The sequence below is a fragment of the Micromonospora sp. NPDC048170 genome, assembly GCF_040652795.1.
GTDB lineage: Bacteria > Actinomycetota > Actinomycetes > Mycobacteriales > Micromonosporaceae > Micromonospora.
In genome coordinates, this window is the sequence record NZ_JBEZMR010000014.1 from 57672 (window position 1) to 107715 (window position 50044).

Sequence of the window (50044 nt, forward strand, 5' to 3'; positions counted from 1 at the left end):
GGCCGATCGGCAGCTTCCAGGCCGTGGCGCACCAGCTGACCGACGCGTACGTCGACACCGAGTCGGCCCGGTCACTGGCGTACCGGGCCGCCTGGCTGGTGCAGAACGATCCCGAGACGTCACCGGCGTGCGCCCAGGCGGTCGACGAGGCGGTACTGGTGGCGCGCAGCGCGGCGGTACGCACCTGCGAGACCGCCGTCCAGATCACCGGCGGGATGGGGGTGACCTGGGAGTACCCGCTGCACCGGTGGCTGCGCCGGGCGCTGTGGCTGGAGGCCTTCCCGGGGTTCGGCGACGACCCGCACGGCCGGGTGGCCGAGCAGTTGCTGCGACGCGGCGGCCCGGACGAGATCACCCCGAGCACGCCCGACGGGCGTTAGCGTGATGCGTTCCGTCCACGACCGAGGAGGCCGCAGTGGTCAGCCCCGAAACCGTCAGCAGCATCGCCCTGTCGCTTCCCGGAGCGCACCAGTCGGCGCACTTCGACGTGACCGACTTCCGGGTCGGCAACAAGATCTTCTGCACCCTACCCAGGCCCGGTGTGATGGGGCTGCGGATCGACGTCGCCGAGCAGGCGGCGCTCATCAGCGAGGACCCGGCGACCTTCTCGGCGCCGAACAACAAGTACGGGCAGAGCGGTTGGACCTTCGTCGAACTGGCGACGGTCGACCCGACACAGCTGCGAGAGCTGATCACCGATGCGTGGCGCCGGCTCGCGTCCAGGAAGTTGCAGGCCGAGTTGGACGAGGCCGGTTCCTGACACCCCGCCACGCGACTCCGGTGGCCAGGCGCCGCCGGAGCCTCACGCGAAGGGACGGAGACACCCGTGGGCACCAGGCGCACCATCGACGCTGATTCGATCTTCAAGCTCCTTGAACTCGGCGACTACCTACTGCCGTACACCATCCGGGCAGTCTGCCTGCTCGGCGTGACCGACCACCTGGTGGACGGGCCGGTGCCGATGTCCCGGCTGGCCCAGACCACCGGGACCCACGAGCCCACCCTCCGCAAGACGCTGGAGTACCTGGCGACCCGGGACCTGTTCGAGCTCGTGGAGCCGGACAGCGTGGCGCTGACCCCGCTGTCCGACCTGCTGCGCGAGGGGCATCCCTACTCGGCACGCGACATCTTCCTCTCCCCGGTGGCGTGCACCCGGGCGATGGAGGGGCTCGCCGAGTCGATCCGCACCGGCGGGCCCGCGTTCGACGTGGTGCACGGCCGATCCATGTGGGAGCACCTGCGCGCCCAGCCCGAGGACGGAGAGGCGTTCGACAAGGTGATGAGCGGGGTCACCGGCATGGAACTGCTGGCGGTGCTGCGGTCCTGCGACTGGCGGCGCTTCGACAGCATTGTGGACGTCGGCGGCGGCAACGGTGGCTTCCTGGCCAGCCTGCTGCGCCGGGTCCGGGGCGCCCGGGGGGTGCTGTTCGACCTGCCGGGCGTCGTGGCCAACGCCCCCGCCGTCCTGGCCGCCGCGGGGGTCGCCGACCGGGTGGAGGTGGTGCCCGGCAGCTTCCTGGAGGGACCGATCCCGCCCGGCGGCGACGCGTACGTGCTCAAGCGCATCCTCTACAGCTGGAGCGACGACGAGGTGGTGGGCATTCTCGGCCGCGTCCGGGCCGCGATGAAGCCGCACAGCAGGCTGTTCATCATGGAGGCCGGGCGGCAGGAGGCCGAGGTGCCGGCCCTGGCGCGCCGCATGGACCTGCTCATGCACACCCTGACCGCAGGCGGCGCGCGGACCCTCGAACAGCAGGACGAGCTGCTGGGCCGGGCCGGACTGAAACTGGTCCGCAGCATCTCCACCCCGATGTTCCCGATCATCGAGGCGGCGCCCGCGTGACCGGACCGCTCAGCTGGCTGGACCGGCCCGACGAGCGGCGCGGCATCCGGTTCGCCGAACCCGACGGGTCGTGGCGGCTCTGGTCGTACGCCGAGCTGGCGGACCTGGTACGCCGGTACGCGGCTGCGCTGCGCGGCGCCGGGGTGGGCGCGGGCGAGGTGGTGTCGATCGTGGAGACCACCGGTCCACGGTTCGTGGGGTTGCTGTTCGGCACCATGCTGGCCGGCGCCGCCGCCTCGCCGGTGGCGCCACCGCCGCCCTTCGGGGACCGGGCCCGCTGGGCCGAGCACCTGCGCGGCGTGCTGCGGGCCAGCACACCGCGGCTGGTCGTGCACGATCCCGCGCTGTCCCCGGTGGCCGAGGTGTGTGCCGGGGCGGGCGTGCCAGCGTACGACAGCGAGGGGCTGCTCGACGCTGCCGACGGCCGCTGGGGGGCGACGACCGGGCCGGCCGGGCTGGCGCTGGTGCAGTTCACCTCGGGCAGCAGCGGCCGGGTACGCGGGGTCCGTGTGCCCCACCCGGCGCTGGCCGCCACCGTCGCCGGCATCCAGCGGTGGCTGCGGATGACGCCCGACGACCCGACCGCCTCCTGGCTGCCCGTGCACCACGACATGGGCCTGGTGGGCTGCCTGCTGGCGCCGGTGGCCACCGGGTCGGACCTGTGGCTGATGTCGCCGGGCGACTTCGTCCGCCGGCCGCTGCGCTACCTGGAGTGCTTCGGTCTGCGTGGCGCCCGGCTGACCGCGATGCCGGCCTTCGGGCTGGACCACATCGTCCGGCGGGTGCCCCGTGCGGCGCTGGCCGGAATGGACTTCTCGGCGTGGCGGGCGGTGATCGTCGGCGCGGAGCGGATCCGTCCGGCGCTGCTGGCGGAGTTCGCCCGCTTCGCCGCACCGCAGGGGCTGCGCCGCGAGGCGCTGCTGCCCGCGTACGGGCTGGCCGAGGCGACGCTGTCGGTGACCGGCGTACCGCTGGACACCGGCTGGCGCACCGCCACCACCGTGCAGGGCGAGGTGGTGGGCTGCGGACGCCCGCTCGCCGGCGCAGGGGTGACGGTGGTGGACGACGACGGCCGGGCCGTCGAGGACGGCACGGTCGGCGAGATCGTGGTGCGCGGCCCGTCCGTGGCGGCGGGTTACCTGCCGACGGTCGGGGACGGCACCGCCAACGGCACCCGGCTGGTCGACGGCGAGGTGCGCACCGGCGATGCGGGCTTCCTCGCCGATGGGGAACTGTTCGTGCTGGGCCGCCTCGGCGACGGCGTCAAGGTGCGCGGCCGGATGCTGCTCGCCGAGGACGTCGAGGCGGCGGCGGTTTCGGCCTGCGGGGCGCCGGTCGGGCGGATCACCGCCCTGCTCGGGCAGGTCGGTGACGCACCCCGGGTGGTCCTGCTGCTGGTCCGGCCCGAGCCGGGCTGGCTGCCAGCGGCGTGCGCCGCGGCCGAGGTCGCTGCGGAGGGGGTGCCGGTGGAGCCGGTGGTCGTGCCGGCGGGTGCCGTGGCGCGCACCAGCAGCGGCAAGCCCCGCCGCCGGCCCATGTGGCAGGACTACCTCGCCGGCCGGTTCCGTCTCGGGGAGCCGGCGCCGGCCGGGCCGGCGGGGGTGCTCGCGGCGCCGTGACCGGCGCTCGACGGGGCTGACCGGCGGCCAACGGGGCTGTCGGCGGTCAGTGGGGCTGACCGGCGGGCAGCCCGAGCGCCTCGCGGAGGTGGTCGAGCACCTCGGCCTGCCGGTCGATCAGGTAGAAGTGGTGCCCGGGGAGCACCCGGAGCTGGAATTCCCCGGAGGTGCAGCGCCGCCAGTCGGCGACCTCGGGCACGTGCGCTTCCGGGTCGTCGTCGCCGGTGATCGCGGTGACCGGCACCGACAGCGGCGCACCGAAGGCGGGCCGGTACGTCTCGACGAGGCGGTAGTCGGCCCGCAGCGTGGGCATCAGTGCGCTGCGCAGCTCCGGGTGCGCCAGCGCCTCGTCGGTGGTGCCGCCGAGGCGGCGCAGCTCGTCCCAGAGTTCCTCGTCGCTGCCGAGGTGCTTGACGCCCGGCCGGTGGTGCTGCGGGGCCGGGCGACCGGAGACGACCAGCCGGCGCGGCGGAACACCGAGGCCGTGTTCGAGCCGGTGCGCCACCTCGTACGCGACGGCGGCACCCATGCTGTGACCGAACAGGGCGAAGTCGGTGTGCAGCAGCGGTTGCAGCGCGGCGACGATCCCGTCGACCATCGTGGCCATGTCCCGTACGCACGGCTCGTGGATCCGGTCCAGCCGGCCGGGATACTGCACCGCCACCACCTCGACCTCGGCGGGCAGCCGTACGGCCCACTGCCGGTAGAAGGTCGCGTTGCCGCTGGCGTACGGGAAGCAGACCAGGCGCCGGGTCGCGGCCGGACGCGGCCGGTAGCGGCGCAACCAGGACGCGGCCTCCGCGGTCGCCCTCACGGCCGCGCCGCCTCGTCACCGGCGGCGGCGATGGCTTTGAGGTCGTCGTCGGTCAGCGGTTCGGGCGGGGTGGAGGACAGCAGCTCCGGTGGCCCGAGCCGCAGGGTCAGGTCCTGCCACAGCTTGCACAGCGACAGGTGGTACTGGCCGCGGCGCAGCGGGTCCTGCCGTTCCTGGGCGGCCTGGTGCAGCTCGGTGAGGGCGTGCGCGATGCCGGCCGGCCACAGGCTGCGGAAGATGTGCCGGTACGACGGCACGGTGCCCGGTCCGAGCACGACGGCGCTGGGCGCCTGCGCGTCGTCCGGCATGGTGGCGTAGTGGGGGTCGGCGTTCGGGTCGGCGACCTCGCGGGGGAAGTCGGGGCGGGCCGACCAGACGACCGGCCCGTGGGTGTTGACCAGGGTCAGGTTTCCGGCTTCCGTGCCGATGCTGATGCGGTGCATCAGGTGGGCGTAGTTGTCCGGGTCGGCGGGGTCCATCTGGTTCTGCACCCGCAGGGTGACGGGCACCCCGGCCAGCACCCCGTCGAGGCTGCGGAACGGGATGTCCAGGGTGGTCGCGGCGCGCACCGGGGGAGCCGACTCGGGCAGGTCACCGAAGGCGAAGGGCCGTACCCCGCCGAGTGCCTGCCCGAGGATGTCCAGCAGGGAGTAGGCGAGCTGGAACCCGGCTGCCGCGTCGATGTGGAGCGGGCGCTGCCGCCGCGTCAGCTCCTGCGCCGCCGCGACGAACCGGCGTACGGGGGCGACATGTGTGTAGAACGGGTTCAGGTGGTAGACGACGCCGTGCCGGCGGGCGGTGCGCAGGTTCTCCGCCAGCTCGTCGTGGTGCAGAGGGTGCTCCTGGAGCACGTGGATGCCACGGGCCATCAGCGCGCGGGCCAGCTCCGAGCCCCGACCGCCCAGCAGGCCACCTCGGATCACCACGCACGCCAGGTCGATGTCGTCGGGCAGCTGTTCCGGGTCGGTGTACAGCGGCGCGTCGTAGCGGCGGGCGCAGGCGCGGGAGCGTTCGCTGCCGGCGGCGAGCACGCCGGCCAACTCGAAGGGCAGCTCCGGGTTGCGGAACGCCTCCAGGTAGACCTGACCGAATCGGGCGCCGCAGACGACGACCCGGGGACGTTGCGTCAAAGTGCCTCCTCCACGTGGCCGCCGGCGTGGGCGGCTTCGCCGTCGAACACCGTCAGGCCGCTCACTGCGGCCGAGCCGGCGAGCAGGTCCACCGCGACCTGCGGGTCGAGCGCCTCCCCGGCGTGGTGCAGGCCGGCGGACAGGGTCCCCTCGGTGAGCGCCGCCACGGTGACGGCCGCGAATGCGCCGGTGAGCGAGCTGGCGTTGTCGCCACGCAGCACGAGGGTGTGCGCGGCACCGGCGACGGTGGTCAGTTCCACGACGATCAGCTGGTAGGTCGCGTGCCCGAAGGCGTCCAGTTCGGCGGCGCGGCGCAGTGCCTCGGGGGTGTCCCCGCCGGCCGGGGGCTGTCGCAGCACCTGCGCGACGTGCGGGCCGGCGAAGACGGAGTGCCAGGTGGCGTCGGTGACGCCCAGGACCCGGGCCACCCGTTCCAGTTCGGTGCTCAGGTACGGCACGGCCGTGGCCGGCTCCGGGAAGAACGGCAGCTCGGCGTCGGTACGGGTGGGTAGCGGCTGCCGTGCTCGCACTCCCCCGGTCAGCGCCGCCCCGGCCTGACCGAACCCCTCTCCCACGCGTAGGTAGTCGGCCGCGGCGGTGGCGGTGAACCGGTCGCGGCCGCCGAGGTAGCCGAGCAACGCGCGCGGCGGTTCCGGCAGGGTGGCGGCGAGATGGCGGGGCAGCAGCGCACTCAGGCCCGGCATCATGCCGGCGGAGATCACGGCGGTCCGCCCCGGCGCTCCCGGCAGCAGGGCCCGCACCTGCTCCCACAGGACGTCGTCGCCAGCGGCGTCGACGTAGTCTGCGCCGCTGGCGAGCGCTGCCCGCGCCACCCGGTCCTCGACGAGGTAGGCCGGGCCGGCGCAGTTGAGTACGACGTCGCAGCCGGCGCAGTAGCGGTGCAGCGCGTCGGTGTCGGTGATGTCGAGAACCTCGACGGTGGGCGGCGAACCGCCGGTGGCGGCGAGCCCGTCGCACAACGCGTCGAGCGGGGTGCGGCGGCGGCCGGCGAGGCGCAGCACGTGCCGGCCCCGGCGGTGCAGCTCGGCCACAGCGGCGGCACCGACGGCCCCGGCCGCGCCGACGACGCCCACCACCGGGGTCGGCCCGGTCACCGGGGCCCCTCCCCGACCGTGCCTGGCGTCATGGAACCCCCCGGGCCCGGCCGGCAGGACACCGAGCGGCTCACCGCGCCGACCCCAGCGCGGCGGCCAGCGCGGCAGGCTCCGCCGACCAGCGCAGTTGCTCCGCCGGCAGAACCGTGTCGACCACGTCGAGGTTGCCGAGGCAGAGGTCCTCCCAGAACTCGATCTCCGCTTCCCGCGCCGGCTGCACCAGGGTGATGTCCCCGGCGTAGATGGACGGCTCGTGACGCGCGAGAGCGTCGCGCACTGCGGCGGCGGGGTCGTCCCCGGTGCCGGGTCCGGGCCGGTGACCGGCGAGCAGCCGCAGCCCCTCGACGAGTACCCCGCGTTCGGTCAGGTTGCGGGCCACCTCGACGGCGAGGACCGCCATCGCCCCGTGGGCGAGCAGTTCCACCTGGGGCAGGTCGGCGTCGACGACCGCCTGGGCGTACGCGGCGGCGGCGTTGTCCACCGAGGGCAGCAGCTCCAGCCCCGCGCCGGTGAACGCCCAGGCGGGTGCGGCCGGACGCAGCGCCGCGGCGAGCGACGCGACACCGTCGGCCGATCCCGACTCGTCGGGCAGGAAGATCCGGGGTACGCCGGTGCCCTCGGCGTGCACGGCGACGATCAGCTCGGCCGGCCCCTGCCGGCCCGCCTCCTGCGGCTGCTCCCCGGCCTCGGCGGCGGTGGTCAGCCACTGCGCCAGCCGGGCGACGGTGGCCAGTTCGAGCAGGTTACGCAGCACCTCGTCGAAGAACAGCGTGCGGGCCAGCGGCAGCTCCTCGATGACGCGCCCGGCCAGCTGGGCGGCGACCAGGGAATCCCCACCGAGCTCGAAGAGGTTGCCGTCGCGCCCGACCGGCGTGCCCAGGGCCTCGCTCCACATCGCGACCAGGTCCCGTTCGAGCTCGGTCTCGGGTGCCGCGCCGGGCAGTCCGGTCCGCGTCCCGCCCTGCCGGCGGCCCTGCCGCCCGGCGAGGGACCGGCGGTCGATCTTGCCGTTGTCGGTGACCGGTAGCTCGTCGAGGATCTCCACGGTGCCGGGCACCATGTACTCGGGCAGCCGGGCGCGCAGGTGATCGGTGAGCGCCCGGGGGTGCACGGGTGCGCGGTCGGCCTTGAACCGGGCGGCGAGCACGCACATGCCCATCCGTCCGACGAAGGTGTCTTCCGCCGGCAGGCAGATGCTGGTGTCGGCGCCCGCCCGGTCGAGGATGTCCTGCCACCGGTCGCGGGCGAGGAAGACCGTCCCGGTCCCGGCGCGGTCGTCGGTGAAGTCGCCGGTGGCGTCGTCGAGCCGGACCAGCAGCTCCAGCGACGTCATGATCTGGTAGTGGTCCCGGGTCATCTCCAGGGCCACCAGCCACCCGCCGGGGGCCAGCAGCCCGCGCAGCCGGTCCAGGACCCGGTCGACGTCGGCGGTGGCGTGCAGCACGTCCCCGGCGACGACGAGGTCGAACGAGTTGGGCGCGAGGCCCTGCTCGGTGGGGTCGGCGTCCAGGTCGTACAGGCCGAACCGGACGCCGGGCACCTCCGCGAAACGGGCCTGCGACTGTCCCGCGAAGTAGGGCGACAGGTCGGTGCACAGGTAGTCGATGTCGTGCCCGACGAGCGCGTCGAGCACCGCCGCGGTGGTGCCGCCGCCACCCGCGCCGACCTCCAGCACGCGCAGCGGGCCGGGGTGCGGGCGGCGGGTGCCGAGTTCCGCCACGACGGCACCGGCGGCCCGGTTGGCCCAACGGTTGAACACCGCCTCCTCGTAGAGCTGCTGGGAGACGTCGAGCCGGCCTTCGGGGAAGAGCAGCCGAAGCGGGTCCTCGTCGCCGCGCAGCAGGGCCGGCAGGTGGCGGATGCTGGTCCGGAAGTAGTCCAGCAGGCGCTCCTCGCCCGGCAGCGCCGCCGCGTCCACCGCCGCCCACGCGACGTCGAGCGCGTCGGGTGCGACGTCGCCGGCAAGCCGGTACCGGTCGCCATCGACGGCCAGCAGGCCCTCGGCGACCAGGGCGGTGAGCCAGCGGCGCAGCAGCCGGTGGTGCCGGGGCGCGGCCTCGGTGGCGGCCACGATCTCGGCGGCGGTGTGGCGGTCCCCTGGGGTGGCGAACATCCCCGCGCGGCGGAAGGTGTCCAGCATGGCGGGTAGGGCCACCTGGTCGAGCCGGTGGGCGTACTCCAGGTAGCGGTCCGGGTCGACGCCGGCGAGCGCGGCGTCGCCGGCCCGGGCCGCGACGACGCCCAGCTCGGTCACGTCCTCAGCGGGCGGCGTCGCGGTGGCGGGCTGCGCGAAGGCGACGAGCGTACGCTCCAACGGCTGGTCGCCCGCGACCAGCACCGCCGCCGCGGCGACGTCGGGATGGCCCTGCAGGGCCGCCTCGATCTCGGCCAGCTCGATCCGGTGGCCGCGGATCTTGACCTGGTGGTCCTCCCGGCCGAGGAACTCGATGTCGCCGTCGGGCAGGTACCGGCCCAGGTCGCCCGTGCGGTACAGGCGCTCGCCCGTGACGGGGTGCACGATGAACCGCTCCGCCGTGCGCTCGGGGTCGTGCAGGTAGCCGCGCGCTACACCGACGCCACCGATGTACAGCTCTCCGGTCACCCAGTCGGGACAGGGCCGCAACAGCGGGTCGAGTACGTGGAAGGTCTGGTTGGCCAGCGGCCGTCCGTACGGGATGCTGGCCCAGTCCTCGCCGACCGCCCCGATCGGGTAGTGGATCGACCAGATGGACGCCTCGGTGGCCCCACCGAGGCTCACCACGCGCAGACCGGGCACCTGGGCGCGGATCTGGTCGGGCAGGGCCACCGGGATCCAGTCTCCCGAGAGCATCGCCAGCCGCAGGGTGGGCAGCGCGGTGCCGGCCACCCCGAGGTACCCGGAGAGCATCTGGAGCTGGGCGGGGACGGAGTTCCACACGGTCACCCCGTGGGCGGCCACCAGGTCGGCCCAGTGCGACGGGTCCGCGCGCCGCTCGGCGTCGGGGATGACCAGTGCCCCGCCGACGGACAGCGGGCCGAAGATGTCGTAGACCGACAGGTCGAAGCCGAGCTGGGAGAGGCCGAGCACCCGGTCCCGCTCGCCGACGGCAAACCGGGCGTTGATGTCGAGGACGGTGTTCAGCGCCGCCTCATGGGTGATCATGACCCCCTTCGGCGTCCCGGTGGAGCCCGAGGTGTGGATGACGTACGCCAGGTCCTCGGGCCGTGACCCGCCCGGTTCGCGGGGCGGGTCGGCGGGCGGCACCTCTTCCAGTGCCACGGCGACGACGCCGGACGGCCAGGGCCCGACGGCCAGGTCGCGGGAGGTCAGCACGTGCCGTACGCCCGCACCGGTGAGGATCGTCTCGCGCCGGGCGGCGGGTTGCACGGTGTCCACCGGCACGTACACCGCGCCGGCGAGCAGCGCGCCGAGGACGGCAACCACCTGCCCCGGGCCGCGTTCCAGGGTCACCCCGACGAGGTCGCCGGGTACGCAGCCCGACTCGACAAGCCGGTCGGCGACGCCGGTGGCGCGGGCGGCCAGGTCGGCGTAGCTGAGCGTGGTCGTGCCGTGGACGACCGCCGGGGCGTCGGGGGTGCGACGGGCCTGGGCGAAGACCGCGTCGTGCAGACGGGCACGGGTCAGCGGGGCGTCGGTGGCGTTGATCTCCTCGCGGCGGTGTCGCTGCCGCTGCGGCAGCAGGCTCGACGGGGGCCGCTGCCACGCCTGGTCGTCGGTGGCGAGCTGACGCAGCAGCTGCTCGAAGGCGGCGAACATGTCGTCGACGACGCCATCGGGCAGCACCCCCTCGCGTACGTCCCAGTTCGTCGACAGCCCGCCGTCGCGCTCGGAGTTCTGGCAGTCGATGACGACCTGCGGGGTCTGGCTGATCCCGTAGCCGAGCCGGCCGTGCGACGCCGATTCCGGGGCGCCGGCTTCGCCGAGGCCGATCGCGCTGGTGAAGACGACGGGGAACAGCGCCGCGTCGGCGCCGCGTCGGCGGGTGATCTCCCGCATCACCTCGATGCCGGAGAACGCCCGGTGGTCCATGTCCTGCCAGAGCTGGGCCTGTACGGTCCGGGCCCACCGGTCGAAGGTGTCCGCACCGCTCTGGTCGACCGCGAGCAGTTCCACGCCGGTGAAGTCGCCGACGACGGCCGGCACCTGGGGGTGCAGGGGCAGCCGGTTGAGCAGCGTGACGTTCAGGGTGAAGGTGGGGCGGCGGCTCCACGCGGAGATGACGTGCGCGTACGCGGCGAGCACCGCACAGGACGGGCTGACGTCGTGCTGGCCCGCGTGCTTGCGCAGCCCCTCCCACAGCTCGGGTTCCAGGCTGGCGGCCAGCCTGCGGAACCGGCCGTCGGTCTGCCGGGCGCCGCCGGTCAGCGGCAACTCCGGGCCGGGCGGCAGCTCGTCCACGCGGCGCAGCCAGTAGTCGCGGTCGGCCTCCCGGTGGCTGGCCGTCCAGCTCCGCTCGGCCAGCAGGTAGTCCCGGAAGCCGATCTCCAGGTCGGGCAGCGGCCCGGCGTCGTCGTAGAGGTGGTGCAGCTCGTCGAGGATGATCTGGATGCTGACGAAGTCGGCGATGAGGAAGTCCACCGAGACGTGCAGCACGGCCTCGTCGTCACCGCGGGTGACCCGCGCGTCGAACAGCGGCCAGACGTCGGGCCGGTACACCCGGTGGTCCATCTCGGACCGCACCTCGGCCACCGCGCGGTCGAACTCGTCGCGGTCGCGCCCGCGCAGGTCGCGTACGGCGACGTGGTAGTCGTCGACCTGTGGCAGCATCCGCTGCGAGCCATCGATCTGGATCACCGCTCGGAGCATGTCGTGCCGGGCGATGAGCGCCTGCCAGGCGCGGGTCATCCGCTCCGGGTCCAGATCCGGGTAGTGCAGCTCGCCGTAGCCGTGGCAGCCGACACCGCCGTAGCCGAAGGTGGAGCCCCGGCCCAGCAGGTACGCCGACTGCACCTCGGTGACCGGAAACGGGTCGTGGCGGTGCTCCGCGTCCGGCACGACGCGCGGCATCCGGCCGTTGGCCAGGTGGGCGAGAATCTCGTCACGGCGGGCCCGCAGCAGCGCGCGTCGCTCGTCGGTCATGAAGCCGGCGGGCGCCCGGAACTTCAGCGCGCCGTCCTCGGCCCACAGCCGCAGTCCGGCCCGTTCGAGGTCGGTGACCAGCCGCTCGACGGGGATGCGGGGGTCGTTGCTCATATGACACCTTCCTCGACGTCGTCGTCGGCCGACGCACGGAGCTGCTCGTCGACAGCGGCCGCGAGCTGGACGAGCACGGGTACGGCGAACAGTTGGCGCAATGTCATGTCCACGCCGAACCGCTGGCGCAGCGCCTCCAGCAGGCGGGTGGCCAGCAGGCTGTCCCCGCCCAGAGCGAAGAAGCTGCACCGGCGGTCGACGACCGGCTGGTCGAGCAGCTGCGACCAGAGCGCGGCGAGAACCTCCTCGGTGGGTCCCTTGGGCGGCTCGGCCGTGTCGTCCAGCGGGTCGGCGCGCAGCAGCGTCCCGAGCCGCTGGCGGTCGACCTTGCCGTTGGCGGTCAACGGCAGTTGTTCCACCGTCACGACGTACTCGGGCACCATGTAGGCGGGCAGCCGCTCGGCCAGCCAGCCGGCCAGGTCCGGCTCCGTACCCCCGGTGGTGGGTACGACGGCGAGGCCGATGTGTTGCGTCGGCGTCTGACCGACGACCATCGCCACCGCCCGCCCGACCGTCGGATGGGCCTCGGCGGCGGCCTCGATCTCGCCCAGCTCGATGCGGTGCCCGCGCACCTTGACCTGGAAGTCGACCCGGCCGAGGAACTCCAGCGTCCCGTCCGGCCAGTACCGGCCGAGGTCGCCGGTGCGGTACCAGCGACGACCCTCGTCGTCGACGTCGAACTGCCGGGCGGTCAACTCGGGGGCGTTGCGATACCCCAGCGCCACCCCGGCGCCGCCGATGCGCAGCTCCCCGGGCACCCAGTCGGGGCGGTCCCGGCCGCGGGAGTCGGTCACCCGGTAGCGCTGGTTGCGCAGCGGGCGGCCATACGGGATGGAGCGCCAGTGCTCCGGCACCGCCTCGACCTCGCAGGCGTTGGACCAGATCGCGGCCTCGGTGGCGCCGCCGAGGGCGACGAACCGGGCGTGCGGGGCGACCTGGGCCAGCCGGCCCGGCAGGTCCAGGCCGATCCAGTCCCCGGAGACCAGGGCCAACCGCAGGCTGGTCGGCGGGTGTTCGCCGGCCGCCACGAGCAGCATGTCCAGCAGCGCGGGCACCGAGTTCCAGACGGTCACGCCCCACCGGTCGACCAGCCGGGCCCAGTGGCGCGCCTCGCGGCGGTCCTCCTCGGCCAGCACGACCAGCGCCCCACCGGCGCTCAGCAGCCCGAAGACGTCGTAGACGGACAGGTCGAAGTCCAGCGCGGAGACCGCCAGCACCCGGTCCTGGGGCCCGACGCCGTACCGGGAGTTGATATCGGTCACCGTGTTGACGGCGGCCCGGTGGGTGATCTCCACTCCCTTGGGCTCCCCGGTGGAACCGGAGGTGAAGATCGTGTATGCCAGCGCCTCCGCAGCGACCGTCACCGGCCCGCGCAGCGGCGGCCCGTCCACGTCGGCGGCCACCGTGGGCAGGTGATGCGCGCCGGGGCGGCCCACCACCGCGGTCACCTGCGCCTTGGCGTAGATCCGGTCGCGGCGGGCGGCGGGCTGGTCGACGCTGACGGGCACGAACGACGCGCCGGCGGCCAGCACGCCGAGCACCGCGGCGACCTGGTCCGGCCCGCGCGGCAGGGTGACGGCGACAGCGTCGCCCGGTTCCACCCCGGCCCGCAGCAGCGCCCCGGTGATCCGCAGCGCCCGGGTGGCCAGTTCGCCGTAGCTGATCGACGTCTCGCCAAAGGCGACCGCGAGCCGGTCGGGGTCACCGGCGGCGTGGGCGAAGAACGGTCCGTGCAGGGTGTGCACGGGCGCCGGGGCGTCGGTGGCGTTGACGGCGGCCCGCACCGCGCGCTGCCCCGGCGGCAGCATGTCCGGCAGCGGCCGGTCCCACTCACCGTCGGCGAGCCAGCACAGCAGCCGGTGGTACGCGTCGAACATGGCGTCGAGCAACCCGTCGGGGAACAGTTCGTCGACGCTGTCCCAGTTGAAGGTCAGCCCGCCGTCGCGCTCCATGACCTGGTTGTCCAGCCACACCTGTGGGGTCTGCGAGATGCCCCAGGTCAGCTCGCCGAACGGGAACCGCATGTTGACCAGGTCGGCGGCCACACCGAGGGCGCTGGTGAACACGATCGGCATGCTGACCGTGCCGCTGTTGCGTCGGCGCGCCAACTCCCGCAGCACCCACAGGGCGGAGACGTCGTTGTGCTCAAGCCCGGCCCACAGGTCCTGCTGGAGCCGGTGGGCGGTCTCCCGCCACGACTGTCCCGCCTCGCCCCGGTAGCCGACCAGCACCAGCGAGGTGAAGTCGCCGAGGATCGCGCCGATGTCCGGATGCACGTCGTGGCGCTGGAACATGGTCAGGTTCAGTGTCAGCTCGTCCTGCCCGCCGTACGCGCTGAGCACCTCGGCGTACGCGGTGGCGAGGACCGCGGCCGGGGTGAGCCGGTGGTCCCGGGCACGACGGGTGATCGCCGCCCACTGCTGCGGGGTGAGGCTGCGCTCGCGGCGGACGAACCGCGGGGCGACCAGGGTTTCGGGGGCGACGGCCAACGGCAGCGCGGGGGCCGGGGCGATGTCGTCCAGCCGCCCGCGCCAGTACGCCCCCGCCCGCTCGACCGCCTCCGGTGGCGGCGCGGCGCCCAGCACGTAGTCGCGGAACGACACCCCCAGCGGGCGCAGCTCGGCGTCGGGGTCGCGGTAGAGGGTGGACAGCTCGGAGAAGAAGATGACGATGCTCAGCGCGTCGAGCACGATGTAGTCGAAGCTGAACGCGACGCGGGTGCCGCCGGGGTGCCGCACGGCCTGGATGTCGATCAGCGGCCACCGGGACGGGTCCGGGACGCGGTGGGACAGCTGCTCGCGCAGCGTCGCCAGGTGCTCCTGTCCCTCGTGCACGGTGATGGTGAACGGCGGCACCTCGGGCAGGACCCGCTGGTCGCCGTTGTCGTCGAAGACGGCGCGGAGCATCTCGTGCCGGGCGATGAGCGTGTCGACCGCCCGGCGCAGCCGGTCGAGGTCGACGTCCCCGCCGTCGAACTCCCAGTACCAGTGGGAGCCGACCCCGCCGAGCGCGAAGTCGTCGGTGCGCCCCATCCAGTACGCGCGCTGCACGTCGGTTGGCGGGAACGGGTCGTGCCGGTGGGCCGGGTCGGCGGTCAGCTCACGCCGCTCGAGCGGCGCACCCGCCGTGCCCTCGGCGCGCAGCCGTGCCGCGAAGCCGGCCAGGTCGCGGGCGTGGAACAGCTGGTGCAGTTCGGCGCCGACGATGCCGGTCTCACGCAGCCGGGCCAACAGCCGGGTGGCGACCAGGCTGTCGCCGCCGAGGGCGAAGAAGTTGTCCTCCCGGTGCGTCTCGGGGACGCCGAGCAGCTCCGACCAGAGGGCGGCCACGGCTGTCTCGACCTCGCCCCGTGGCGGGGTGCCCGCGACGGTGGGCCGCGTGGCAACCAGCTCGGGCAGCCGGGCGCGGTCGATCTTGCCGTTGGCCGACAGCGGTAACGCGTCGAGGACCACCACGACGGCCGGCACCATGTACGGCGGCAGCTGTTCGGCGGCGCGCTGCCGGATCACCTGGGGATCGGCGTCAGCCCGGGTGACGGTGACGGCGGCGGCGAGGCTGCTCCCGTCGACAACCTGGGCGACCGCGCGGGAGACGTCGGGGTCGCGCTCCAGCGCGGCCTCGATCTCGCCCAGCTCGATCCGGTGTCCCCGGATCTTGACCTGGAAGTCGGTGCGCCCGAGGAAGTCCACCGTGCCGTCAGGCCAGTACCGGGCCAGGTCGCCGGTGCGGTACCAACGCTGCCCGGCATGTTCCACGAACCGGTCGGCGGTCCGCTGCGGGTCGCCCGCGTAGCCGGCGGCGACCGACCGGCCGCCGATCCACAGCTCACCGGGCACCCAGTCCGGCCGGTCCCGGCCGTGCTCGTCGACGACCCGCATGAGCTGGTTGCGCAACGGCACGCCGTAGGGCACCGACCGCCAGTGTGGCGGCGGGTCGACCGGGGCGGACTGCACAGTGGAGTGGATCGCCGTCTCGGTGGTGCCGCCGAGGCCGTACAGCCGGCTGTCCGGAGCCAGCCTGGCCAGCCGACCGGCCAGGTCGAGGCCGACCCGGTCGCCGCCGAGCACGGCGAGCCGCAGCGGCAACGGCCGGTCTCCGGTCCCGCCCGCCGCCTCCGTGTCGGCCTGGGTCAGCAGCAGGTCGAGCAGGGCCGGTACGGACTGCCAGATCGTCACCCGGTGCTCGTGGACCAGGCGCAGCCAGGCGGCCGGGTCACGGCGGGTGTCCTCGTCGACGGTGACGACGGCGCCACCCGTGCCGAGCAGGGCGAACATGTCGAACACGGACAGGTCGAAGTCGAGGGCCGAGACCGCGAGGACGCGATCGTCCGGGCCGATTCCGAACCGCTGAACGAGGTCGTCAAGGGTGTTCCGGGCCGCCCGGTGGGGCACCCGCACCCCCTTCGGCGCGCCGGTGGAGCCGGAAGTGAACAGCAGGTAGGCATCCTGCTCGGGGTCGACCGACGGCGCGTCGTCGCGCAACGGCACGCCGACGGTGGGGACAGCCAGCACGGTCGAGGAGTCGACGGGCGACCCGTCCACCGCTTCGGCGGCGGTGACGGTGAACCGGGCCGCGGCGGTGGCCCGGATCAGCTCGCGCCGGGCGTGGGGCTGGTCGACGCCGATCGGCACGTACACGCCGCCGGCCCGCAGCACGCCGAGCACCGCCACGATCTGGTCAGGGCCCTTGGGCAGGGTGACGACGACGGCGTCACCGGGGGCCAGGCCACGGGTGGTCAGCTCGTCGGCCAGTGCCTGCGCCCGGCCCGCCAGTTCGCCGTACGTGAGCAGGCTCGCCCGGTCCGACCCGGACCGCACCGCCGGCCGGTCGGGCTCCCGGGCCGCCCAGGCGAACACGTCGCGGTGCAGCGGCCCGTCGTCGGTGGGACCGGCGGTGTCGTTGGCCGCCGCCCGCGCAGCCGACGTGTGCGCGGGCAGCGCGATCGGGGCGTGCCCGGACCAGTCGGTGGCCGGGTCGAGCAGCCAGTCGACGATCCCCAGGTAGGCGGCGAACATCTCGTCGACGAACCCGTCGGGGAACAGTTCGTCCACGACGTCCCAGTTGAGGTAGAGGCCGTCCTCGCGCTCGGTGATCTGGTAGTCGAGCCAGACCTGGGGGGTCTGGGACATGGTCCAACCGGGCCGGCCGAAGCAGTCACGGACCTCGGCGTCGAACAGCTCGCCGAGGCTCAACGCGCTGGTGAAGACGACGGGGGCGCCGACAGGCTGGCCGGTCCGGGCCCGGGACAGGTCGCGCAGCACGTCGACCCCGCTGTACGCCGAGTGGGCGGCGTCGCTGCGCAGCCGGTCCTGATGCCGGCGGACCCGGTCGACGAAGCCGGCCGGTCCGGTGGTGTCGATCTCCAGCAGAATCAGGTTGGTGAAGTCGCCGACGACCACGCCGACTTCGGGATGCACGGGGCGCCGGTCGTACATCGGCAGGTTCAGCACGAACCGGCCGTTGCTGCTCCAGGCGGCCAGCACCTCGGCGAAGGCGGCGAGGAACACCATCGACAGGGTGACTCCCGCGGCCGCCGAACGCCGTTCCAGTTCCGCCTGCTGCCACGGGGTCAGCCAGTGGTAGCGGCGGACCACCTGGTGGCCCGCCACGGTGGCGGGATCCACGGCGGTCGGCAGCTGCGGCGGGCCGGGCAGGGTGTCCAGCCGCTCGCGCCAGTACTCGCGGGCCCTGTCCCGGGCCTCGTCGGGGTAGGCGGCGATGGTGGCGAGGTAGGCGGGATAGCTGAGGCTCACGGGAGCCACCTGCCGGTCCGGGTCCTGGTAGAAGGCCGCCAGGTCCGACAGGACGAGCCGGAAGCTGTGGGCGTCGGCGACCAGCATCTCGACGTGCACGTGCACCCGGGTGGCGCCGTCGGGCAGCAGGGACAGCTGGATGTCGAAGGTCTCCGCCTCCTCCACCCGCAGCCGCCGGTGGGACAACCGGTGGCGCAGCCGCGCCAGCTCCTCCTCGCACTGTTGCGGCGGCAGCCCACGCAGGTCGTGCACGGTCAGGCCCGGCCACGGGCTCTCCGGCCGGATCCGCTGGGTGCCGTCGGCGTGGAACTCCGCCCGCAGCATGCCGTGCCGGCGCAGCACACCGCGGACGGCGGCGTCGAGCCGGTCCGGTTCGACACCGGCCCCGTCGAACTCGTTGTAGAAGTGGGCGCCCACGCCGCCGAGGGGCTGCCCGTCGGCCCGGCCGATCCAGTACGCGTGCTGCATCGTGGCCAGGCCGAACGGCGCAGACTCGTCCACGACCACCGGCGGCAGCTGCGCCGGGCGGGCCTCGGCGTGGCGCTTCTCGATCAGGCACCACCACTGTGCGAGGGTGCGCCACTCGATGAGCTCACTGAAGGTGACCGGGACGCCCTGACTGTGCCAGCGGCTGGCCAGTCGCATGAGCGCGATCGAGTCGAGGCCGAGCATCAGCAGGTCGTCGTCGTCCCCCACCAGCGACGGCGGGCAGCCGAGGCCCTCCGCGACGTCCTCCCGCATCCGGTCGAGGGTCAGGGTCGGATCGGTGTCGACGGCAACGTCCACTGTCGCGTCTCCTCAGTAAGCCTCTACCACGTCTCCGGTCGGCTGGCGCTAAGCTATCAGCGACTTGCGACTCGGGTCTAGAGATAGTCGGTAATACTCGGAAAGGCTCGCCACAGAAGGCGAGGCAAAGCGCCGGCGGACGGGGGAACGGCGTGGGCGAGCGGCTCGGCAGCGGCGAGTGCCTGGTCTGGCGGTGCCCCGCCGGTCCGCTCCCCGAGCAGCTGCACGCCCTGCTCGACGACGCCGAACAGGCGCGGGCGCGGCGGCTGGGTCATGACGCGGCCCGCACCCGCTTCGTGGCAGGCCGCGTCGCGGCGCGGCTGCTGGCCGCCCGGTACGCCGGCACCACGCCACGCGAGGTCGTCTTCTCCTCGACCTGTCGACACTGCGCCGGCCCGCACGGCCGGCTGGAGGTGCACACCCGTGCGGGCGTGCTGCACGTGTCGGTGTCGCACTCGGCCGAGCGGATCCTGGTGGCGATCGCCCGCGACACGGTCTGCGGCGTGGACATCGAGCGGGTGGCCCTGCGTGGCGGCCGGATTCCCGTCTCGGCACTCTCCCCCGTCGAGCGTCGGGTGCTGGCCGACCTGCCGCAGCCGCGGCGACTCGCCGCGTTCATCCGGTACTGGACCCGCAAGGAGGCCATCCTCAAGGCGACCGGGGACGGCCTCGTGCCGTCGCCGGCCGACCTCACCGTCAGCGCCCCGGATGACCCCGCACACCTTTTGAGCTGGGAAAACCGTCCGCCGCCGCACATCAGCGTGCACCTGAGCGACCTGGCCGTCGGCGACGACTACCGGGGCGCGCTGGCCTCGCTCGGCCGGCCACTGTCGGTTGTCGAGCATGATGTTGACCCTCGCGTAGAGGCAAGTCACCTATGATGACCGCACCGCACAGATCGACTCCATACGCGAGAAGAGGCTTCATGTCGGAACGATCGTTCTCTCCGGTCATCCCCTTCCTCCGCTACCAGGACCCGACGGCTGCCGTCGACTGGCTCGTCAACGCGTTCGACCTGGAGCGTTTCGACGTCACCGAGGTTGACGGCAAGGTGGTGCACGCCGAGCTGAGCTGGGGCAACGCCACGATCCAGCTCGGCGGTGGCGGTCCGCACGACACGCTGGGCATGGTCAGCCCGCGCGAGCTGCCCGCGACCAGCGGTGGCGTCTACATCTGCGTCGGCGACGCGGCGGACGTCGACAAGCACTACGAGCGGTCGGTGCAGGCCGGCGCCAAGCTGGTCTACGAGCTGCACGACACCTCGTACGGCTCTCGCGACTACGGGGTCTACGACCTCGAGGGTCACGTCTGGTGCTTCGGCAGCTACCTGCCTCGTGAAGCATCGGCGTAGGGTTCTCAACAAACACGCGTAAACACTTGCCCGGGCGGCGGGTTCGGGCCAAGACTGGCAGGCATGGATGCCTCCGGTCTGCCGCCCAGGTTCGACGCGCTCGACCCCGCCGTCCTGGAAGATCCCTATCCGACCTACGCCCGGCTGCGCGAGGCCGGGCCGCTGTGCCGGGTCGGCCCCGGCAGCTGGGGCGTCACCCGTCACGCCGACGTCGTGGCGTTGCAGCGCGACCCCCGCCTCGGCAGCGAGTTCCCCGAGGCTTACCACCACCTGTCCGTGGGCGAGGGGCCGGCCAGCCACTTCTTCCAGCGCATCATGCTCTACCGCGACCCGCCGGACCACGTGCGGTTGCGGCGGCTGATGAGTGGCGCCTTCACCCCGGCCGTGGTGCGGCGCATGCGCGGCTACATCGAGCGGACCGTGGACCAGCTCCTGACCCCGGCGCTGGAGACCGGCACCTGCGACGTGGTGCGCGATCTGGCGTACCCGTTGCCGGTGCTGGTGGTGTCCACGTTGATGGGCATCCCGCCCGAGGCCCACGACGACGTACGGCTGCACGCCATGCGGCTCGGACGGGCATTCAGCGCCATCGTTCCCGCAGACGCCCGGGGCGCGGCGCACGAGTCCGTGGAGTGGCTGCGCAAGTACATCGGCGGCCTGCTCGACGAACGCCGCGCAGCGCCCGGCGACGACCTGCTGTCGGCGCTGTTGCAGGCCGAGGACGACGGGGACCGGCTGAGCCACGACGAGATCGTGGACAACACCGTCTTCTCGTTCTTCGCCGGTTTCGAAACCACCGTCCACCTCATCACCAACGGGTTCGCCGCGCTGCTGCGGGCGCCGGACCAGTTCGCCCTCCTGCGCGCCGACCCCGGCCTGGTGCCCGGCGCGGTGGAAGAGTTCCTCCGCTTCGAGGCACCCATCCAGGGCACCGCCCGACTGGTGCGGGAACCGGTACGAATCGGGTCGCGCACCATACGGGCCGGGCGGGTGCTGGTGCTGATGCTCGGCTCGGCGAACCACGACGAGGCGGTCTTCCGGTCCCCCGGCACGCTGGACGTCACCCGCAGTCCGAACCCGCACGTCACCTTCGGCGGCGGCGGCCACCTGTGCCTGGGCGCGTTCCTGGCCCGTACGGAGGCGCAGGTCGTCTTCGACTGGGTGCTACGCCGCACCCGCTCGGTGGAGCAGGCCGGCGAACTGGTCCGGGAGACCGACACGCCGTTCCGCGCCTTCGCCCACGTGCCGCTGGCCGTCCGGCCCGCCTGACGCTGGTGGCATCCCGCCGGGCCGCCGAGCGGGGCCGGATCAGGCCGGCGTGGCGGCCAGGATGGTCAACGTAGCCGTCGGCCGGACGCTGTCCAGCCGCAGCCCGGCACGGCCGAGCAGGGTCGCGGTCTCCTCGGCCGTGCGGTGGGTGCCGCCGGTGAGCACCAACGTGTGCACGTCGTACAGCTTCGCCACGTCGTAGGTGTCCCCGGGCGGCAGGACGGCCTCCAGCAACAGCAGGCGGCTGTCCGGTCGCATGGCCTCCCGGACCCGGCGGAGCACCGCCACCACCTGGTCGTCACCGAAGCCGGGCAGCACCGTCTTGAGCAGGTACGCGTCCGCGTCGGCGGGCAGCGCGTCGAAGAAGCTGCCGGGGACGATCTCGCACCGGTCGCGCACCCCGGCCTCGGTCAGGACCCGCTCCGCCGCGGCGACGACGTGAGGCAGGTCCAGCAGCGTGCCGCGCATCGCGGGGTACCGCGCGAGCAGGCCGGCGAGGAACCCGCCGTCACCTCCGCCGACGTCGACCACGTGGGACAGCTCTCCCCACGGGTGACAGGGCAGCACGGTACGCAGGTGCAGTCGGGTGATCGCGTGCATCCAGCGGTCCACCCGCCGGCTCTCGTCCGGGTTCCCGGCCAGGTGGCTCCAGTAGTCCGTGCCGTGCGCCCGGTCGAAGGCGGCCTCGCCGGTGCGCAGGCTGTGCGGCAGCATCGCCCACGCCTGCACGTCGGAGGCGAGCAGCGTGTAGACGGCGCGCATCGACATCGGGTGGTCGCTGCGCAGCGGCTGGGCCAGGGGGGTCAGGGCGAACACCTCCGGCTCGGGTTCCGTGAAGATGCCCTTGGCCGCCAGCGCCCGCAGCGCCCGGCACAGTGACTGCTCGTGCGCACCGACCTCGGCGGCGAGCTCGGCCACCGGCCGGGGTCCGTCGGTGAGCAGGTCGGCGACGCCCAGGTCGCTTACCGCCCGCACCGTCATCGGCACGATGACATCGGTCAGCTCCGCCAGCCGCATCAGCGACGCCAGGTCCATCGGCGGCCGCTGCCGGACGCCCGTTCGCTCAGCCACCGCGCCTGCCCTCCACGAATTGGATCAGTTCCAGCCGGACGAGCCCGTCCCGCACGCGCGGGGTCATCAGTCCGATCTGGTCCAGCGCCCGTCCCACCCGGGAGAAGATGGCCTGCCGGTAGGCGACCATCAGCTCGTTGCGGGCGGCGAAGTCGAGTCCCTCGGCCATCGGGATCTCCATACGGTCCCAGATGTCGCCGAGCAGGAACCGCCGACGGATCAGGGCGGCGGACTCCAGCACCAGTTCCTCCCGCTCGGTCCGCTCGCGAGAGGTCATCTCGTCGTACAGGCCACGCAGCGACAGCACGCCGAACGACACGTGCCGGGCTTCGTCCCGCGCCACGAGGCCGGTGATCTGCTTGATCAGCGGGTCGTGGAAGGTGCTGTGGGCCAGCCGGAACGCGGCCATCGCCAGCGCCTCGACCATGATCTGCATGCCCAGCGCGATGACGTCCCAGCGGTTGTCTTCGAGGATGTCGGTCAGCAGCAGCTCCAGCGGCTCGGAGATCGGGTACGGCCGCTGGATCTTCTCCCCCAGGTAGCGGGAGAAGACCTCCACGTGGCGCGCCTCGTCCACCGCCTGGGTCGTGGCGTACAGCTTGCTGTCGAGTCCCGAGACGATCTCCACCAGCCGGGCGGCGACCACCATGGCAGCCTGCTCACCGTGCAGGAACTGGCTGACCATCCACGCCTGGAGTTCCCAGCGGAACTCGTCCCAGGCCGGCCGGCCCCGCGCGGCCAGCGGGGAGGCGGCGAATCCGGCCATGGCGAAGGCGGAGTCGTCGGGCAGCGGCGCCCCGAAGGGTACGTCGAGGTGCCAGTCGATCTCCTCGACACTCCACTGCGCCTGCTTGGCGCGCTGGTAGAGCGAGCCGGTGCGGGTGTCGGAGGACTCGTAGTTCCAGTTGAGCCGGGCGTCCTGGGTGGAACGCACTACCAACTCGCTCATAGCAGCAAAGACTAGTTCGCCAGGCACGCAAAGCCAACGACAAAAGCTATCCTGCTGTCTGTGGAAGCACGCGAGACACCAGCGTCGGTCTCCCAACGACTGTTGTGGATGATCAAGCACTACCGGTCGGACTTCGGCGCGCTGAACTGCCCGGTCGTCTGCCGCGTCGTCGGGGTCCTGGACGAGCGGGCGTTGCAGGCGGCGGTCGACCAGCTCGTGGTCCGGCACGAGGCGTTGCGGACGACGTTCCACGGCCGCGGTGCGCGTCTCGTACAGCGCGTGCACGCCCCACGCCCGCAGCCGCTGGCCTGGGCCGACGCGGCGGCGGGCGAGTCGGCGGACGCGGCGCTGGCCCGGGAGCTCCAGACGCCGATCGACCCCGGGCAGTGGCCGGCGCGGGCCAGCGTCTGGCGGGTCGGCCCGACCGAGCACCTGTTCTGCCTCAACCTGCACCACCTCGTCACCGATGCGTGGTCCACCGGCATCCTGCTGCGCGACCTGGTTGCCTGCTACGACGCCGCCTGCGGCGGGGCCGGCGTCGGAACACCCGCGGGTTGGCAGATGTCCCGCTTCGCGCAGGCGCAGCAGGACCTGCTGGCCTCGGACCGGCTCGCCCGGTACCAGCGGTACTGGCGACGCCAGCTGGAGGGCAGCCAGATCCCCCGGCTCGACTCGCTCTATCCGGCCGCGGATGCCACCGACGCGGCGGCCGGTGCGACCCGATCCGTCGCGGCGGAGCTCCCGGCCGCGACGGTGGCCGGGCTGCGCGAGCTGGCGAGGCGGGAGAAGACGACGATGTTCACGGTGTTGCTGGCGGCCTTCCACGCCCAGCTGCACCGCCTGACCGGTCAGCCCGACCTGGCGGTCGCGTCGATGTTCGCCAACCGGTCCCGGCCCGAGGTACGCGACACCGTCGGCCTGCTCGCCGGCATGGTGCTGCTGCGCGCCCAGGTCGCCCGTCAACACAACTTCGCCGACCTGGTACGCCACGTGCACGGCGCGGTGATCAGCGCGTTCGCGTACCAGGATCTGCCCTTTCACCTGCTGCCGACCGGCATCGTCGACACCGGCGGCGGGCGGGCCGACGACGTGATGTTCAACGTGATGTCGCCCATGCGGCATGACCTGACCGGCGGCGGCGCGCGCTTCGAGCTGGTGGTTCCTACGGAGATCGGCAGCCGCTTCCCGTTCGAGCTGGCCCTGGCCCCGGTGGGCGAGCACCGGGTGCAGGCCGTGCTGTTCCGCGCCGGAGGTTGGGCCGACCCGGCGCTCGGGCAGGACTTCCTGGCCGGGTACCTGGACGTGGCGGCAGCGGCGGCGCACCGTCCGGAGGTTGCGCTGCCGTCGCCCGGACGGTGACGGGTCACGGCAACGGTATTGACAGCGTCACAGGCATCCTGAGAACCTTCCATCACATACTCGTAAATGCGCGCGGATAGCAGGAAAGACAAGTGCTCACGGGGATGGCAGGTCAATCCGGGGCCGGTCGGCCGGCCCGAGGCGGAAGGGACCGTTGATGACACTGCGACTGCACTGGTTCCTGCCATTGCACGGCGACGGCCGGGAGGTGGCCAAGAGCGCGGACGGGGTGGCCGGGACCAGGAACATCCGGCGGGAGCCGGAGCTGAACTATCTCAGCCAGGTCGCCCAGGCCGTCGACGGGCTCGGCTTCGCCGGCGCGTTGGTGCCGACCGGCCTGTTCTGTGAGGATCCCTGGCTGGTGTCCGCGGCGCTGTCGCAGCAGACGCGCAACATGCACTTCATGATCGCCTGCCGGCCCAGCGCGCTGCCGCCGATGGTGTGCGCCCAGTCGGCCGCGACGTTCCAGCGGCTCTCCGGCAGCCGGCTGATGCTCAACATCGTCACCGGCGGGGACGCCGACGAGCAGCGGCGCTACGGCGACTGGCTCGACCACGACGAACGCTACGCCCGCACCGAGGAGTTCCTCGACGTCTTCCACCGCGCCTGGCGCGGCGAGCCGTTCGACTTCCACGGCGAGCACTACCAGATCAAGGCCGGGATGCTGAGCCGGCCCCACGACACCCGGCCGACGATCCTGCTGGGCGGCTCGTCCGCGGCGGCGCAGCGGGTGGCCGCCGCGCACGCCGACGTCTACCTGGCGTGGGGCGAGCGCCCGGACGGGCTGGCCACCCTCACCAGCCGGGTCACCGAGCTGGCCGCCGAGCGGGGCCGCAGCGTCGAGTTCGGCACCCGGTTCCACGTCATCAGCCGGGACACCGCGCAGGAGGCGTGGGCGGTGACCCGCCGGCTGCTCGACGGCATGGATGCCAGCCGGATCGCCGACGCCCAGCGACGGTTCCGCCGCACCGACTCGGAAGGGCAACGCCGGATGGCCGCCCTGCACGACGGGCGGACCGACGACCTGGAGGTGTACCCGAACGTGTGGGCGGGTTACGGCCTGGTCCGCCCGGGCGCCGGCGCCGCACTGGTCGGCAGCCACGAGCAGGTGGCCGAGCGGATAGCGGAGTACCACGCGCTGGGCATGACCCATCTCATCCTCTCCGGGCAACCCCACCTTGAGGAGGCGTACAACTTCGCCGAGGGCGTGCTGCCGCTGCTGCGGCGTCAGGGGCTGCTCGGACGGGAGGCGTCGTGACGGACCGGAGCACGCTGGTGGAGACGACACTGCTGCTGGGCAGCCCCCGTGCGGGCTCCCGTACCAGCGGTATCGCCACCCGGCTGGTGGAGCAGCTGTCGCTCGCCCTCGCCGGGGAGGGCGTCGAGATCGCCGGACCGGACATCGTCGACCTCGCCGACATCGGCGCCGCGCTGCCGCTGCGCGCCAGTCGCAGCGTGCCACTGGGGCCGGAGACAGAACGTGCCCTGGGCCTGGTCCATCGCCCAGGCCTGCTGGTGGTGGTCAGCCCGACGTTCAAGGGCACCTACACCGGCCTGCTGAAGCTGTTCCTGGACATGCTTCCGATGGACGGGCTGGCCGACTGCGTCGCCGTCGGCGCGATGACCGCCGGATGGGCCAAGCACCGTGGCGCCGGGGACCAGTACCTGCGCCCGCTGCTGACGGAACTCGGCGCGACCGCGCCGGTGCCCTGCCTGTCGATCCTCGAAGACGAGTTCGAGGACGTGCCAGAGGTCGTCGCGGCGTGGTCGCGCCGTTGGGCGCCCACGCTCGGGGCGGTGGTGCGCCACCAGCGCCACAGCTTCTCCGCCCCTCGTGTCCACCCGCTGACCGGCGCTCGGGCCTCCTGAGCGACCCATGAAACCGCCACGCCAGCAGCACAGAGGAGATCGACCATGACCGAGCAGACCGCTCCCGCCCGCCGCACCGAGGAAGAGATCCGCGCTACCGTGACGGCGGTCATCTCCGACATGGCGCCGAAGGACGGCGTGGAGGTGACGGCGCAGTCCCACCTCATCAAGGACCTGGGCTACCACTCGCTGGCCCTGATGGAGGTGGCGTTCGCCATCGAGGACGAGTTCGACCTCGATCCCATCGACGAGGACACCGCGCGCAAGATCACCACCGTCGGGGCCGTGCAGGATCTGGTGGTCCAGCGACTCGCGGAGCGCGACGGAGCCTGAGCAGGGGTCGGGTAGGGTCCGGGTCGGCCCGGACCCCCTCCCGTACCAGCGGACCCGGCGGCGGGCGGATCAGCCCGTCAGTCGGTAGAGCCGGTGGAAGCGGTCGTCGACGGCCAGGATCGTCATCCCCGAGAAGCCTGCCTTCAACGCCAGCTCGCGCACCATTCCGGGGCGCAACACCGTGCCGGTGCCCGTCGAGCCCTCCCCGGTAAGGCTCGCCGGCAGGCAGTGCAGCACGCTCGTGCCGTACTGGAACCGCTCCACGTCGTCGCCGGGGGCCGTGAAGGCCGGTGCGACCTTGGCGTCCATCACGAGCACGGCGCCGTCGGCGGCACGCAACTGCCGGCACGCCTGGAGCACGGCGACCGGCTGGGACACCTCGTGCAGCGCGTCGAAGAGGCACACCAGGTCGTACTCGCCCGCCAACTGCGGGTCGGCGGCGTCGCGACAGGCGAAGCGGACCCGGTCGGCGACACCCGCCTCGGCGGCGTGCCGCTCGGCCTGCCGCAGGGCGGCTCCGTCGAGGTCCAGGCCGGTCACCTCGGCATGCGGGTACGCACGCGCCAGCGCGATGCTCGACCAGCCGGTCCCGCAGGCGACATCGGCGATGCGCTGCCCGGGCGCGGCGAGGCGGGCGTGCACGTCGGGCATCTGCTCGGCGATCCAGCCTGCGAGCTGGTGGGCGAACAGGGCCCGGTTGGCGCCGGAGTGGCCGTCGCGCCAGTCCACGCCGAACACGTCGTCGGGAACCCCCGCACCGCTGCGGTAGGCCGCCACGAGGTCCGGTAGGGCGGCGGCGACACCGCCGAGGGGCAGCACGGCGAGGGAGGCCAGCGACATCGGGTCGTCCGAGACCGTCAGGACGGCGGCATGCCCGGCGGGGAGTCGGTACGCGCGGCGTTCGGCCGGTAGCCGTACGTCGTCGGTTTCGACGATGCCGCAGACGGCCTGCTGCTCCAGCCACTCCCGGGCGTACCGGGGGGCGACGTCGGCGGCCCGGGCCAGCTCGTCCGGGCGCAACGGCCCCGGCGCGGCGGCCAGCGCCTCGTACAACCCGAGCTTGACCCCCAGGTACGCCGACAGCAACTCCTGCGTGGCGAGAAGAGACCTCCACATTCTCATCGCGAACACGTGTGTCTGCGCGTCAGACGCCGTCATGAGACACCTCCTCGGGCAGCCCGGCTGTGCTTGCAGAGTGTCTACACACAACACTCCTATGCCTGTTGCACGATACATGCAGACAGTAGAATGGTCATCGGTCGTTTCCGAGCCGCCTGCGGTGGACGAGGCAGGCGCGGCACTCGGACCGGCACCCCAGACCGGAGGGCGAGAATCGGCATGACGACTCTGCAACTGGTCCGTGATCTCCTCCCGGAGATCGTCAAACACGCCGACGAGGTCGAGCGGGTCCGGGGGCTCCCGGACCATCTGTTCGACGGGCTGCGCGCGGCAGGTTGCCTGAGCATGCTCGCACCCGTGGAGCACGGCGGCGCCGGCCTGAGCGTGCCGGACACACTGCGGGTCGTCGAGACGTTGGGCACGGCGGACGGGTCGGTGGCCTGGCTGGTCGGCCAGGTCGCCCTGTCTCAGCTCATCATCGGCTGCGCGCCGGCGGCGACCGTCGCGACGATCTTCGCCGACGGCCCGGACGTCTACGCCGCCGGCGCGGTGGCGCCCAAGGGCCGGGCCACCACGGTCGACGGAGGGTGGCGGATCTCCGGCCAGTGGCCGTTCGTCACCGGCTGCGAACGCGCCGCCTGGGTCTACCTCAACTGTGTCCTGGTACGGGGGCGCGCGGTGGCGTTGGACGACGGCCGGCCCGCTACCCGGATCATGCTGCTGCCCGCCGCGGACGTCACCGTGGTCGACACCTGGCACACCCTGGGCCTACGCGGCACGGGCAGCCACGACCTCGCCGTCTCCGGCGGCTACTGCCCTGCGGAGCGGGCCGTGGAGCTGGTGCCCGGTTCGGCGGGCGCGGCGCGGGCGACGATGAGCATCGCGCAGTCCAGCCTCATCATCGCGGCGGCGGCGCTGGGCATCGCCGAGGCGGCCCTGCGGGACGTCGTCGACCTGGCGGCGGGCGGCAAGCGGCCGGCGCTGAGCGCGACGCGGCTGGCGTCCTCGGCCGCCTTCCAGGAGCGGCTGGGCGAGGCTCGGATGGTGGTGCAGGCGGGTCGGGCGCTGCTCTACGACCAGGCCGGGGACGAGTGGGGCGGGTTCGCGGGTCCGGATGCGGCGCTGCGGCGAGCGCAGGTCCGGGCTGCGGCCGCGCAGGCGACCGCTCTGGCGGTCAGGGCGACCGACGCGGCCTTCGAGTTGGCCGGCGGGTCGGCGGTGTACGACTCGTCTCCCCTGTCCCGGCGGCTACGGGACGTCAACACCGCTCGGCAGCACTTCGTGGCCAGTCGCAACTCCTACACGGCCTTCGGTGCGCACCTGGTCGGCGAGGGCGGTGACGGCGGCCCGCTCTGACCGGCGGGACTCAGGGTCACTTCACGCTGGGGATGACACCCTTGCGTCGCAGCCGGGTGATCCACCCCTGGGCGGTGTGGGTGGGCACGCCGTAGTGTTTGGCGACACCGGTGACGGTACGGTTCTTGAGATAGATGTCCTTGAGCTCACTCGGGTCCGGCATACGACGGTAGGCGCGGTCCGACTTCGCCACCCGGCTCGGCGTGGTGACGCGGTAGGGCCTGGTGGCGTCCGAAGCTTCGGCCGACCCGGCGGCGACTGCGGGACGCTTCGCGGCGAACGCCTGCATCAGCAGGTCCAGGTCGACCTGAAGCAGGTCGGCAGCACCGAGCTTGACGTCCTCCGCGACGCGGACGGTCAACTCCTTGATGTAGACCTGGCCGTCCTCGGCGAACACGCGCATCGTGGTGCGGGAGGACTCCTCTCCAGCGTCTTTCTCACCAAGCACCGGTGTGATCGTGACGATGTACTGAGCCATTGTCTCTGCCCTTCTCCCCTACCAACAGCCGGTATCCGCGAGGCGCTAAGACACAATCTCATACGTTGCGTTGATTTAGTTGGCCGTTCCGGACGCACACACCAAACCCTCGACACTCCTAAGCGACACCATCATAACGGAAAGCGACTCTGAGACCCACCATCGACACCGATGGTTGCCAAAGGATCACTTCGCGTATGATGGGCGCGAAAGACGCGCTCCCCGAAACTCCCTCGTGTTATCAAGATCACCCAGGTCGTGGTGGCGTTCAGACTGGTATCCACACGTTCTTCGGCCGGAGAAACTCGCGCAGACCGGCGAGACCGCCGATACGCGCGGAACCACTCTGCTTCACCCCGCCGAACGGCGCCGACGGCATCAGGCCCGGTGCTCCGTTGACCCATACGCTGCCGGCTGCGACGGCCCGGCTGACCCGGTGGGCGCGACGCAGGTCGTTGGTGTGCAGGTATGCCCCCAGGCCGTACCGGGTGGCGTTGGCCAGCCCCACCGCCTCTTCCTCGGTGTCGAAGCTCGACACCGCCAGCACCGGCCCGAACACCTCCTCCTGAACGAGCTCGGTGTCGCAGTCGGCGTCGACGAAGACCGTGGGCTCCACGAAGAAGCCGTCGGCGAGGTCCCCGCCGCAGCGTCCGCCACCCGCCAGCAGCCGCGCGCCGGTCTCGCGGGCCCGGTCGATCACACCGAGGATCCGGTCGCACGCCTGCCGGGAGACCACGGGACCCATCACGGTGGTCTCGTCGGCCGGGTCGCCCACCCGGACGCGGCGCAGCCGCGAGGTCAACGTCTGAAGCACCTGCTCGCGGACGGCGGAGTGCACCAGCAGGCGAGTGCCGTTCGCACAACCCTGCCCCGACAGGGCCACCACGCCGCTCATCGCGTACCGCGCCGCCGATCGGAGGTCGGCGTCGTCGAAGATGAGGTGCGGGGACTTGCCGCCCAGCTCCAACGCCACCGGCGTCAGGTTCCGGGCCGCCTCGGTGAGCACCTGCCGGCCGGTCGCCGCACTGCCGGTGAAGTGCACCTTGTCGACGCCAGGGTGCCCTGCCAGGGCCGCCCCGGCCGGCGGCCCGCCGGGCACGACCACCACCACCCCCTGCGGCACCCCCGCCTGCACCGCCAGCTCGGCGAACCGCTGACCGACGAAGGGCGCCAACTCCGACGGCTTGACCACGACGGCGTTGCCGGCCGCGAGCGCCGGACCGAGCAGTTGCGCCATCGACATCAGTGAGCCGTTCCACGGGATGATGCCGGCCACCACGCCGTACGGCTCGTCGAGGGTGTAGTCCAGGCTGCGCCCGGGCCAGGTGGGCACCACCTCGCCGCCGATCTTGTCGCACCATCCGGCGTAGTACCGCAGGTGGTCGGCCGCCAGCGCCGGCAGCCGCCGCGCGAGTTGCGTCGGCAGGCCGATCTCCAGGCTCTGCAACGCGGCGAGAGACTCGGCGTGGACGAGCAGCAGGTCGGCCAGCCGCAGCAACGCGTCGCGCCGGACCTCGGCCGAGCTGTCCCGCCACCGGGGCAGACTCTCCCGGGCCAGTGCCACAGCCTGGTCGATCTCGGCCGGTCCGGCGAGTACGACCTGCGTCGTCGGCTGCCCGGTCGCGGCGTAGACGTGTTCCGTCCGCCCGCCGGAGGACTCCACCACCCGCTCCCCGCCGATCCACAGCGCCGGCTCGGGCAACAGGTGCGTGGGTGGTTCGCTCATTCCCATCGCGCGCTCCTCACGTCGAGGCGTGTCATCGGTTGTACGTGCCTTTCAGAATCCCATCAAGGCATCGCAGGAAACCAGAGGTATCTTTGATGGACACTCACACACACCGTAGATAACCTGTCTCCCAGCAACCGAAGCGGCAGCGGTGTCCGCGCTGGTCGCACCGCCTTCCCAGCCGGCAAAGACGCGTAAAAACGATCATGGAAGGTACGCGAATGACACCATCGAGGACGCGACCGTCGCCCAGTCCTGCGGAGACCCCTGCGAAGCCGGCTCCGATCGCCGGTCGGGCGCGGTCCATCGCCCTCTTCGCCGTTCTGGTCGGCCTGCTGCTCGACCTGCTCGACATCGTGATCGTCAACGTCGCCCTGCCGACCATCCAGGAGGACATCGGCGCCACCAGCTCGAACATGCAGTGGATGGTGGGCGGGTACACCCTCGCCTTCGCCACCATGCTGGTGACCGGTGGCCGTCTCGGCGACATCTACGGCCGTAAGCGCGTCTTCATCATCGGCATGATCGGGTTTGCCACCGCCTCGCTCGTCGCAGGGATCGCGGACAACCCGGAACAGCTGATCGTGGCCCGCTTCGTGCAGGGCGGCATGGGTGCACTCATGGTCCCGCAGGTGCTGTCGATCCTCCAGGTCATGTATCCGCCCAATGAGCGGGGCCGCGCCTTCTCCGCGCTGAGCATCGTCTTCGCCGTCGGCACGGTGGGCGGCCCCATCGTGGGCGCCCTGCTCACCGCCGTCGACGTCGCGGGCCTCACCTGGCGCACGATCTTCCTGGTGAACCTCCCCATCGCCGTGGTGTGTCTCCTGATCACCGCGAAGCTGGTTCCCGAGTCCAAGGGCGAGTCGGCCCAGCGGCTGGACGTGAAGGGTGCCGTCCTGGTGGGTCTCGGCATGCTGCTGCTGGTGTTCCCGCTCATCCAGGGACCGCAGCAGGGCTGGCCGGCGTGGACGCTCGTCAGCCTGGCCGCCTCGATGCTGGCCTTCGCCGCACTGGTTGTGGTGCAGCGCCGCCGAACGGACTCGCCGCTCATCCCGATGTCGCTGTTCTCCCACCGCTCCTTCCGCGGCGGCCTCGCCGTCTCCCTGTTGTTCATGAGCGGTGTCATGCCGTTCTTCCTGGTCAACACCCTCTACCTACAGTTCGGGCAGGGTTTCTCGGTAATCAAGGCCGGCCTGATCGGCGTACTGTGGGGCTTCGCCGTCCCCCTGTTCACCGCCATCTCCGCCCGCCGCATCACGCCGAAGCTCGGGCGGCTCGGCCTGCAGTTCGGGTTGGTCATGCTGATCGCGGCGATGGTCATCCTGATCACCGTGATCCACCGGTTCGACACCGTCACCCCATGGGCGCTCGCCCCCGGGCTGATCCTCGGCGGCGCGGGTATGGGCATGACCTTCGCCCCGCTGCTCACCTACACGCTCAACGACGTGCCACTGGACAGCGCGGGGGCAGCCTCCGGGGTGTTCAACACGGTGCAGCAGATGGGCGCCGCCATCGGCATCGCCCTGAGCAGCATGGTCTTCTTCATCGCCCTGGCTGTCCAGTCCCCCGCCGTCGGCGACGACCTCCGGAGCACGGTCAGGGACGAACTGGCGGCCCGCGGCCTGCCCGTGGCGACCGTCGACGCCGCCGCCGACAACGCGCGGGCCTGTTTCAACGAGCGGATCGAAGCCGCCAACCCGATCGCCGACCTGGAACCGTGCCGCGCCGTGGCGTCCCAGTCGGGGGGCGGCGCAGACGTCGCAGACCGGCACGACGAGCTGCAGTTCACCGCGAACCGCACCGCCTACCAGCAGACCACCGTACGGGCGCTGGTCTACCAGATCGTCGTATTCGCGCTGGCCATCGCCGCCAGCTTCCTGCTACCCCGCCGCGTCGAGCACCAGGGCTGAGCCGGGCTCGTCCGGTGCCCGAGTCGGGTCCGCCGCCAACTGTGGCTGCGGACCCGACGGGCATCCGGCGATCATCCGCGGCCGATGCTTCCGCTCGTCGCCCGAACCGGGTCGCTCCCCTCGCTCGGTGCCAACGCGTGTGTAGGATTTCGGGAGAGCGGTAGAGACTCGAAAATACAAGCTTTGACAGTGAAACACGTGGACCCGCGCGTGTTGTCGAGGGGGTTGCCCATGCTCACGCCCGCACCGCGTTTCGCCCCGCCGGAGGACAGGCTCACCTACCACCACAGCGAGCGGTGGGTCCGCGGCAGCATCGGCGAGGTCGTCGTCGTGGACAGTCGGCGACCGCTGCTGGTCTGGGAGCCCGGGCTGCCCGTGCCGTTCTACGCCTTCGCGCTGACCGACGTGGTCGGTGGGACGCTGCGGCCCGCCGCGCAGCCGCCGACGCCCGCTAGCCGGGCCGGCAGCAGTTTCCACGACCTGACCGTCAACGGGCTGACTCTTCCCAACGTCGCCTGGACCTACCCCGGGGATGTCTTCTCCGAGACCGTGTGCCTCGCCTGGCGGGACTGGTTCGGTCACGGCATCGAGCGATGGTACGAGGAAGACGAACAGATCTTCGTGCACCCACGTGATCCGTTCTCTCGCGTCGACTCGCTGCCGAGCTCAAGGCATGTGGTCGTCAAGCACGAGGGAGTCGTTCTCGCCGACACCCGCAGCCCGGTGCTGCTCTTCGAGACCGGTCTGCCCACCCGCTACTACATCCCCGCCGACGACCTGGTCCAGGAGCTGTTGCTGCCCTCCGACCACCGCACCCTCTGCCCGTACAAGGGAGTCGCCTCGTACTGGTCGCTGGGCGACGTACCCGGGCCCGACGGGCGCGACATCGCCTGGTACTACCCCGACCCGCTGCCCGGCGTGGCCAACATCGCCGGATTGACCGCGTTCTACCCGGACCGGGTGACGATCCTGGTGGACGGTGAGTCGGTCGGTCCGAACACGGCACGCCGGTGAGCCGCGTCGCCTCCGCTCCCGGGAACTGGGCGGGCTGGGGCCGGCTGAGAGTCAGTCCCACTGGTCCTGGTTGAGGAACCGGGCGAAGCCTCGCCAGGAGTTCGGCCCCATCGCACCGTCGATCGGGCCGGTGTAGCCCCAGCCGGAGGCGAGGCGCTGCACCGCCTTCCAGGTGTTCGTTCCCGGTGCGCCGTCGATCGGGCCGGTGTAGCCGGAGGTGATCCGCAACCAGTTCTGTGCGCGCATCCACATGATCGGCCCGGCGACGCCGTCCTGCTCGGTCGCGGTCTTGGGCAGCGGGTCGTCCACGGGCGGGTCGATCGGTCCGCCCGTGACGATCTCGAAGGCTCCGGGCTTGGCCACGTTCAGGTCCACCCGGGCGATACCGCCGGTCGAGCCCGACGAGGTGTACTGGTGCGCGCCCCAGGTCGGGTAGGCGCCGCCCAGATTCGGCTCGCCGGGGTAGTTGCCGTTGTTGGCGCCCCACGACGCCACCCACAGCTTCACACCAGCGGCGATCGTCCGTGGCCACGTTCCGGAGCGCAGGTCTGCCGCGCCCATGTAAAGCCAGGGAACGTGGTCGCCGATCCGTTCGCGCATCCGCTGGAAGAACGCCGTGGCCTCGGTGTCGCTCCACAACCGCGTCGAGTCGTCGAGCACCTCGTTGTCCAGCGCGATCACGTCGCCGGGCCGATAGTCGTGCAGGTGTGTGGCGAAGTAGTCGGCGGCCTGCGCCGGGGTCTGGAAGTCTCCGGCCAGCCAGTAGTGGCCGACCCTGAGCCCCGCCGCCCGCGCGCCGTTCACCTGGGTCGCGTACTGCGAGCCGATGTACGGGCCGTCCGACAGCTGTGACCCACCAGCCTTCACGATCACGAACTGGTGGCCGTCGGCACGGACGTCGGTGAAGTCGATGCCCGCCTGCCAGGTGGAGATGTCGATGCCGGACAGCGTGCCGGGCGGCGTCGCCGCGACGGCGGGGGTCGCCGCGATGCCCGCTGGCAGCGCGAGGCCGACTGCGACCGCCAGTGCGAGTCGCCCGAGGAAAGCGGTCACGGTAAGTCTCCTCCTGAAGATCCTGTGCCACAGGCTAGCGAAGAGATCACCGGATTACATCATCTCCCGTCGATTGATTGCGAAGGCGCCGAGCGGATGCTCTGGGGGTACGCATCGGACCGCTCGGAGGCGCGGAGGGTGGTCGACTCGACTCCCTGGAGGCCGCGTCATCGCCGCCGGCGTCTCGGAATCGAGATCCGGTGTTGTGTCCACAACGCACAGACGACCACGCGGTGGCCGCCTCGCGTCCACACCTTCCGACCAGTGGCATCCCACACGGCGGCTGCCGTACTTGGCCGATGCTTACTGCTACCACCGAAGTGAGCCGGAGCCGTCGGCCGAGTCTGCCCCGGGAGATCCGACTGGCCGTTGACAGCGCAGGCCCGGGGTGCGGGATTGTTGGCGGCATGCCTGGACACGAGGCCTCCTAGCAGCAAAGATCCGGTAACCGGTCGTTCATCGGCGAGGGGGTCTGGGTGCGGATCCGGCATGCCACCGGCGAGGGAGGGCTGCCGGCCTTGTCTGCTCCGGTGTTTGTGGGGCGGGAGCGTGAGCTGGCGACGTTGCGCGGTGTGTTGGCGGTGCCGCCGTTTGTGGTGTTGCTGGAGGGAGAGGCCGGGGTCGGTAAGAGCCGGCTGTTGCGTGAGTTTATGGAGTCGGCCTCCAGCGGGGGGCACCGTAGCTTGGTTGGTGTCTGTCCGCCGCTGCGTGAGCCTTACACGTTGGGGCCCGTGGTGGACGCGATCCGTGAGGCGACCGACACCCTCGCCGGGCCGGGGCTGAGTGGGCTGGCCGGAGCGTTGCGACCGCTGTTTCCCGAGTGGGCTGCCGATCTGCCTCCGGCGCCGGATCCTCTGCCGGATCCGAGTGCCGCGCGGCACCGGTTGTTCCGTGCTCTGGTCGAGTTGATCGGTTGGCTCGATGTGACGGTGTTGGTGCTCGACGACATGCACTGGGCTGACGAGGCGACGATCGAGTTCCTTCTCTTCCTAATGTCGCGTCCGCAGCCGCCGGTGAACGTGGTGGTGACCTATCGGCCGGGGGAAGGCCCCGACGATGGGATGCTGCGCCGGCTCTCGTCCCGTCTTCCCGCGTTCGGGCTCAGGCTGCGGCTGGACCCGCTGAGGATGGATGAGACCGGTGCCTTCGTTTCCTCGATGTTGGCCGGTGAACCGGTGTCGGCGGAGTTCGCGGCGTTCCTGCAACGTGGTACGGAGGGGTTGCCGTTGGCGTTGGAGGAGACGGTGCGGTTGATGCATGACCGTGCTGATCTGGTGTGGCAGCGTGGTGAGTGGGTGCGGCGGCCGTTGGCCAAGATTGAGGTGCCTCCGACGATTCGTGATGCGGTGCTGGAGCGGGTCGTCCGTCTGGACGCTGACACCCGCACCGTGTTGAACGCCGCGGCCGTGCTGGGTGACGCGTCCGATCACGGCATCTTGGCAGCGGTGGCCGCGCTGCCGGAGGAGCGGTTCGCTGCCGGGCTGGCCGGGGCGCTCGTCTGCGGGTTGTTGCTGGAGGATCCGCGCGGCCTGGTCTCCTACCGTCACGGGCTGGTCTGTCGGACGGTTTACGAGCAGTTGGCTTCGCCGGAGCGGCGGCATCGGCATCTGCTGGCGGGGCGGTCGCTGGAGAGCGTCACGCCGTTGCCCGCCATCCAGCTGGTGCGTCATTTCCGCGAGTCCGACCAGCTCGATGACTGCTGCCGGTATGTGGAGCAGGCGGTGGAAACATGCATCTTGTCCGGTGATGCGAATACTGCCAGTAATCTGCTGCATCGCCTGCTGACCAGTTTTGCGCTGCCGGCGGGGGTGTTGGTGCGGTTCGTCGGCATGCTCACTGCGGTTGCTCGGCCGCATCAGATCGCCGACGTGATCCGGGTCTTGGAGTCGGCTCTACCCGGGGAGGGCCTGACCGCGCAGGAGCGCGCGGACATGCACTTCCAACTGGCCCGGCTGCACAGGCTCACCTCGAATTACCGCGAGGCTCGACGGCAGATGGCGCAGGTCACTGAGGACCTTCCGGCGGACTCGTACCAGGCGGTCCGCAGCCGGCTGTTTCTCGCCACGCCGCTCGGCGACGTGCGTCCGGGCGCGGAGCACCTGCGCTGGTTGCGGGAGACCGTGATCCCGGCGACGCTCACGCCCGAGGAGCGACTCATAGTAGCCGGTGATCGGGTCATCGCCTCGATGCTGCTCGGCCAGGAGGCCGACGTCTGGGCCGAGGTCCGCCGGTTGCCGGAGCGGCCGACAAATCCGTCCGAGGCCAACATCATCGCAACGATATCTATAAATGTAGCCGAGGCGGCTGCGCACTGGGGCCGTTACGAGCAGGCGCGGGACTTGATCGTGCGGGCGTTCGGCATGGCGGCTGAGTACGAGCTGCCCCATCGTCACGCACTGGTCTCGGTGATGCAGGCGCGGTTTGACTGGCTCACCGGCCGTTGGGACGGTCTTGCCGAGCGGCTGCAGGAGCTGATCGAGGACGAGGCAGCGCCGACCCACGGGCGTAGCGAGGCGGCGATGCTCGCCGGCCTGCTCCATGCGGCCCTTGGTCATGATGCCGCCGCTGAGCAGCATCTGCTGGCCGCGCGGCAGGACGGTGAGCGGCGCAACGCTACTGAGCGGCTGGTCGAGTCGGCGGTGGGTCTGGCCGCGTTGCGGGTCTCCGCCGGTGAATTCGAGGCGGCGTTGCTGCTGACCGAGGAGTCGGTGGAGATCACGGTCGGCAAGGGAATCTGGTTCTGGGGCGCCGAGGTCCTGCCGGTGCGCACTCAGGCGCTCATCGGCGCGGGCCGGGTCACCGAGGCGGCCGGCCTGGTCACGGCGTTCGACAGCGTCCTGGGCGAGGCGAACGCTCCGGCAGTCCGTACGGCGATCGTGTTGTGTCGGGCGTTCGTGGCTCAGGCGAAGGGTGACCCGGTCCAGGCTGCGTCCCTGTTCGGCCAGGCGGCGCAGGCGTACGACCGCCTGCCACAGCCGTACCTGGCCGCCCTGGCCCGGGAACACCAGGCCGGTTGCCTGCTGGCCTCCGGCCGGGAGGAAGCCGGACACATCCTGCTCTCGGAGGCCCTGGACACCTACTCACGGCTTGGTGTCGCACATCGCGTCGACGCGATACGCGAGATCCTCCAGCCACAGCCCGCCCCGGCACGCCGCCCCGGCCGGCCGAGCTACGGCGATCAGCTCTCCCCGCGCGAGCGCGAGGTCGTTCGGCTGGTGGTCGACGGCCAGACCAACCAGCAGATCGCGGCCGCACTGGTGGTGTCCCGGGCAACCGTGGTCAGCCATCTACAGTCGGCGATGCGCAAACTGCAGGTCAACTCGCGCACCGCGTTGGCGGTCAAGGCAGTGCGCCTTTTCCCGTCTGATGATGCAGGTCACGACCGATCTGGAGAGCCCGGGGACTGATGAGGGCGAGGCTCGACGCTGTCGAGGAAACCCCGGCCGCGATGAATAAATGACGCCCGTGCCCGCGCATCGCCCCGGCAATTAGATCATGATGTCGCACGATCGATCGGCGGTCGTTCCTGACCCAGACTCTGTGGCATGTCCAGAGCGCACATCGCACCGGCGTCACCGGGGAGCGAGTCCGGCGACGACGATCACGCTTCCGGCGACCCCCGGCAGCCGGAGGCGGCGCGTACTGATCCGGTCGACGAGGAGTCGGACGGCGAGTACGAGCCGCTGTAGGTATCGGTCCACGAGACGCGTCCGTGGGGCGTCGTACTGCCCAGATCAGGCGGACGGCATGCCTTGCGGGTTGTGATGCGTGCTCTCTCCCGCAGGAGGATGGAGACCCCCCATGAGAAACCTCAGGCGACGTCTCGTCGCCCTGATCACAGCTGGAGCAGTCCTCGGGATTGTGACTCCAGCTGTGGTCGTCAATCCGGCGGTGGCGGCGCCGCCCACGTTCGCGGGTACGCAGCTGCCGCTGTCCGTGCCCGATGATGTGCTGAAGTTGGTGGCTGGTTCTTCGGCCACCGTGCCGTTGACGCTGATCACCGGTGACGTCGTTCACGTCGGTCTGTCGGCGCAGGGCAAGCTGGTGGTGCGCGAGGTCGAGGCGGCGCCCCGCGAGGGCGGGGCCGGCGTCGCGTTCCACACCATCACCCGTAAGGGAAGCACGTACGTTGTGCCCAATGACGCGCTGTCGTCGGTGGGTAGTGGCCTGTTGGACTGGGGCCTGTTCGATGTCGCGAAGCTTGCCACGGTGGCGGCGGCTGGCATCGTCGGCCAGGTGCCGACGCTGATCACCTACACCGGCAAGGCCGCTGCGCGCTCGGCTGCCCCCAAGGCGGTGGCCGGCGCGTCCATGGGCCGGGCTCTGCCGAGCGTCAATGGTCAGGCGATGATCGTCAAGTCGGGCGGCCAGTGGTGGCGTGAGGTGAAGGCCAAGAGCGACACCCGGTCCGCGGCTTCGGCCCGGGCGGCGGGCCCGCTGGCGGGGGTGGGGAGGATCTGGCTCAACGAGCGGGTCTCGATCGCGCTGGAGGATTCGGTGCCGCAGATCGGCGCCCCGGCCGTGTGGGCGCGTGGTTTTGACGGCTCGAACGTCACCGTGGCGGTGCTGGACAGCGGCATCGATGCCACCCATCCCGACGTGGCCGGCCGGCTCGTCGACAAGGTCGACTTCACCAACAGCAGCTCTGAGGCCAAGGACCTTCACGGGCACGGGACCCATGTCGCGGCGACCATCCTCGGCACCGGCGCGGCCTCCAACGGGCTGCGCAAGGGCGTGGCGCCCGGGGCGAAACTCCTGGTGGGCAAGGTCTGCGACGAGACGGGATCGTGCCCAACCGACGCGATCATCGCTGGAATGGAGTGGGCCGCCCACTCCCAGGCGAAGGTCATCAACATGAGCCTGGGGGGAGGGGCCACCGACGGCACCGACCTGTTGAGCCAAACGCTGAACAACCTGAGCCGTACGACTGGGAAGCTCTTCGTGGTGTCGGCGGGCAACTCCGGCCCGGCGAAGGGCACCGTCGGGGCGCCGGGGGCGGCCGATGAGGCGCTGACCGTCGCCGCGGTCGACAAGGAAGACGAGATGGCGAGCTTCTCCAGCCGTGGCCCGCGGGTGGGCGACGGCGAGGCCAAGCCTGACATCGCCGCGCCGGGGGTCGCCATCGTGGCCGCCCGCGCGTCGGGCACCGCGATGGGCACGGTGGTCGACGACCACTACACCTCCGCCAACGGCACCTCCATGGCAGCCCCGCACGTGGCCGGTGCCGCCGCGATCGTCGCCAGCAAGTACCCGGACCTCACCGGGCCGCAGATCAAGGCGCTGTTGATGAACCGCGCCACCGACCTCGGGCACGACGTCGACGCCCAGGGCGTCGGCAGGGTGGATCTGGCCGCCGCCGTCGATCCGGTCATCGTCGGCGCCGGTAGCCTCAGCTTCGGCCGGTACGAATATCCGCACTCGCCGGTGACCCGGACGCACACCTACACCAACTTCACGGATCAGCCGATCACCCTCAAGCTGTCCACCACCATGGCGAACGGTGAGCAGCCCGCGCCGGCCGGGCTGCTGACCCTCAGCTCCTCGGAGCTGACCGTCCCCGCCAAGGGTTCCGCCGACGTCACGGTCACCATCAACGGCGGTGTTCTGGGTGAGGCCGGACCGTACGGCAGCTTCAATGGGAAGCTCACCGCGCACGACAGCGCCGGCAAGCTACAGGCCGGCGCGCGTATCAACACGTTCCTGGAGCCGATCCGCCACGAGCTGACCGTCAAGGTCATCCCGCCCACCGGTGCCGTCGACTTCACCTACGGCAGCGCCGTTTTCGCCCCCATGGACGACAAGACGGACCTGCACGAGAATCCGGTCACTGTGCCGGGCGATGCAAGTTTCTCCGCGCGGCTGTATGACGGTGTCTTCAGCGTGGGCCTCTACGTCTCGTGGAAGGACTCGGCCGGGCGGCAGCACGCAGCTACACCGATGGTTCCCGAGGTGAACCTCACCAAGGCCACCTCCGTCACCCTGGACCTGCGCAAGGCCAAGCCGGTCACCGTGCAGGGCCTGCCGGCGACCGAGACCTTCAGCTCGGCCAGCCGCGTCGAGCGGATGTCGGCCAAGGGTGACTGGGGGTTCTCCGCAACGTTGTCGGCGTCCTACGGCGCTTACGACAGCACGGCGTGGGCGCTGCCGACCGGTCCCGTCAAGACCGGCACGCTGCACCACAACACCTACAGCACGCTCGTCACCCCGGTGGTCACCATGACCGCGGTCGGCGGCGGTACACCGATCGACCTCAATGCCCGCTACTACACCCCGAACGCCCGGGTGTTCGCTACTGCCCAGATGTGGACGGAAGGGGAGAATCGCAATAGGCGTTTCGCCTCGGTCCCGGTTCCGCGCCTGGGCACCCGGGGGATGGTCGGTGTGGTTCACGCCGGAGCCGGTACCCCCGAGGAGCTCGCCGGGGTCGGTGCTCGCGGCAAGCTGGTGCTGCTCACCCCGACCGATATCTGCACCATTGACGGCTGCGAGTTCGAGGCTCTGCGTGGGCGGGTCGCGGCGGCGGCAACGGCCGGTGCGATCGGTGTGATGGTGGCGGGTCCGGCCGGGATGACCCGGCTGACCATACCGCGTTACAGCTTGATCGAGTGCCCCGCTGGACCCGACAGCTGCCCGGCGCCGGAAGCGCTCTTCGCAGTGCCGACCGTCTCGGTTCCGGCGGGCGAGGCCGACCGGCTGAGCTCACGGCTGAAGGGGCGGTCCAACGTCCAGATCAAGGTTGGCGGCGCGGCCAAGCCGGAGGTCTACACCCTCTCGTTCCACACCGCCGGACGGATCCCGGACCACCTTCCCTACCGGGTGAAGCAGCGCGACCTGACGCGGGTCGAGCACCGCTTCCACGCCGACCAGCCCGGCTACGTCTCGGCGCTGAAGTGGGGGCCATGGGCCCGCTCGCAGCCCGACCCGGTGGCGCTGCCGCTGCCGACCGTGGAGACGCGCGACACCCTGACCACCTTCGCCAACCGCCAGGCCGACACCATCAACCGGTTCATGCTCGAGTGGTCGGACTATGTAGGCACCGGGGAGTCGAGCGTCCGCAAGGAGATCCAGGAAGCGGTACTGGGCAAGAGCAACGCGGTGCGCTGGAACACCGGGCCGACCGTTCCGGGGGCGCTCTCGGTGGTCCGCACGGCCTCCGGCTTCACGCTGGACAGCGGGCTGCCGTGTGTGGGTTGCCGCCAGGGCGACACCTTCCTCCCGAGCATCCTCGCGACAAGTAGCGGCGGTGCGCGGCAGACCATCGCCGGCATCGTCAACACCAGCGGCACGTTGGGTCGGAGCAGCCTCGTAGAGCAGATGTTCGGGGTACGGGAGTGCCTGAACTGCGATCTCAGCCTCTACGACTCCTCCGGCACCGAGTACGAGCAGACCTTGCGCAAGCTCTCCATCGGTCTCGGCAGCGCCGGCTCCGGCCCGGGGTCCGCGACGACGTCCGGAGGACGGCGATGACCACCGATTTGAGAAGGGACATTGAGGTGACCGAGACGACAGCGCTACCTGTGGCGCAGCCGGCCCGCCGGCGCCGTTCGGGCCTGGCGGTAGCGACGCTGGTCGTGGCGGGACTGTTCGGGCTGGGCTGCGCGATCAGCCCCGGCGAGGCTGTCACCTACGACATTCCGGCGGAGTCGGCCCGGTACACGTTCGAGGCGGAGACCAACGGAGTGAAGACGCAGTGGGAGTACACCTCCGCCAGGCCGACGGCCGGTGACGCCCCGGAGAGCCAGCCCTGCATGGGAGAGGCCATCGGCATCCAGGGTGAATGCCGGCCGGAACCGCTTATCTTCCTGCGCTACGACCTCGGTCTGGAGTTGGACAACACGGTCAAGGCCAGCAGCGACCACCGCATCACCATCACCGGGTACTACCAGGAGCGGCTGAGCACCCCGCCGACGGTGACCAAGATGCAGGTCGAGGTGAGCGTGGACGGCGGGAAGACCTGGCAGCCGGCGACGGTGTCGGCGAAGGGCACGAACACGTTCGGCGTCACGATCCGGAATCCCCGCAAGGAGGACGTGCCCGGCCCGGTGTCGCTGCGGATCACCGCCTCGGACAGCCAGGGCAACACCGTGAAGCAGACCATGCCGGCGGCGTACCGGCTGAGCTGATCCGTCCCCGCCGAAGAGGTGTCCCCGGTCTCGGCCGCGGACACCTCTTCGTTTTCCCTGGGCCTGCGATTCCGCTGGCCAGCGCCCCTACCCGGTGCGGGCCAGCGGCGTCTGTGCGGTGGTGCCCGGCGTACAGTCAGACGGCGTCACGGCCCTCGGCGCTCGCACTGGCCTGCTGCCCAGGCGGAGGAAACGCAGGATACGCACGAGCGCGGTGGACGCCGCTCGCCGACCCGGCACCCGCGACCTTGCCTGACCCACCTGGCCGCGATCCGCCGGGCTCTGCCACAGGTCGGCCACTTTTCCACCGCCGCTGGCCGTTCGGGACGCCCCTCACTCGGCCCGCCCTTGATGAAATGAAAGCATGACGGCATGGATATCTACGAGGACGCCCGGACCGTGTCTCGGGCGGATCTGGCCGCCTGGCTTCGCCAATTGGCGAGCCAACTGGAGACCACCGGGCACCTTTTCTACGGCGCTGCGGGTACGATCGCCGTCGCTGACCAGGTGCGGTGCGAGCTGGAGGTCGAGCAGGAGGGCAAGGACGAGTTCTCGGTCGAGATCGAGTTCTCCTGGGTCAACCCGAAGGCCGTTGAGGCGGTCGAGCCCACCGCCGAGACGGGGGCCGCCCGGGAGACCGAGGCGAAGACGGGAGCACCGGATACGGCGGAGAGTTCCACCGCCGAATAGCACGGTGCGACGGCGCTCCGAAAGCCCACGCACATGACCGCTTACCTGGGGTAGCGAACGGCCTTGGCCTGGGATTACTCCCGGGCCAAGGCTCATCTCGCTCATGGCCCCATTGGACACCCCGCCCGCTCGTCACCGTCCGGCCTGGGCCGCCGCGCACTGCTCGGCGGGGCAGCCTCCGTCGCCGGTGTTGCGGCGCTGGCCCCCTTGGACGCGCTCGCCGAGGTCCGCGCAGGCCACTCCCGACGAGCGTCGCGAGCCCCTCTTGACGCCCAGGCCCGTCGATCACCGCCCGGACATGTCCAACTGCCCAGCGGCCGCAGTCGCGTCGCTCACGTCGCGTTTTGCGGGGTTCCGGTTCCCGCCTTGGCGGCCAGCGACTCCTCAGCGGCTGGGCCCTCGGCTGCCGGAGACGGTGTGGCTCGGGCGGCGGCGATCGCGGCCTGTCCGGACGGCACCATGATCGCCACGATCATCACGGCGATGGTGGCCAGGCCAGCCACGATCAGCAGGGTCTGGACGCTGATCACGTCGGCCAGCGGGCCGAACACCACCATGCCGATCGGGGTGGCCAGGGCCATCACGATGCCGACGTAGCTGAACACCCGGCCGTGCTTCTCCGGCTCCACCGTCTCCTGGATCAAGGTCATGAACGGGGTGGAGAACAGGGGAACCGCGAGCCCGAACAAGAACATGAAGCCGTAGAAGACCCACAGGTTGGTGCTGAGGCCCATCGCCACGGTGAGGATCGCGAAGCCGAAGGTGGAGATCAGGATCAGTCCGATCCGGCTGCGCTTGGCCAGCCAGGTGGAGATCAACGCTCCACCGAGCACCATTCCTACGCTGAACGCGATCTCCAGTACGGCCAGCATCCACTTCTCGCTACCGAAGGTACGGGCCACCATCAGCGGCGTGACGAACGACGGCGCGACGGTGAGCATGAAGATGATCGCGAAGACCAGCAGCAGCCAGCGGACGATCCGGTGGGTCCAGATGTACCGCATGCCCTCGACCAGGTCCTGTCGATAGGTCGTCGTAGCCTGGGTCGCCCGATCCAGGGTGGGCACCGCGACCAGGGCCAGCAGCCCGATGCCGATCACGGCGGTGATCACGTCCAGGAAGAAGACCGGCACCACTCCGAAACCGGCGTAGATGGCGGCAGCCACCGCCGGAGCCAGCAGGGCCATCGCGGAACTGATGGTCTGGAACATGCCGTTGACCCGCATCAGCTGGTCGGCCGGCACGATCTGCGGGATGATCGCCTGCACCGTCGGTGTCTGCACCCCGGCCCCGAACGAGCGGACCGCGACCGCCAGCAGGATCACCCACAGGTCCGTGATGCCGTTCAACATCAACAGGGCCAGGACCAGCGTCGCCCCCGCGATACCCGCATCGGCGATGATCGCCAGCGTCTTGCGGTTCATCCGGTCGGCCAGCACCCCGCCAAAGATCGACACGACACCCTGGGGGGCGAACGCGCAGACGGCGTAGAGCGCGATCGCCAGGCCAGACTTGGTCTCCAGCGTGACGTACCACATGACCACGTACTGGACGACCATTGAACCGAACAGCGACGCGGTCTGGCCGGACAGAAAGAGCGCGACGTTGCGTTTCCAGTGTGCGGATGCCGGCACAGGACTGGTCTCGGGGACAAGGCTTGTCTCGGGCACGGTCTCCTCAATCAGGGCAGTCGGCGGCGCCGGCAAAGATAACCACAGGGTGTGACACTGTCGGGGCACTGACGAACGACCCAGCTCCGTTCGAAAGGTCCGTTCACTCGTACGTCGGTGAGCACTCGCCCAATCAACCCCACCGGACGCCGTCCGGGCGGAGCCGGAGTTCAGCCTGGTGAGGCAGTTCGCTTCCCGGCACCTGTGAAGGCTCCCATGACGCGCGCCCAAGACCATACCGGCGCCAGGGTGCTGTGGCTCGCAAATTAACTGAGAGCAGCGCTGGCCGCCGCCCATCTACCCAGGGTGCTTTTCTCGCTGGACCTTGAGGTACGTTACTCCGCTGGGATGAGGTACCTCCGGCTTCAGCGAGCAGTCCTGAGCCCGCGCTTCCCGCCTGCTCACCCCCGCGTGCGCGGGGAGCAGACTTGTCGACCAGGGGCTCAAGCTGCGCTTGTCCCAAGTCCCCTTCCTGGACGAGGTCGGCGCCTGCACAGCCGGTTCGGCGACATGTTTCATTGGCAGATTCCGATGCTTATGATGCGTACGGACGGAGGCGCCATTTGGGCACGGCCGCTGACTTCGTTGACGACCTGCGCAGGCTCAAGGCCCGGTCCGGTCTGTCGTACCGGGCCTTCGAGCGGGCCTGTGGTGGCTCCGACGACGAGATCGCTTCATGGATCCAGGTCCGCCAGGCGGCGGAGCGGCACGCCGGCCGCGTCACCCCCGCCGAGGTAGGCACGGTCGTCCGTCCGGCCGGCATCAGCCCAACACCGCCCTGCCTGCTGCCGCCGAGGCCGCACCGCATCGTCGGACGCGACGCTGACACTGAGGCCGCCGCCGCTACGCTGACCACCGCCCGGCCTGGGCTGCGCGTCCTTGCGATTACTGGACCTGCCGGCGTGGCAAGACGGCCTTCGCGGTTCACTTCGCGCGCGCGGTCAAGGACAAGTACGGCGACGGCCAGCTCTACGCGCACATTCGGGGCACCGACGACCACCCGGTCGACACGCCGGCGGTGCTGGCCGGCTTCCTGCGGGCGCTCGGGGTCGCCGGCGGGTCTGTTCCCGCCGACCAGAACGAACGCCTGCACATGTTCCGCACCCTCACCGCGCGCCGGAACATCCTGGTCGTGCTCGACGACACCGCCGGGGCGTGGCAGGTCCGTGATCTCGCCCCGACCGGAGACGGGTGTGGGGCCGTCGTCACCAGCCGGACCAGCCTCGCCGACCTCGACGCGACCCGTCACCCGTTCACTGCCCTGCGCCCGGAGCACGCCGTCGAGCTTCTGGCAGACATGATCGATGTGGAGCGGCCCGGCGTCGACATGGTGCTCGCCCGAGCGGTCGTCGAACGGTGCGACCGGCTGCCGCTGACGGTCTGGATCGCGGGCGCCTGCCTCGCGACGCGGCCTCACCTGACGCTGGCGGACATGAACGCCGCGTTCACGGAAACGCATCGGCGTCCCGACGCCCGCGCAGTCGGGGAGGTCGCGGTCCGCGCCAGCCTCGCGACGACGCAGCGGGATAATCGTCCTGGCCTGGAGTCTGATTGGCTACGGTTGGGCCACGGCACTCAACGTCCTGATCCTCGCCTACGGCGACCGATCACCATCTAACAACCTCGACCACACAACAGGCCCAAACACGGAAATCGACACACTTCCGCATTCCTCTGATCACTCACTCCTCTAAACTGCACGCAGCACTTGTCGCCTAGCTCAGGAAAGATGATCATGCAGGAGCTAGTGAAGGAAAACCGCCCTGTTGATCTTTAGCGCCGCAGGTCAGCAAGTCTGCTCCCCGCGCACGCGGGGGTGATCCGGCCATTTTTGGTCGTACCGGTGGAGCGTCTAGCTGCTCCCCGCGCACGCGGGGGTGATCCCGATATGTTGCCACCTCGGTCACGATGAAAGAGCTGCTCCCCGCGCACGCGGGGGTGATCCGACGCTGCCAGCAATTGCAACGTCATTCGTCAGCTGCTCCCCGCGCACGCGGGGGTGATCCCGTCGCACGGTAAGAACCGTAAAACCTGGCCGACTGCTCCCCGCGCACGCGGGGGTGATCCCACAGTGACGCAACTTGAGCGGAGTGCGCGACGCTGCTCCCCGCGCACGCGGGGGTGATCCTCCACACGGTAGCGTCGACTGATGGGTTAGTGACTGCTCCCCGCGCACGCGGGGGTGATCCCGATTCGATAATCGCCACACCGGCGGCAATATTCTGCTCCCCGCGCACGCGGGGGTGATCCTCGAGCCTTCCGCCGGCTGCCCGACTTGCGCCCCTGCTCCCCGCGCACGCGGGGGTGATCCCTGTCCCAGACCCTCACGGCCCGTTTCCTGGCCCTGCTCCCCGCGCACGCGGGGGTGATCCGGAGGTCGCGCGGATCGTCGACGGGCTGCGGGACTGCTCCCCGCGCACGCGGGGGTGATCCGTCGGAGACGGAGCCGGAGCCGACGCCGGAGACCTGCTCCCCGCGCACGCGGGGGTGATCCTGACGCGGGTCTACGCCATTCCCGATTGACGTCCTGCTCCCCGCGCACGCGGGGGTGATCCCGATTCCGACGCCCGTCACGACAACAGGCAGAACTGCTCCCCGCGCACGCGGGGGTGATCCGGACCTCACCATCGTTCGCGTGTACGACCACGACTGCTCCCCGCGCACGCGGGGGTGATCCGTCCACCTCGTGGGGCACCGGTATCGAACAGCACTGCTCCCCGCGCACGCGGGGGTGATCCGCGGTGAGTACCGAGCAGCCGAAGCCGGGTCTGCTGCTCCCCGCGCACGCGGGGGTGATCCGCACTGGCAGACCGTGATTCCGGAGCGTGGCCACTGCTCCCCGCGCACGCGGGGGTGATCCGCGACTCGCCATCGGCGGATACGACCCGGCGCACTGCTCCCCGCGCACGCGGGGGTGATCCGTGAACGGGTATCGCGGCTGCGGTTCCTTGTCGCTGCTCCCCGCGCACGCGGGGGTGATCCGGCGTCGCGGGTCGCCCCCTGCTTGGCGGCCACCTGCTCCCCGCGCACGCGGGGGTGATCCGGGCCAGGACGTTCCGCCGGACCCTGAGTTTCTCTGCTCCCCGCGCACGCGGGGGTGATCCGACACCCCGGAGACCGCCGAGATCGCCCAGATTCTGCTCCCCGCGCACGCGGGGGTGATCCGTACCTCGCCGGTGTCAAGCTGAGCGTTTCGGACTGCTCCCCGCGCACGCGGGGGTGATCCTTCTAAACTTGGCCGGCGCTCTGTTCGGTGGTGCTGCTCCCCGCGCACGCGGGGGTGATCCGCCCTGACCGCCGGCAACCTGGCCGCGCTGTGCCTGCTCCCCGCGCACGCGGGGGTGATCCCAAGCTGAACCGACGCATCGCCGAGGCGGACCTCTGCTCCCCGCGCACGCGGGGGTGATCCCCCAAACCCTTGTGGATCTTCCACGTTCCGTAACTGCTCCCCGCGCACGCGGGGGTGATCCCCGGGCTCAGAGTCAGTAGGGCAGTAGCTACGTCTGCTCCCCGCGCACGCGGGGGTGATCCCCGGAACACCTTGCACCCGTGGGAGGGCAGCACCTGCTCCCCGCGCACGCGGGGGTGATCCCCAGACGCCGCGCAGGAAGCCGTACGCCGGAATCTGCTCCCCGCGCACGCGGGGGTGATCCCCAACCGGATCCGCGCGCTCGCCGAGCAGATCACTGCTCCCCGCGCACGCGGGGGTGATCCGTCGCAGCCCCGCCCGCGCTATCTCAAGTCCGGCTGCTCCCCGCGCACGCGGGGGTGATCCGGACACGGCCGGCTTGCCCGGTGGCCTCATGCCCTGCTCCCCGCGCACGCGGGGGTGATCCGCTGTTCGCGGAGCTGGGGGCGCAGGCCGAGATCTGCTCCCCGCGCACGCGGGGGTGATCCCCTGGGGGACCTGTTCCGCACCCTGGTGGAGATCTGCTCCCCGCGCACGCGGGGGTGATCCCTGCTGCGCACTGTCGCCGGCACTACCCGTCGCCTGCTCCCCGCGCACGCGGGGGTGATCCGGTGTGCCCGTGGGAGCTGCGCCGGACGGGTCGCTGCTCCCCGCGCACGCGGGGGTGATCCGCGCAAGCCGCCCACGCTCGACGTGCCGGCATCTGCTCCCCGCGCACGCGGGGGTGATCCGGGGTCCCCGCGGCGGGACACGGCGAAGGCTGCCTGCTCCCCGCGCACGCGGGGGTGATCCTCCTGTGCGGCCGGTGGTGGAGGAATGGCGGAACTGCTCCCCGCGCACGCGGGGGTGATCCATCGCGGCGAGCGAAATTCTTACGGCAAACCCGCTGCTCCCCGCGCACGCGGGGGTGATCCGCTGCCCAGGCCGCGCTGGCAGCCGCACTTGCCCTGCTCCCCGCGCACGCGGGGGTGATCCTCCTGTGCGGCCGGTGGTGGAGGAATGGCGGAACTGCTCCCCGCGCACGCGGGGGTGATCCATCGC

Annotated in this window: 32 protein-coding genes and 1 CRISPR repeat array (1 of these 33 running past the window's edge); of the genes, 20 read left to right on the top strand and 12 right to left on the bottom strand. The window is 71.3% G+C overall.

The annotated features are described in order from the left end of the window. The 4 genes from AB0D32_RS19190 to AB0D32_RS19205 form a co-directional block, all read left to right on the top strand. A protein-coding gene (locus tag AB0D32_RS19190; RefSeq protein ID WP_357091489.1) for an acyl-CoA dehydrogenase family protein crosses the window boundary here: on the top strand, positions 1-380 show its end. 724 nt of this gene lie to the left of the window's left edge; only the last 380 of its 1104 coding nucleotides appear in the window; its start codon lies beyond the left edge, outside the window; its stop codon occupies positions 378-380. Between the two features lie 35 nt (positions 381-415). Then, positions 416-760, top strand: coding sequence for an MmcQ/YjbR family DNA-binding protein (locus AB0D32_RS19195; RefSeq protein ID WP_357091492.1), 345 nt, complete (start codon positions 416-418; stop codon positions 758-760). A 66-nt stretch (positions 761-826) separates the two neighbouring features. Next, a complete protein-coding gene (locus AB0D32_RS19200) occupies positions 827-1843 on the top strand; it encodes a methyltransferase (RefSeq protein ID WP_357091494.1) in 1017 nt (338 codons plus the stop codon). Continuing rightward, a complete protein-coding gene (locus AB0D32_RS19205) occupies positions 1840-3462 on the top strand; it encodes an AMP-binding protein (protein WP_357091497.1) in 1623 nt (540 codons plus the stop codon). The genes AB0D32_RS19200 and AB0D32_RS19205 overlap by 4 nt, the downstream gene beginning before the upstream one ends. Before the next feature lie 46 nt (positions 3463-3508). On the opposite strand, the gene AB0D32_RS19210 is transcribed toward AB0D32_RS19205, so the two are convergent. The 5 genes from AB0D32_RS19210 to AB0D32_RS19230 form a co-directional block, all read right to left on the bottom strand. After that, positions 3509-4276 carry an alpha/beta fold hydrolase gene (locus AB0D32_RS19210; RefSeq protein ID WP_357091500.1) on the bottom strand — a complete coding sequence of 256 codons (768 nt, stop codon included), beginning with the start codon at positions 4274-4276 and terminating at the stop codon, positions 3509-3511. Further along, positions 4273-5406 (bottom strand): Gfo/Idh/MocA family oxidoreductase, encoded by a 1134-nt coding sequence (locus AB0D32_RS19215; protein ID WP_357091503.1) that lies wholly within the window; start codon positions 5404-5406, stop codon positions 4273-4275. The genes AB0D32_RS19210 and AB0D32_RS19215 overlap by 4 nt, the downstream gene beginning before the upstream one ends. Further along, positions 5403-6521, bottom strand: a complete 1119-nt coding sequence (locus AB0D32_RS19220) for a saccharopine dehydrogenase NADP-binding domain-containing protein (RefSeq protein WP_357091506.1) — start codon at positions 6519-6521, stop codon at positions 5403-5405. Before AB0D32_RS19220 ends, AB0D32_RS19215 begins: the two co-directional genes overlap by 4 nt. A gap of 70 nt (positions 6522-6591) precedes the next feature. Next, entirely contained in the window at positions 6592-11715 is a 5124-nt protein-coding gene (locus AB0D32_RS19225; RefSeq protein WP_357091509.1) for an amino acid adenylation domain-containing protein, read from the bottom strand. Further along, a complete protein-coding gene (locus AB0D32_RS19230; protein WP_357091667.1) occupies positions 11712-18209 on the bottom strand; it encodes an amino acid adenylation domain-containing protein in 6498 nt (2165 codons plus the stop codon). The genes AB0D32_RS19225 and AB0D32_RS19230 overlap by 4 nt, the downstream gene beginning before the upstream one ends. Before the next feature lie 197 nt (positions 18210-18406). Here AB0D32_RS19230 and AB0D32_RS19235 point away from each other — a divergent pair, with 197 nt between their 5' ends. From AB0D32_RS19235 to AB0D32_RS19245, 3 genes are all read left to right on the top strand, one after another. Further along, positions 18407-19135 (top strand): 4'-phosphopantetheinyl transferase superfamily protein, encoded by a 729-nt coding sequence (locus tag AB0D32_RS19235; RefSeq protein ID WP_357091514.1) that lies wholly within the window; start codon positions 18407-18409, stop codon positions 19133-19135. Positions 19136-19179: 44 nt separating this feature from the next. After that, positions 19180-19605, top strand: a complete 426-nt coding sequence (locus AB0D32_RS19240) for a VOC family protein (RefSeq protein ID WP_357091517.1) — start codon at positions 19180-19182, stop codon at positions 19603-19605. Positions 19606-19668: 63 nt separating this feature from the next. Then, positions 19669-20874 (top strand): cytochrome P450, encoded by a 1206-nt coding sequence (locus AB0D32_RS19245; RefSeq protein WP_357091519.1) that lies wholly within the window; start codon positions 19669-19671, stop codon positions 20872-20874. 39 nt (positions 20875-20913) lie between these two features. Here the strand turns inward: AB0D32_RS19245 and AB0D32_RS19250 are convergent, their stop codons facing one another. Further along, a complete protein-coding gene (locus tag AB0D32_RS19250) occupies positions 20914-21909 on the bottom strand; it encodes a methyltransferase (RefSeq protein WP_357091670.1) in 996 nt (331 codons plus the stop codon). Positions 21910-21937: 28 nt separating this feature from the next. Next, complete coding sequence (locus AB0D32_RS19255) at positions 21938-22894, bottom strand: ferritin-like domain-containing protein (protein WP_357091522.1); 957 nt, start codon at positions 22892-22894, stop codon at positions 21938-21940. A 60-nt stretch (positions 22895-22954) separates the two neighbouring features. Here AB0D32_RS19255 and AB0D32_RS19260 point away from each other — a divergent pair, with 60 nt between their 5' ends. From AB0D32_RS19260 to AB0D32_RS19275, 4 genes are all read left to right on the top strand, one after another. Next, positions 22955-24253 carry a condensation domain-containing protein gene (locus AB0D32_RS19260; RefSeq protein ID WP_357091526.1) on the top strand — a complete coding sequence of 433 codons (1299 nt, stop codon included), beginning with the start codon at positions 22955-22957 and terminating at the stop codon, positions 24251-24253. A gap of 157 nt (positions 24254-24410) precedes the next feature. Continuing rightward, positions 24411-25511, top strand: coding sequence for an LLM class flavin-dependent oxidoreductase (locus AB0D32_RS19265; RefSeq protein ID WP_357091529.1), 1101 nt, complete (start codon positions 24411-24413; stop codon positions 25509-25511). Continuing rightward, on the top strand, positions 25508-26122 hold the full coding sequence (locus AB0D32_RS19270; protein ID WP_357091531.1) for an NAD(P)H-dependent oxidoreductase: 615 nt from the start codon (positions 25508-25510) through the stop codon (positions 26120-26122). Before AB0D32_RS19265 ends, AB0D32_RS19270 begins: the two co-directional genes overlap by 4 nt. 45 nt (positions 26123-26167) lie before the next feature. Further along, the gene (locus AB0D32_RS19275; protein WP_357091534.1) at positions 26168-26455 is read left to right on the top strand and encodes a phosphopantetheine-binding protein; all 288 of its coding nucleotides are present in this window, start codon (positions 26168-26170) and stop codon (positions 26453-26455) included. A 69-nt stretch (positions 26456-26524) separates the two neighbouring features. Here AB0D32_RS19275 and AB0D32_RS19280 read toward each other — a convergent pair whose 3' ends face one another. Then, positions 26525-27613: a methyltransferase domain-containing protein gene (locus AB0D32_RS19280; protein ID WP_357091537.1), complete on the bottom strand. Its 1089-nt coding sequence runs from the start codon at positions 27611-27613 to the stop codon at positions 26525-26527. 180 nt (positions 27614-27793) lie between these two features. Here AB0D32_RS19280 and AB0D32_RS19285 point away from each other — a divergent pair, with 180 nt between their 5' ends. Further along, on the top strand, positions 27794-28930 hold the full coding sequence (locus AB0D32_RS19285; RefSeq protein ID WP_357091540.1) for an acyl-CoA dehydrogenase family protein: 1137 nt from the start codon (positions 27794-27796) through the stop codon (positions 28928-28930). 16 nt (positions 28931-28946) lie between these two features. Here the strand turns inward: AB0D32_RS19285 and AB0D32_RS19290 are convergent, their stop codons facing one another. After that, positions 28947-29378 carry a hypothetical protein gene (locus AB0D32_RS19290; RefSeq protein WP_357091543.1) on the bottom strand — a complete coding sequence of 144 codons (432 nt, stop codon included), beginning with the start codon at positions 29376-29378 and terminating at the stop codon, positions 28947-28949. A 298-nt stretch (positions 29379-29676) separates the two neighbouring features. Continuing rightward, positions 29677-31140, bottom strand: coding sequence for an aldehyde dehydrogenase family protein (locus tag AB0D32_RS19295; RefSeq protein ID WP_357091546.1), 1464 nt, complete (start codon positions 31138-31140; stop codon positions 29677-29679). Positions 31141-31355: 215 nt separating this feature from the next. Here AB0D32_RS19295 and AB0D32_RS19300 point away from each other — a divergent pair, with 215 nt between their 5' ends. Together AB0D32_RS19300 and AB0D32_RS19305 are read left to right on the top strand one after the other, a co-directional pair. Further along, entirely contained in the window at positions 31356-33044 is a 1689-nt protein-coding gene (locus tag AB0D32_RS19300) for an MFS transporter (RefSeq protein WP_357091549.1), read from the top strand. Between the two features lie 231 nt (positions 33045-33275). Beyond that, entirely contained in the window at positions 33276-34058 is a 783-nt protein-coding gene (locus AB0D32_RS19305) for a DUF427 domain-containing protein (RefSeq protein WP_357091551.1), read from the top strand. Positions 34059-34109: 51 nt separating this feature from the next. Here the strand turns inward: AB0D32_RS19305 and AB0D32_RS19310 are convergent, their stop codons facing one another. Next, a complete protein-coding gene (locus tag AB0D32_RS19310) occupies positions 34110-35111 on the bottom strand; it encodes a glycoside hydrolase family 25 protein (RefSeq protein ID WP_357091554.1) in 1002 nt (333 codons plus the stop codon). A gap of 476 nt (positions 35112-35587) precedes the next feature. Between AB0D32_RS19310 and AB0D32_RS19315 the strand changes: the two genes are divergently transcribed. The 5 genes from AB0D32_RS19315 to AB0D32_RS19335 all read left to right on the top strand — a co-directional run bounded on the left by AB0D32_RS19315 (position 35588) and on the right by AB0D32_RS19335 (position 43924). After that, positions 35588-38518, top strand: coding sequence for an AAA family ATPase (locus AB0D32_RS19315; RefSeq protein WP_357091557.1), 2931 nt, complete (start codon positions 35588-35590; stop codon positions 38516-38518). A 138-nt stretch (positions 38519-38656) separates the two neighbouring features. Further along, entirely contained in the window at positions 38657-38800 is a 144-nt protein-coding gene (locus AB0D32_RS19320; protein ID WP_357091559.1) for a hypothetical protein, read from the top strand. A gap of 172 nt (positions 38801-38972) precedes the next feature. Next, on the top strand, positions 38973-42578 hold the full coding sequence (locus AB0D32_RS19325) for a S8 family serine peptidase (RefSeq protein ID WP_357091563.1): 3606 nt from the start codon (positions 38973-38975) through the stop codon (positions 42576-42578). Between the two features lie 26 nt (positions 42579-42604). After that, positions 42605-43234, top strand: coding sequence for a hypothetical protein (locus AB0D32_RS19330; protein WP_357091565.1), 630 nt, complete (start codon positions 42605-42607; stop codon positions 43232-43234). 372 nt (positions 43235-43606) lie between these two features. Next, positions 43607-43924 carry an amphi-Trp domain-containing protein gene (locus AB0D32_RS19335; RefSeq protein WP_357091568.1) on the top strand — a complete coding sequence of 106 codons (318 nt, stop codon included), beginning with the start codon at positions 43607-43609 and terminating at the stop codon, positions 43922-43924. Positions 43925-44256: 332 nt separating this feature from the next. On the opposite strand, the gene AB0D32_RS19340 is transcribed toward AB0D32_RS19335, so the two are convergent. Further along, a complete protein-coding gene (locus tag AB0D32_RS19340) occupies positions 44257-45663 on the bottom strand; it encodes an MFS transporter (RefSeq protein ID WP_357091570.1) in 1407 nt (468 codons plus the stop codon). Positions 45664-46612: 949 nt separating this feature from the next. On the opposite strand from AB0D32_RS19340, the gene AB0D32_RS19345 reads away from it, so the two are divergent. After that, positions 46613-47212, top strand: coding sequence for an NB-ARC domain-containing protein (locus tag AB0D32_RS19345; protein ID WP_357091573.1), 600 nt, complete (start codon positions 46613-46615; stop codon positions 47210-47212). Positions 47213-47389: 177 nt separating this feature from the next. Next, positions 47390-50039: direct repeats of the CRISPR family, unit length 28 nt; unit sequence CTGCTCCCCGCGCACGCGGGGGTGATCC. Positions 50040-50044 lie beyond the last annotated feature (5 nt).

What these genes read in the sequence shown, in the direction of transcription:
- AB0D32_RS19225 (WP_357091509.1), bottom strand. Translation starts at nt 11,715, where the DNA reads ATGAGCAACGACCCCCGCATCCCCGTCGAGCGGCTGGTCACCGACCTC.
- AB0D32_RS19230 (WP_357091667.1), bottom strand. Translation starts at nt 18,209, where the DNA reads ATGCGGGAGGACGTCGCGGAGGGCCTCGGCTGCCCGCCGTCGCTGGTG.
- AB0D32_RS19240 (WP_357091517.1), top strand. Translation starts at nt 19,180, where the DNA reads ATGTCGGAACGATCGTTCTCTCCGGTCATCCCCTTCCTCCGCTACCAG.
- AB0D32_RS19245 (WP_357091519.1), top strand. Translation starts at nt 19,669, where the DNA reads ATGGATGCCTCCGGTCTGCCGCCCAGGTTCGACGCGCTCGACCCCGCC.
- AB0D32_RS19250 (WP_357091670.1), bottom strand. Translation starts at nt 21,909, where the DNA reads ATGGACCTGGCGTCGCTGATGCGGCTGGCGGAGCTGACCGATGTCATC.
- AB0D32_RS19255 (WP_357091522.1), bottom strand. Translation starts at nt 22,894, where the DNA reads ATGAGCGAGTTGGTAGTGCGTTCCACCCAGGACGCCCGGCTCAACTGG.
- AB0D32_RS19265 (WP_357091529.1), top strand. Translation starts at nt 24,411, where the DNA reads ATGACACTGCGACTGCACTGGTTCCTGCCATTGCACGGCGACGGCCGG.
- AB0D32_RS19275 (WP_357091534.1), top strand. Translation starts at nt 26,168, where the DNA reads ATGACCGAGCAGACCGCTCCCGCCCGCCGCACCGAGGAAGAGATCCGC.
- AB0D32_RS19280 (WP_357091537.1), bottom strand. Translation starts at nt 27,613, where the DNA reads ATGACGGCGTCTGACGCGCAGACACACGTGTTCGCGATGAGAATGTGG.
- AB0D32_RS19285 (WP_357091540.1), top strand. Translation starts at nt 27,794, where the DNA reads ATGACGACTCTGCAACTGGTCCGTGATCTCCTCCCGGAGATCGTCAAA.
- AB0D32_RS19295 (WP_357091546.1), bottom strand. Translation starts at nt 31,140, where the DNA reads ATGGGAATGAGCGAACCACCCACGCACCTGTTGCCCGAGCCGGCGCTG.
- AB0D32_RS19300 (WP_357091549.1), top strand. Translation starts at nt 31,356, where the DNA reads ATGACACCATCGAGGACGCGACCGTCGCCCAGTCCTGCGGAGACCCCT.
- AB0D32_RS19305 (WP_357091551.1), top strand. Translation starts at nt 33,276, where the DNA reads ATGCTCACGCCCGCACCGCGTTTCGCCCCGCCGGAGGACAGGCTCACC.
- AB0D32_RS19320 (WP_357091559.1), top strand. Translation starts at nt 38,657, where the DNA reads ATGTCCAGAGCGCACATCGCACCGGCGTCACCGGGGAGCGAGTCCGGC.
- AB0D32_RS19335 (WP_357091568.1), top strand. Translation starts at nt 43,607, where the DNA reads ATGGATATCTACGAGGACGCCCGGACCGTGTCTCGGGCGGATCTGGCC.